At 59.6% G+C, this 56,800-nt stretch carries 53 protein-coding genes (2 of these 53 cut by a window edge); 22 read left to right on the forward strand and 31 right to left on the reverse strand.

From position 1 onward, the window contains the following. A protein-coding gene (locus QLG10_RS00530) for an aminoacyl-tRNA deacylase and HDOD domain-containing protein (protein ID WP_110748217.1) crosses the window boundary here: on the forward strand, positions 1-707 show its 3' portion. The gene continues 694 nt to the left of window position 1, outside the view; only the last 707 of its 1,401 coding nucleotides appear in the window; its start codon lies off the left edge, out of view; it ends in the stop codon at positions 705-707. A gap of 99 nt (positions 708-806) precedes the next feature. Here the strand turns inward: QLG10_RS00530 and QLG10_RS00535 are convergent, their stop codons facing one another. From QLG10_RS00535 to QLG10_RS00560, 6 genes are all read right to left on the reverse strand, one after another. Continuing rightward, positions 807-1,190: a helicase gene (locus tag QLG10_RS00535; protein WP_110748220.1), complete on the reverse strand. Its 384-nt coding sequence runs from the start codon at positions 1,188-1,190 to the stop codon at positions 807-809. 148 nt (positions 1,191-1,338) lie between these two features. Then, positions 1,339-1,713: a DUF6124 family protein gene (locus QLG10_RS00540; RefSeq protein WP_110748223.1), complete on the reverse strand. Its 375-nt coding sequence runs from the start codon at positions 1,711-1,713 to the stop codon at positions 1,339-1,341. Between the two features lie 85 nt (positions 1,714-1,798). After that, on the reverse strand, positions 1,799-2,044 hold the full coding sequence (locus QLG10_RS00545; RefSeq protein WP_146235721.1) for a hypothetical protein: 246 nt from the start codon (positions 2,042-2,044) through the stop codon (positions 1,799-1,801). Positions 2,045-2,160: 116 nt separating this feature from the next. Further along, on the reverse strand, positions 2,161-2,436 hold the full coding sequence (locus QLG10_RS00550; RefSeq protein WP_003213368.1) for an HU family DNA-binding protein: 276 nt from the start codon (positions 2,434-2,436) through the stop codon (positions 2,161-2,163). 194 nt (positions 2,437-2,630) lie between these two features. After that, the gene (locus tag QLG10_RS00555; RefSeq protein ID WP_110748226.1) at positions 2,631-3,779 is read right to left on the reverse strand and encodes an FAD-dependent oxidoreductase; all 1,149 of its coding nucleotides are present in this window, start codon (positions 3,777-3,779) and stop codon (positions 2,631-2,633) included. Between the two features lie 18 nt (positions 3,780-3,797). Beyond that, complete coding sequence (locus QLG10_RS00560) at positions 3,798-3,968, reverse strand: rubredoxin (RefSeq protein WP_007995385.1); 171 nt, start codon at positions 3,966-3,968, stop codon at positions 3,798-3,800. A gap of 200 nt (positions 3,969-4,168) precedes the next feature. On the opposite strand from QLG10_RS00560, the gene QLG10_RS00565 reads away from it, so the two are divergent. Both QLG10_RS00565 and ubiA read left to right on the forward strand, forming a co-directional pair. Beyond that, a complete protein-coding gene (locus QLG10_RS00565; protein ID WP_110748228.1) occupies positions 4,169-4,732 on the forward strand; it encodes a chorismate lyase in 564 nt (187 codons plus the stop codon). Beyond that, positions 4,732-5,622 (forward strand): 4-hydroxybenzoate octaprenyltransferase, encoded by an 891-nt coding sequence (gene ubiA, locus QLG10_RS00570; protein WP_110748230.1) that lies wholly within the window; start codon positions 4,732-4,734, stop codon positions 5,620-5,622. The genes QLG10_RS00565 and ubiA overlap by 1 nt, the downstream gene beginning before the upstream one ends. 129 nt (positions 5,623-5,751) lie before the next feature. Here ubiA and QLG10_RS00575 read toward each other — a convergent pair whose 3' ends face one another. Further along, positions 5,752-6,138 carry a hypothetical protein gene (locus tag QLG10_RS00575; protein ID WP_110748233.1) on the reverse strand — a complete coding sequence of 129 codons (387 nt, stop codon included), beginning with the start codon at positions 6,136-6,138 and terminating at the stop codon, positions 5,752-5,754. Between the two features lie 152 nt (positions 6,139-6,290). Between QLG10_RS00575 and phoB the strand changes: the two genes are divergently transcribed. The 3 genes from phoB to QLG10_RS00590 all read left to right on the forward strand — a co-directional run bounded on the left by phoB (position 6,291) and on the right by QLG10_RS00590 (position 9,811). Further along, the gene (gene phoB, locus QLG10_RS00580) at positions 6,291-6,980 is read left to right on the forward strand and encodes a phosphate regulon transcriptional regulator PhoB (protein WP_020797927.1); all 690 of its coding nucleotides are present in this window, start codon (positions 6,291-6,293) and stop codon (positions 6,978-6,980) included. Positions 6,981-7,060: 80 nt separating this feature from the next. After that, entirely contained in the window at positions 7,061-8,347 is a 1,287-nt protein-coding gene (gene phoR, locus QLG10_RS00585; protein WP_218646489.1) for a phosphate regulon sensor histidine kinase PhoR, read from the forward strand. Positions 8,348-8,470: 123 nt separating this feature from the next. Next, positions 8,471-9,811, forward strand: coding sequence for a hemolysin family protein (locus QLG10_RS00590; RefSeq protein ID WP_110748236.1), 1,341 nt, complete (start codon positions 8,471-8,473; stop codon positions 9,809-9,811). Positions 9,812-9,925: 114 nt separating this feature from the next. Here QLG10_RS00590 and QLG10_RS00595 read toward each other — a convergent pair whose 3' ends face one another. The 8 genes from QLG10_RS00595 to QLG10_RS00630 all read right to left on the reverse strand — a co-directional run bounded on the left by QLG10_RS00595 (position 9,926) and on the right by QLG10_RS00630 (position 20,537). After that, positions 9,926-10,822 carry a peptidoglycan DD-metalloendopeptidase family protein gene (locus QLG10_RS00595; RefSeq protein ID WP_282485248.1) on the reverse strand — a complete coding sequence of 299 codons (897 nt, stop codon included), beginning with the start codon at positions 10,820-10,822 and terminating at the stop codon, positions 9,926-9,928. Between the two features lie 175 nt (positions 10,823-10,997). After that, positions 10,998-11,894 carry a response regulator gene (locus tag QLG10_RS00600; protein WP_110748239.1) on the reverse strand — a complete coding sequence of 299 codons (897 nt, stop codon included), beginning with the start codon at positions 11,892-11,894 and terminating at the stop codon, positions 10,998-11,000. Between the two features lie 80 nt (positions 11,895-11,974). Then, on the reverse strand, positions 11,975-12,736 hold the full coding sequence (gene phoU / locus QLG10_RS00605; protein ID WP_008064514.1) for a phosphate signaling complex protein PhoU: 762 nt from the start codon (positions 12,734-12,736) through the stop codon (positions 11,975-11,977). A gap of 71 nt (positions 12,737-12,807) precedes the next feature. Continuing rightward, positions 12,808-13,641, reverse strand: coding sequence for a phosphate ABC transporter ATP-binding protein PstB (gene pstB / locus QLG10_RS00610; RefSeq protein WP_095943421.1), 834 nt, complete (start codon positions 13,639-13,641; stop codon positions 12,808-12,810). Between the two features lie 163 nt (positions 13,642-13,804). Next, positions 13,805-15,475, reverse strand: a complete 1,671-nt coding sequence (gene pstA, locus QLG10_RS00615; RefSeq protein ID WP_110748243.1) for a phosphate ABC transporter permease PstA — start codon at positions 15,473-15,475, stop codon at positions 13,805-13,807. A gap of 15 nt (positions 15,476-15,490) precedes the next feature. Then, on the reverse strand, positions 15,491-17,773 hold the full coding sequence (locus tag QLG10_RS00620) for an ABC transporter permease subunit (protein ID WP_282485249.1): 2,283 nt from the start codon (positions 17,771-17,773) through the stop codon (positions 15,491-15,493). Positions 17,774-17,988: 215 nt separating this feature from the next. Continuing rightward, positions 17,989-18,990 (reverse strand): phosphate ABC transporter substrate-binding protein PstS, encoded by a 1,002-nt coding sequence (locus QLG10_RS00625; RefSeq protein ID WP_110748249.1) that lies wholly within the window; start codon positions 18,988-18,990, stop codon positions 17,989-17,991. Between the two features lie 248 nt (positions 18,991-19,238). Next, entirely contained in the window at positions 19,239-20,537 is a 1,299-nt protein-coding gene (locus QLG10_RS00630) for an MFS transporter (protein ID WP_020797935.1), read from the reverse strand. A 362-nt stretch (positions 20,538-20,899) separates the two neighbouring features. On the opposite strand from QLG10_RS00630, the gene QLG10_RS00635 reads away from it, so the two are divergent. Together QLG10_RS00635 and QLG10_RS00640 are read left to right on the forward strand one after the other, a co-directional pair. Then, the gene (locus QLG10_RS00635) at positions 20,900-21,304 is read left to right on the forward strand and encodes an acyl-CoA thioesterase (RefSeq protein WP_007896491.1); all 405 of its coding nucleotides are present in this window, start codon (positions 20,900-20,902) and stop codon (positions 21,302-21,304) included. Between the two features lie 73 nt (positions 21,305-21,377). Next, positions 21,378-22,277: a D-hexose-6-phosphate mutarotase gene (locus QLG10_RS00640; RefSeq protein WP_188263366.1), complete on the forward strand. Its 900-nt coding sequence runs from the start codon at positions 21,378-21,380 to the stop codon at positions 22,275-22,277. 133 nt (positions 22,278-22,410) lie between these two features. Here the strand turns inward: QLG10_RS00640 and QLG10_RS00645 are convergent, their stop codons facing one another. The 4 genes from QLG10_RS00645 to purE form a co-directional block, all read right to left on the reverse strand. Beyond that, positions 22,411-22,947 (reverse strand): DUF3299 domain-containing protein, encoded by a 537-nt coding sequence (locus QLG10_RS00645; RefSeq protein ID WP_282485250.1) that lies wholly within the window; start codon positions 22,945-22,947, stop codon positions 22,411-22,413. Between the two features lie 83 nt (positions 22,948-23,030). Beyond that, positions 23,031-23,276: a GlsB/YeaQ/YmgE family stress response membrane protein gene (locus QLG10_RS00650; protein WP_020797938.1), complete on the reverse strand. Its 246-nt coding sequence runs from the start codon at positions 23,274-23,276 to the stop codon at positions 23,031-23,033. Positions 23,277-23,388: 112 nt separating this feature from the next. Beyond that, the gene (locus QLG10_RS00655) at positions 23,389-24,471 is read right to left on the reverse strand and encodes a 5-(carboxyamino)imidazole ribonucleotide synthase (RefSeq protein ID WP_188263364.1); all 1,083 of its coding nucleotides are present in this window, start codon (positions 24,469-24,471) and stop codon (positions 23,389-23,391) included. An 11-nt stretch (positions 24,472-24,482) separates the two neighbouring features. Beyond that, positions 24,483-24,974 carry a 5-(carboxyamino)imidazole ribonucleotide mutase gene (gene purE, locus QLG10_RS00660; protein ID WP_007971731.1) on the reverse strand — a complete coding sequence of 164 codons (492 nt, stop codon included), beginning with the start codon at positions 24,972-24,974 and terminating at the stop codon, positions 24,483-24,485. Positions 24,975-25,307: 333 nt separating this feature from the next. Here purE and QLG10_RS00665 point away from each other — a divergent pair, with 333 nt between their 5' ends. Next, positions 25,308-25,904: a reprolysin-like metallopeptidase gene (locus QLG10_RS00665; protein ID WP_110748261.1), complete on the forward strand. Its 597-nt coding sequence runs from the start codon at positions 25,308-25,310 to the stop codon at positions 25,902-25,904. A 42-nt stretch (positions 25,905-25,946) separates the two neighbouring features. Here the strand turns inward: QLG10_RS00665 and QLG10_RS00670 are convergent, their stop codons facing one another. Further along, a complete protein-coding gene (locus QLG10_RS00670; protein ID WP_110748264.1) occupies positions 25,947-26,858 on the reverse strand; it encodes a LysR substrate-binding domain-containing protein in 912 nt (303 codons plus the stop codon). Positions 26,859-27,038: 180 nt separating this feature from the next. Here QLG10_RS00670 and aspA point away from each other — a divergent pair, with 180 nt between their 5' ends. The 3 genes from aspA (at position 27,039) to QLG10_RS00685 (ending at position 31,454) form a co-directional block, all read left to right on the forward strand. After that, positions 27,039-28,463, forward strand: a complete 1,425-nt coding sequence (aspA, locus tag QLG10_RS00675; RefSeq protein ID WP_020797941.1) for an aspartate ammonia-lyase — start codon at positions 27,039-27,041, stop codon at positions 28,461-28,463. Between the two features lie 398 nt (positions 28,464-28,861). Next, complete coding sequence (locus QLG10_RS00680) at positions 28,862-30,310, forward strand: alanine/glycine:cation symporter family protein (protein WP_110748271.1); 1,449 nt, start codon at positions 28,862-28,864, stop codon at positions 30,308-30,310. Positions 30,311-30,449: 139 nt separating this feature from the next. Continuing rightward, positions 30,450-31,454 carry an asparaginase gene (locus tag QLG10_RS00685; protein ID WP_188263363.1) on the forward strand — a complete coding sequence of 335 codons (1,005 nt, stop codon included), beginning with the start codon at positions 30,450-30,452 and terminating at the stop codon, positions 31,452-31,454. Between the two features lie 87 nt (positions 31,455-31,541). On the opposite strand, the gene QLG10_RS00690 is transcribed toward QLG10_RS00685, so the two are convergent. After that, positions 31,542-34,406, reverse strand: coding sequence for an EAL domain-containing protein (locus tag QLG10_RS00690; RefSeq protein ID WP_110748277.1), 2,865 nt, complete (start codon positions 34,404-34,406; stop codon positions 31,542-31,544). A gap of 257 nt (positions 34,407-34,663) precedes the next feature. Between QLG10_RS00690 and uvrD the strand changes: the two genes are divergently transcribed. From uvrD to QLG10_RS00710, 4 genes are all read left to right on the forward strand, one after another. Further along, positions 34,664-36,847 carry a DNA helicase II gene (gene uvrD / locus QLG10_RS00695; protein ID WP_188263362.1) on the forward strand — a complete coding sequence of 728 codons (2,184 nt, stop codon included), beginning with the start codon at positions 34,664-34,666 and terminating at the stop codon, positions 36,845-36,847. A gap of 159 nt (positions 36,848-37,006) precedes the next feature. Beyond that, complete coding sequence (locus tag QLG10_RS00700; protein WP_110748283.1) at positions 37,007-37,447, forward strand: EamA family transporter; 441 nt, start codon at positions 37,007-37,009, stop codon at positions 37,445-37,447. A gap of 179 nt (positions 37,448-37,626) precedes the next feature. Next, the gene (locus QLG10_RS00705) at positions 37,627-38,505 is read left to right on the forward strand and encodes a Tim44 domain-containing protein (protein WP_110748286.1); all 879 of its coding nucleotides are present in this window, start codon (positions 37,627-37,629) and stop codon (positions 38,503-38,505) included. A gap of 138 nt (positions 38,506-38,643) precedes the next feature. Next, positions 38,644-39,051, forward strand: coding sequence for an SMI1/KNR4 family protein (locus QLG10_RS00710; RefSeq protein ID WP_003187120.1), 408 nt, complete (start codon positions 38,644-38,646; stop codon positions 39,049-39,051). A 23-nt stretch (positions 39,052-39,074) separates the two neighbouring features. On the opposite strand, the gene QLG10_RS00715 is transcribed toward QLG10_RS00710, so the two are convergent. Then, the gene (locus QLG10_RS00715; protein ID WP_179054955.1) at positions 39,075-40,838 is read right to left on the reverse strand and encodes a cation:proton antiporter; all 1,764 of its coding nucleotides are present in this window, start codon (positions 40,836-40,838) and stop codon (positions 39,075-39,077) included. A 286-nt stretch (positions 40,839-41,124) separates the two neighbouring features. On the opposite strand from QLG10_RS00715, the gene QLG10_RS00720 reads away from it, so the two are divergent. Continuing rightward, a complete protein-coding gene (locus QLG10_RS00720; protein ID WP_083349923.1) occupies positions 41,125-41,607 on the forward strand; it encodes an acyl-CoA thioesterase in 483 nt (160 codons plus the stop codon). A 63-nt stretch (positions 41,608-41,670) separates the two neighbouring features. On the opposite strand, the gene pdxY is transcribed toward QLG10_RS00720, so the two are convergent. After that, complete coding sequence (gene pdxY, locus QLG10_RS00725) at positions 41,671-42,543, reverse strand: pyridoxal kinase PdxY (RefSeq protein ID WP_282485251.1); 873 nt, start codon at positions 42,541-42,543, stop codon at positions 41,671-41,673. 120 nt (positions 42,544-42,663) lie between these two features. Between pdxY and QLG10_RS00730 the strand changes: the two genes are divergently transcribed. After that, entirely contained in the window at positions 42,664-43,077 is a 414-nt protein-coding gene (locus QLG10_RS00730) for a DUF3301 domain-containing protein (protein WP_020797952.1), read from the forward strand. Positions 43,078-43,147: 70 nt separating this feature from the next. Here the strand turns inward: QLG10_RS00730 and QLG10_RS00735 are convergent, their stop codons facing one another. After that, positions 43,148-44,113, reverse strand: coding sequence for a CobW-like GTP-binding protein (locus QLG10_RS00735; protein WP_110748296.1), 966 nt, complete (start codon positions 44,111-44,113; stop codon positions 43,148-43,150). 26 nt (positions 44,114-44,139) lie between these two features. On the opposite strand from QLG10_RS00735, the gene QLG10_RS00740 reads away from it, so the two are divergent. After that, positions 44,140-44,496, forward strand: coding sequence for an NADH:ubiquinone oxidoreductase (locus QLG10_RS00740; RefSeq protein WP_110748299.1), 357 nt, complete (start codon positions 44,140-44,142; stop codon positions 44,494-44,496). Positions 44,497-44,499: 3 nt separating this feature from the next. Here QLG10_RS00740 and zigA read toward each other — a convergent pair whose 3' ends face one another. Further along, entirely contained in the window at positions 44,500-45,705 is a 1,206-nt protein-coding gene (gene zigA / locus QLG10_RS00745; protein ID WP_110748302.1) for a zinc metallochaperone GTPase ZigA, read from the reverse strand. A 94-nt stretch (positions 45,706-45,799) separates the two neighbouring features. Between zigA and folE2 the strand changes: the two genes are divergently transcribed. Both folE2 and QLG10_RS00755 read left to right on the forward strand, forming a co-directional pair. Next, on the forward strand, positions 45,800-46,696 hold the full coding sequence (folE2, locus tag QLG10_RS00750) for a GTP cyclohydrolase FolE2 (protein ID WP_110748305.1): 897 nt from the start codon (positions 45,800-45,802) through the stop codon (positions 46,694-46,696). A gap of 195 nt (positions 46,697-46,891) precedes the next feature. After that, entirely contained in the window at positions 46,892-47,791 is a 900-nt protein-coding gene (locus QLG10_RS00755; protein WP_110748308.1) for a His/Gly/Thr/Pro-type tRNA ligase C-terminal domain-containing protein, read from the forward strand. A 60-nt stretch (positions 47,792-47,851) separates the two neighbouring features. On the opposite strand, the gene QLG10_RS00760 is transcribed toward QLG10_RS00755, so the two are convergent. Continuing rightward, a complete protein-coding gene (locus QLG10_RS00760; RefSeq protein WP_020797958.1) occupies positions 47,852-48,373 on the reverse strand; it encodes a DUF3617 domain-containing protein in 522 nt (173 codons plus the stop codon). A gap of 133 nt (positions 48,374-48,506) precedes the next feature. Between QLG10_RS00760 and cls the strand changes: the two genes are divergently transcribed. Next, positions 48,507-49,946 carry a cardiolipin synthase gene (cls, locus tag QLG10_RS00765; RefSeq protein WP_282485252.1) on the forward strand — a complete coding sequence of 480 codons (1,440 nt, stop codon included), beginning with the start codon at positions 48,507-48,509 and terminating at the stop codon, positions 49,944-49,946. A gap of 3 nt (positions 49,947-49,949) precedes the next feature. On the opposite strand, the gene cfaB is transcribed toward cls, so the two are convergent. The 5 genes from cfaB to QLG10_RS00790 all read right to left on the reverse strand — a co-directional run. Beyond that, positions 49,950-51,137: a C17 cyclopropane fatty acid synthase CfaB gene (gene cfaB, locus QLG10_RS00770; protein WP_110748314.1), complete on the reverse strand. Its 1,188-nt coding sequence runs from the start codon at positions 51,135-51,137 to the stop codon at positions 49,950-49,952. 168 nt (positions 51,138-51,305) lie between these two features. Beyond that, the gene (locus tag QLG10_RS00775) at positions 51,306-53,219 is read right to left on the reverse strand and encodes a heavy metal translocating P-type ATPase (protein WP_110748316.1); all 1,914 of its coding nucleotides are present in this window, start codon (positions 53,217-53,219) and stop codon (positions 51,306-51,308) included. Then, entirely contained in the window at positions 53,216-54,274 is a 1,059-nt protein-coding gene (locus QLG10_RS00780; RefSeq protein ID WP_282485253.1) for a protease modulator HflK, read from the reverse strand. The genes QLG10_RS00775 and QLG10_RS00780 overlap by 4 nt, the downstream gene beginning before the upstream one ends. Next, positions 54,271-55,305, reverse strand: coding sequence for a protease modulator HflC (locus tag QLG10_RS00785; protein ID WP_282485254.1), 1,035 nt, complete (start codon positions 55,303-55,305; stop codon positions 54,271-54,273). Before QLG10_RS00785 ends, QLG10_RS00780 begins: the two co-directional genes overlap by 4 nt. Beyond that, on the reverse strand, positions 55,302-56,800 hold the 3' portion of the coding sequence (locus QLG10_RS00790; protein ID WP_110748325.1) for a protease modulator HflK. The gene runs 463 nt beyond the window's last position; the window shows 1,499 of its 1,962 coding nt (coding positions 464-1,962); its start codon lies off the right edge, out of view; its stop codon occupies positions 55,302-55,304. Before QLG10_RS00790 ends, QLG10_RS00785 begins: the two co-directional genes overlap by 4 nt.

Here is a 56,800-nt window from a genome sequence, read left to right on the forward strand (position 1 = left end):
TGGTCAGCTGGGCCGCATCGCCGTACTACGCCTCACCGGGCAAGATTCGTTCGGTAGAAGACGCGATCGTCCGGGTACTGGGTTTCGACCTGGTGATCAACCTGGCGCTGGGCCTGGCCCTGGGCAAAACCTTGAGCCTGCCCAAGGACCGCCCGCAACACAGCACTCCGTACTGGCAGCAATCGATCTACACGGCCGCGGTTATCGAAGGCCTGACCCGGGCCATGCCCCGCACCCAGCGCCCGGAAGCGGGCTTGACCTACCTGGCGGGCCTGCTGCACAACTTCGGCTACCTGCTGCTGGCCCACGTGTTCCCGCCGCACTTCTCGCTGATCTGCCGTCACATGGAGGTCAACCCACACCTGTGCCACAGCTACATCGAGCAACACCTGCTCGGCATCAGCCGCGAACAGATCGGCTCATGGCTAATGCGCTACTGGGACATGCCGGAAGAACTCACCACCGCGCTACGCTTCCAGCACGACCCAGGCTACGACGGCACCTACGCCGAATACCCGAACCTGGTTTGCCTGGCCGTACGCCTGCTGCGCAGCCGGGGCATTGGTTCGGGACCGGACGAAGATATCCCGGACGCCCTGCTCGATCGCCTCGGTCTGAGCCGTGCCAAAGCAGAAGACGTCGTCAGCAAAGTGCTTGAGGCTGAAGTGTTACTGCGCGAACTGGCTTCGCAGTTCAGCCAAGCTTAAAAGCTTCGCGAGCAGGCTCGCTCCCTCAGGGATTTAGGTGATCCCCTTGTGGGAGCGAGCCTGCTCGCGAAGAACCCAACTCGGTCCAACTGAAAAATCTCAAGCCTTAGGCTTAGCCTTCTTCGGCTTCAAATACTTGGTCAGCCCCTGGAACCAGATCACCAGCGCCGGGTTGCCCTTGATCTGAATCGACTTGTCCTGAATACCCGTCATGAACGCCAACTGCTTGTTCTTGGCCTGCATCGTGGCAAAGCCGTAAGCGGCGTCCTTGAAGGCGATTGCAAATGCCGGCTCGGCATACACACCCGCCTTGCTGGTAATGCGCTGGCCCTTCACCCGAAAGTGTCGCGCTACTTTCCCGTCCAGGGTCTGCAGTTGAAACACCAGTTCTTTATCACCCAGCTGCTGCTGAAACGCTGGATTGGTCCGACTGGCCTTACCCATCAACAATCCCAGCATCCACAGCAGAAAACGAAATTTCATGCGCAAGCCTCAGAAGAAAAATGAACGGCCGACGCAGTGTAGCGATTAAATTCCAGAACGCCACCTTCCAGTTACGTTTGGAGGAGATGCCAGGTTTTTTGACGGTGATGACTACCAAGTCACTGACAAAAGCCTGCCTTTTCTGGACTCAGACAGGGTGTGGCGGGGCGACGTTATCCAGCACTCGATTTACCGCCAGCTCACCGAGCATGATCACCTGCTGAAGCGCCAGCATCGTACTGCGGTGCGCCCCCTCGAGCATTGTGGCGATTTCACTCGCCATCACGTTGGCTGACGCCAACGACTCACAGGCGTGGGCTAATAGCGTCTCGTTGTCGATGTCAGGCGCCACGACAAAGATCGTGCCGGGTGGATGAGCCCCGGCCATGGCCAAGGCATTGGGTTTCAGGTAGTGGTCCAGGGCGCGGGTGGCGGCATGGTGCAACTTTCTTGAAGTCGCGGACATGTACGGGGTAGTGCTGACGCTTTCTAATCCGGCGGGTAATTCTTTGACCTTGGGCATGGTGCAACTCCGAGGAATATTGGGAGGGACCAAACTAACCGCCGCGCTTCCGACGGCCAACCTTAAAAAAGCGTCGGATGCTTCCTCAATTTTGCAAGGGAATTAACCATTTTCCAGCTGCGTTTAACAATTTAAAACCCGCTGTTTGGTGATATGGCGCCTTGGCCATCAACACAACGGTAACCGATGAAATCCCCCCCTGCGCCGATCCTGCACCTGAGGAAACACACTCCTGTAGGAATTGCTGAAGGCTGCGATCTTTTGATAGTTCCCCTGCAAACCCGTCGGAAATTTCCTTCAAAACACTGGGACGCACCGCTATCGCCAGCAAGCGGGCTCCTACAACGCAATGCGCGACCCTCGCGCTCCATAAAAAAAGGGCACCCAATCTCGTTGGCGTGCCCATTCTTCAGTCCGCTCCCCCGCACTGCAGGTTCGCGAAACAGATTACGGATTAACACTGTCCTTCAACGATTTACCCGGCTTGAATGCAACAGTGTTGCTGGCCTTGATCTTGACCGGCTCACCGGTTTGCGGGTTTTTACCGGTGCGGGCACCGCGGTGGCGTTGCAGGAAGGTGCCGAAACCTACCAGCGTCACGCTGTCTTTGCGGTGCAAGGCGCCGGTGATTTCTTCGAGAACGGCGTTGAGGACGCGGTTGGCCTGCTCTTTGGTGAGATCTGCTTTTTCAGCGATGGCTGCGGCGAGTTCTGGTTTACGCATATTAGTGAAGCCCCTTTGACGGTTTTTTGTTGTTATGTCCGTGCCGCCCTCTGTGGAGCAGCGCCCAAAGCGCCGCAGGTGCTCTACTCTGCGGCAGACGGGAGTGAGGATGGCACGCAGTGAGGAGCCGCGCCAGTGTCGGCGCGGCCAATGTACGGGCAAAATGGGGGTGATTCCGACAGAACGACCGGTATTTACGCCAGCAGCGCCGGAAGCTCTTTGTTGAGGGCCAGCTTTTCCATCACGGCTGCGCCTGTGAGGGCATAACCGAGCAGTTTGCCGTGGGTATCGCGGCATAAAACCTTGATGTCGGCGCCCTGCCCTTCGACGGTCCAGACGCCCTCCGTACCCCGTGGCGGCGGGGATACCACCAATGGGCACACCGGGGTTTTGACAGTGATCGGCATCGGGCCGTAGTTAACCACCGTCGGGTTGCCGGCAAGGGTCTGTGCCAGCGCTCTCGCACAACTCATCAGGGGCATCACGTACAACAGATTCAGCCCATCGACCTCGGCACAGTCACCCAGGGCGTAGATGTTGGCATGGGACGTTTGCAGGTGTCGGTCGACCACTACGCCGCGATTGACCTGCAGGCCTGCAGCGGCGGCCAGGTCGATGCGCGGACGCAGGCCAATGGCTGACACCACCACGTCGCACGGTATGACCTGACCATCGGAAAGATGGGCTTCCAGGCCGTCAGCAACCCGCTGCAGGCGATTGAGCACCGGCCCGAGATGAAAGCGTGCACCCAGGCTTTCCAGCCCGGCCTGAACCGCTGCGGCCGCTGCCGGGTGCAACAGGGTCGGCATGACCTGCTCGCACGGTGCAACCAGCTGCACCTCGTAGCCGCCCAGGGTCAGGTCGTTGGCGAACTCGCAACCGATCAGGCCGGCGCCCAGCAACAACACCCGCCGCTTGCCGGCCGCAGCCGCACGAAAGCGCGCGTAGTCTTCCAGGTCGTTGATCGGGAACACGCAATCACCTGCATCACCTTCGATGGGTACGCGCACGGTTTCGGCCCCCCACGCCAACACCAGGTCACGGTAGATCACCGCTTCCTCGCCGATCCACAGGCGCTTGTGGCCCGGGTCGATGCCACTGATGCGGGTATGGGTGCGCACTTCGGCTTTCAACTGCTCGGCCATCGCGCCCGGTTCGGCCATGCTCAGGCCGTCGGCATCCTTGTTTTTGCCAAAACCGGTGGAGAGCATCGGTTTGGAGTAGGAGCGCCCATCGTCGGCGGTAATCAGCAGGAGCGGGGTGTCGCTGTCGAGCTTGCGAAACTCGCGAGCGACGTTGTAGCCAGCCAGCCCGGTACCAACGATTACGACAGGTGCGTTCATTCCTTACTCCTCAGTTATTCAGGCGGCGATTTCGATCATTTCGAAATCCATTTTGCCCACACCGCAGTCCGGGCACAGCCAATCTGCCGGCACGTCTTCCCAACGGGTGCCCGGCGCGATGCCGTCATCGGGCCAACCGTCGGCTTCGTTATAAATCAGGCCGCAGACGATACATTGCCACTTTTTCATTCAGGTATTTCCTCGGGATTCAGGCTATTGCCGGCGTGGACGGTCGATGGTTACTGCGTTGCCATCCAGCTCAAAGGGTTTTTTACTGATCGGGCCCGACAGATGCAAGCCTGTTCGGCGCAATGGGTGGCCGGATCAATCAACATTCGTGGCTGGCATGGTAAGCTCGCAGCCTCCTTTGCTGCCAATAATGACTCATTGTGCAACACACAGAATCCCCCTGCCCTCCCCCAACCTGGCTCTTTCAAAGCCAACTGACGCCTCTCCCCGACACGTCTATCCTCGATTGGTTGTTCGATAATGGCTCGCTGACCAGGCGTCTCATTCATCTGACGAATGATGCGTTTAGCGTCACGCCATTGTTCGAAGGCTGGCAGCCCCTGCGCACGGATGAATGCGCCGCGCTCGGCCTGGCCGAGGGCAGTGAAGGCTGGGTGCGCGAGGTGTACTTGCGTGGTCACGGGCAAGCCCTGGTGTTTGCCCGCAGCGTCGCGGCGCGCAGCGCGTTGCAGGGCGACGGCTTGCACATGGACGAATTGGGCAGCCGCTCCCTGGGCGAGCTGCTGTTTTGCGATCATGCCTTCCAGCGCCGTGCCATCGAGGTTTGCCACTACCCGCAAGCGTGGTTGCCAAGCGAAGTGCGGGCGCCCGGGCTGTGGGCTCGCCGCTCGCGTTTCGACCGTGGCGCCTTGAGTGTGCTGGTGGCCGAGATCTTCCTGCCGACCCTGTGGAGCGCCGCCCGCGTCCATCCGGAGAATTGCTGATGTACCAGAGCCTGCTCAAGTCCTTGAACCGCTTGAATCCCCGGGCCTGGGATTTCATTCAGCTGACGCGCATGGACAAGCCGATCGGCATCTACCTGCTGTTGTGGCCGACGCTATGGGCGCTGTGGATTGCCGGCAAGGGCTCGCCGTCGCTGGCCAATATCGTGATTTTCGTCCTTGGCGTGGTGCTGACCCGCGCGGGGGGCTGTGTGATCAATGATTGGGCGGACCGCAAGGTTGATGGCCATGTGAAGCGCACTGAACAGCGCCCGCTGCCGAGCGGCAAGATCAGCTCCAAAGAAGCGTTGGTGTTCTTTGCATTATTGATGGGCCTGAGCTTCCTGCTGGTGCTATGCACCAACGCGGCAACGGTCTGGCTGTCGTTCGGTGGCTTGGCGCTGGCCTTCACCTATCCGTTCATGAAGCGCTACACCTATTACCCGCAAGTGGTGCTGGGCGCGGCGTTTTCCTGGGGGATGCCGATGGCGTTCACTGCCGAGACCGGAGAACTGCCGGCGGCGGCGTGGCTGCTGTGGATCGCCAACCTGTTGTGGACGGTGGGTTACGACACTTACTACGCGATGACCGACCGCGACGATGACTTGAAGATCGGCGTGAAGTCCACGGCGATCCTCTTTGGCGAGGCAGATCGGGTGATCATCCTGACCCTGCAGGGGCTGGCGTTGGGATGCCTGCTGCTGGCCGGGTCTAAATTCGAGCTCGGCGGCTGGTTCCATCTGGGGCTGGCGGTGGCGGCGGGCTGTTTTGCCTGGGAGTTCTGGTACACCCGTGACAAGGACCGTATGCGCTGTTTCAAGGCGTTCTTGCACAACCATTGGGCCGGGTTGGCGATTTTTGTCGGGATCGTGCTGGATTACGGGTTGCGTTGACCCGTTTTCCTGTAGAAGCGAGCATGCTCGCGAAGATCTCACAGACGCCGCGGGGTGTCAGGCTTGCCGCGTTATCGTTGACGACCATCGCGAGCATGCTCGCTCCTGCAGGGAAAACCTGGGCGTCGTTTACTTCTGCGACTCGTGCATGACGTGCCAGACGTCCTTCATTTTGTCGCCTTTCATGTCTCCAGGTTTTTCGTCCTTCACAAAGGTATAAAGTGGTTTGCCGTCATAAGCCCACTGCATCGTGCCGTCATCGCGCTTGATTGGCGTAAATTTGCCCTCGGCCTTGGCGCCCGCCGGTGCCATCATCGGCGGCCAATTCTTCGCACAATCACCATTACACATCGACTTGCCACCCGAGTCCTTGTCGAATGTGTACACCGTCATACCTTTATGGTCGACCATCATGCCGTCTTTCATCATCGCCGGGTCGGCGGCGAAGGCCATGGTCGGCAGCGTTAACGCAGCAGTCACCAGCAAAGCCTTCCAGGATTGAGCAATGTGTTTCATGGAAACCTTCCGTTTGTGGTTGTCAGGATTCGGACTTAGAGCTTAGCCCAGGTTCATGACAATCGCCGGGTGACTAAAATACTGTCACACGACTGCAATAATTCCGTTATCTAATGCGGCGCAAGACAGTTAAATGACAAGAGGATTAAGGCATGGTTGGCAGGAGCATTCTGATCGTCGACGACGAAGCGCCCATTCGCGAAATGATCGCCGTTGCGTTGGAAATGGCCGGCTACGACTGCATGGAGGCGGAGAACTCCCAGCAGGCCCACGCCATTATCGTCGACCGCAAACCAGACCTGATCCTGCTTGACTGGATGCTGCCCGGCACGTCCGGCATCGAGCTCGCCCGCCGCCTCAAGCGCGACGAGCTGACCGGGGATATCCCGATCATCATGCTCACCGCCAAGGGCGAAGAGGACAACAAGATCCAGGGCCTGGAAGTCGGCGCCGATGACTACATCACCAAGCCCTTTTCCCCACGTGAGCTGGTCGCACGCCTCAAGGCCGTGCTACGCCGTGCCGGCCCCTCCGACGGCGAAGCACCGATCGAAGTCGGCGGCCTGCTGCTGGACCCGATAGGCCACCGCGTGACCATCGACGGCAAACCGGCGGAAATGGGACCGACTGAGTACCGTCTGCTGCAGTTCTTCATGACCCACCAGGAACGCGCCTACACCCGTGGCCAGTTGCTGGATCAGGTCTGGGGCGGCAATGTGTATGTCGAGGAGCGCACCGTGGATGTGCACATCCGGCGCCTGCGCAAAGCCCTCGGCGATGCCTACGAAAACCTGGTACAAACCGTGCGCGGCACCGGTTACCGCTTTTCCACGAAAGCGTGACCCGGATTTCCCCGTTTTAGAAGTAGACAAGGACGCGCTTTCAAGTGAACCAAAACTGGCATGGCACCCTGATTCGCCACATGCTGCTGCTGGTCACCGCCTGCCTGGTGATCGGCCTGATCACCGGCTACTACGGCTGGAGCCTCGCCGCGGGACTTGGCGTTTACCTGGCCTGGACCCTCAAGCAACTGCTACGCCTGCACGAATGGCTACGCCTGCACAAACCCGATGAAGCACCTCCCGATGGCTATGGCCTGTGGGGCGAGGTGTTCGACAGCATCTACCATCTGCAACGTCGCGACCAACGCGTTCGCGGGCGCCTGCAAGCGGTCATCGACCGGGTCCAGGAATCCACCGCAGCCTTGAAAGACGCGGTGGTCATGCTCGACAGCGACGGCAACCTGGAATGGTGGAACCGTGCCGCTGAAACCCTGCTGGGCCTCAAGACCCCGCAGGACAGCGGCCAGCCGGTGACCAACCTGGTACGCCATCCGCGCTTCAAGGAATACTTCGAGCAGGACAGCTACGCCGAACCGCTGGAAATCCCTTCGCCGACCAACGACCGGATGCGCATTCAGTTGTATATCACCCGTTACGGCAACAATGAGCACCTGATGCTGGTGCGCGACGTGACCCGTATCCATCAGCTGGAACAGATGCGCAAAGACTTCATCGCCAACGTTTCCCACGAGCTGCGCACGCCGCTGACGGTGATCTGTGGCTACCTGGAAACCCTGCTCGATAACGTCGAGGAAGTGAACCCGCGCTGGACCCGTGCCCTGCAACAGATGCAGCAGCAAGGCGGGCGCATGCAAACCTTGCTCAATGACCTGCTGTTGCTGGCCAAGCTGGAAGCCACCGATTACCCGTCGGACAACCAGCCAGTGGCCATTGATGGCTTGCTGCAGTCGATCAAGGGCGATGCTCAACAGTTGTCAGGCCAGAAGAATCAACAGATCACCCTGGAAGCCGACCCGACGATTCTGCTCAAGGGCAGTGAAGCGGAACTGCGCAGCGCGTTTTCCAACCTGGTGTTCAACGCGGTGAAATACACCCCTGCCGAAGGCAGCATCCGCATCCGCTGGTGGGGCGATGAGCAAGGCGCGCACCTGAGCGTGCAGGACTCCGGGATCGGCATCGACAGCAAGCACCTGCCGCGCCTGACCGAACGCTTCTACCGCGTCGACTCCAGCCGCAATTCCAACACTGGCGGTACCGGGCTGGGCCTGGCGATCGTCAAGCATGTCCTGCTGCGTCATCGCGCGCGCATGGAAATCAGCAGCGTGCCGGGCCACGGGAGTACATTTACCTGCCACTTTGCACCCGCTCAGGTCAGCAAATCCCGGGTGATCAGCACCGCCGACTGATACCGGCCAGCACACGCCACTAGGCAATTGCCCGGTCAGCCGCTACATTGGCTGACTTGTGCCTGCCTTTCAGGTGCACTTTTTTCTTTCCATTCGAATACACGGAACCCGCAAAACTCCATCATGGACCCTTCCCCTGGCTTGACCCTCGCAACAATATTCGCCGACTTCGGCATGATTCTTTTTGCTCTGATCCTGGTTTTGCTCAACGGCTTTTTCGTTGCGGCGGAATTCGCCATGGTCAAATTGCGCTCGACCCGGGTCGAAGCCATCGCTGAGCAGCACGGCTGGCGTGGACACATCCTGCGCACCGTGCACAGTCAGCTCGATGCTTACCTGTCGGCGTGCCAATTGGGTATCACCCTCGCCTCGCTGGGCCTGGGCTGGGTCGGTGAGCCGGCGTTCGCGCATATCCTCGAGCCGGTGCTCGAAACGGTCGGCGTACAGTCAGCGGAAGTGGTCAAGGCCGTGTCGTTCTTCACCGCGTTCTTCATCATTTCGTACCTGCACATTGTGGTCGGCGAGCTTGCCCCGAAATCCTGGGCCATCCGCAAACCCGAATTGCTGTCGCTGTGGACCGCCGTGCCGCTGTACCTGTTCTACTGGGCCATGTACCCGGCCATCTACCTGCTCAACGCCAGCGCCAACCAGATCCTGCGCATCGCCGGGCAAGGCGAACCCGGCCCGCACCACGAGCACCATTACAGCCGTGAGGAACTGAAACTGATCCTGCACTCCAGCCGTGGCCAGGACCCGAGCGACCAGGGCATGCGCGTACTGGCCTCGGCTGTGGAAATGGGCGAACTGGAAGTGGTCGACTGGGCCAACTCCCGCGAAGACCTGGTGACCCTGGAATTCAACGCGCCACTCAAGGAAATCCTGGCGATGTTCCGTCGCCACAAGTTCAGCCGTTACCCGGTGTACGACAGCGAGCGCCAGGAGTTCGTCGGCCTGCTGCACATCAAGGACCTGCTGCTGGAGCTGGCGGCCCTGGACCACATTCCCGAGTCGTTCAACCTGGCCGAACTCACCCGCCCGCTGGAACGCGTGTCGCGGCACATGCCGTTGTCGCAGTTGCTGGAGCAGTTCCGCAAGGGCGGCTCGCACTTCGCCCTGGTCGAAGAGGCCGACGGCAACATCATCGGCTACCTGACCATGGAAGACGTGCTGGAAGTGCTGGTGGGCGATATCCAGGATGAACACCGCAAGGCCGAACGCGGCATCCTCGCCTATCAGCCAGGCAAGCTGCTGGTAAGGGGCGATACGCCATTGTTCAAGGTCGAGCGCCTGCTGGGTATCGACCTGGACCACGTTGAAGCCGAAACCCTCGCAGGTTTGGTCTATGAAAGCCTCAAGCGCGTCCCTGAAGAGGAAGAAGTGCTGGAAGTCGAAGGCCTGCGCATCATCATCAAGAAGATGAAGGGACCGAAGATTGTGCTGGCCAAGGTGTTGATGCTCGATTGATGGGCTGATCCAAAGCCGAGTCGCCCCCTTCGCGAGCAGGCTCGCTCCCACATTGGAATGCATTTCAATTGTGGGAGCGAGCCTGCTCGCGAAGGCATCAGATCAGTCAACGCATTATTGTTTGCCCAGCGCGAAGTTGGGTAACGCCCCCATCGGTTGCTTGAACTGGTACGGGATCGACACCAGCCCCATCCCGGTATTGCGCTGCACCACGAAGTGCAGATGCGGCCCGCTGCTGTTGCCGGTATTGCCCGACAGCGCCAGCGGGCTGCCCACGACGACCCGCTGCCCTTCGCGAACGCTGACCGAACCTTTTTGCAGGTGCAGGTACACGCCCATCGTCCCGTCATCATGCAGCACCCGCACGAAGTTACCCGACGGATCGGTACCGCGCCCGGTCTGCCCGTTTTCGGTCTTCACCACGATCCCGCCCCGCGCGGCAATGATCGGCGTGCCTTCCGGCATGGCGATGTCGATGGCGTAGCGATTCCTCGGGCCGAAGTGGCTGTATTGGCCTTCCGCGCCCTGGCTTACGCGAAACGGTCCGCCACGCCAGGGGTACGGGTATCGGTAGGCTACGGCAGCGCCTGCGGGGTCGCCCAGGGAATATTCGAACTTGGGAAGGTAGGCGAGCGGCTGCCCGGCCCTGGTCGGCGTGAGCTGCGCCAGGCGAATGCTGCTGCGCAATGGCATTACCCGACGAATGGGACGACTCGGTGCACCGCTGACGTTGTTCAACCCGGTAAAACTCAATTCGATTTCGACCGGCGCATACAGGTCATTGCGCACGTAGACGCTGTCCACGCCGTCCTTTTTCATGATCACGAGGTACACCTGACGCTCGAAGTTCTCGACCATGCGATCGCGGAACGTGAACACGCTGGAGCCTTTCGTGGGGCGGTCGCTGTAGGAGACCACGCCACTGGCGTCGGTGGACTTGTAGATGGTCACTGCCATGGCCGAAGTCGAGGCGATGAAAAGACCACAGAAAAACAGCAGGCGCGTGAACATGGGCGGGATTCTGTCGATTCAGGTTTGGGATTGAGCCTAGCAGGCGCAATGGACCTGTGAAGTCGGCAGATGTTCAGATGGATGTACGGTGATGTCGAGGGCCTCTTCGCGAGCAAGCTCGCGCCTACAGGTCGGCGCAATCCCTGTAGGAGCGGGCTTGCTCACGAAGGCGCTCTTAAGCGCCAGGAATGAAATGCTTCTGCGCCGTACCCCGAGCGATCAATCGCGAAATGTAGTCGAGTTTCTGCGCATCCTGATCGACAAAGCGGAAGGTCAGCTGCAACCAGTCGCTGTCGGGCTTGGGCTCGTGGGCCACCACAGCGTGCAGGTAGCCATTGAGGCGGGCCACTTCGGCACTCTCGCCCTGCTCCAGGTCCAGTACGGCGCTGTCGAGGACCTGCGGCAGGCTGTCGGTGCGCTTGACCACCAGCAGCGCTTCCTTGAGGCTCAGCGCCTTGATCACGCACGGCTGGATGCCGTTGGGCAGCCGCAGCTGACCCTGGCCGCGTCCACCGCCGCCAGTAGCAGCCACTGGAGCCTTGACCGGTGGGCTGTTGAGCACTCCTGGGGATGCTGCCGCGGGCGCCGGAGCAATCACGGCAGGCTTGCCGCTGGTCAATGCATTGAGGGTGTCGTTACCGAACGCCGAGATCGTTTTGGTCGCCGCCACGCTGATCAAGCTGTCGAGTTTGCCAACCTTGTGCAGCGCCTGCTTGACCTTGGTGATCAGTTGCTCGTTGGTGAAGGGTTTGCTGACGTAGCCGGAAACGCCGGCCTGGATCGCCTGGACAACGTTCTCCTTGTCGCCGCGACTGGTCACCATCACGAATGGCATGCCTTTGAGGCTGTCTTGTTCGCGGCACCAGGTCAGCAGCTCCAGGCCGGACATCTCTGGCATTTCCCAGTCGCACAGCACCAGGTCGAATGCCTCCCTGGCCAGCAGCGACTGCGCCTTGCGGCCGTTGACCGCGTCTTCGATGCGCATGCCCGGGAAATAGTTGCGCAGGCATTTCTTCACCAGGTCACGAATGAACGCAGCATCGTCCACGACCAACACACTGACCTTACTCATCCACAACCCCTTTAAAAAATCCCGGCGACCCCCAAACGAAAACGCCCGGCCAATAGGCCGGGCGCTTTAATTGGGCAATCTTACTTATCGTCAGATTTGCCCGGAACATTAGCGGTTTCGCCGCTGGTTCCTTCAACTTCTTCCTTCATGCGCTTGAGACCCAGATGACGTACGTCTGTGCCGCGCACCAGGTAAATCACCAGCTCCGAGATATTGCGCGCGTGGTCGCCGATGCGCTCCAGCGAACGCAGTACCCAGATGATGCTCAAGACCCGCGAAATAGAGCGTGGGTCTTCCATCATGTAGGTCGCCAGCTCACGCAGGGCCGTCTTGTACTCGCGGTCGATGATCTTGTCGTACTGCGCCACCGACAACGCCAGGTCGGCGTCAAAACGGGCAAAGGCATCCAGCGCATCACGGACCATGTTGCGCACCTGGTCGCCAATGTGGCGAACCTCGACGTAACCGCGCGGCGCTTCGCCTTCTTCGCACAGCTGGATGGCGCGACGGGCGATCTTGGTCGCTTCGTCACCGATGCGCTCCAGGTCGATCACCGATTTGGAAATGCTGATGATCAAACGCAAGTCCGACGCCGCCGGCTGACGACGGGCCAGGATGCGCAGGCACTCTTCGTCGATATTGCGTTCCATCTGGTTGATCTGGTCGTCGATCTCACGTACCTGCTGGGCGAGGCCGGAATCGGCCTCGATCAACGCGGTGACCGCGTCGTTGACCTGCTTCTCGACCAGCCCGCCCATGGCCAGGAGGTGGCTGCGCACTTCCTCGAGCTCGGCGTTGAACTGCGCGGAAATATGGTGGGTAAGGCCTTCTTTACTAATCATGTTGGCGTCCTTGGAGCGTCCGGTAAGGTGCGGTGGACCGCAGCGTCAGTTTAGTGAGCAACAACCGCTTACTAGCCATAACGACCGGTGATGTAGTCTTCGGTCTGCTTCTTCGCCGGATTGGTGAACAGGGTATCGGTATCGCCGAATTCCACCAGTTTGCCCATGTACATGAACGCCGTGTAGTCGGAAACCCGCGCGGCCTGTTGCATGTTGTGGGTCACGATGACGATGGTGAACTTGGATTTCAGCTCGTAGATCAGCTCTTCGACTTTCAGCGTCGAGATCGGGTCGAGTGCCGAGCACGGTTCGTCGAGCAGCAGCACTTCCGGCTCCACGGCAATGGTACGGGCAATCACCAGGCGTTGTTGCTGACCACCGGACAAGCCCAGCGCCGATTCATGCAGACGGTCTTTGACTTCGTCCCACAGGGCCGCGCCTTTCAACGCCCACTCAACCGCTTCGTCGAGCACGCGTTTCTTGTTGATGCCCTGGATACGCAGGCCGTAGACCACGTTCTCGTAGATGGTTTTCGGGAACGGGTTGGGCTTCTGGAACACCATGCCGACGCGACGACGCAGCTCGGCCACATCTTCGCCCTTGCGGTAGATGTTGTTGCCGTACAGGTTGATCTCGCCTTCCACGCGGCAACCGTCCACCAGGTCGTTCATGCGGTTGAAGGTACGCAGCAGCGTGGACTTGCCGCAGCCGGACGGGCCGATGAAGGCGGTCACGCGCTGTTTCGGGATGTTCATGCTGACGTCGAACAGTGCTTGTTTGTCGCCGTAGAACAGGCTCAGGCCCGGCACTTCAATGGCCACGGTTTCCTGCTCGAGGTTCAGGCTCTGTTTGTCGCGACCCAGGGCCGACATGTTGATGCCGTGGGTATGTGCTTCGTGCTGCATGGGAGGCTCCCTGTGCTAACAAATTCGGTTCGGGGCCGCAGGCCAGGCCTGCGGTTACGCAATTCTTTCTTTGTAGGAGCCGGCTTGCTGGCGATGACATCACCGCGGTGAACCAGGCGGACCGAGTCGCCAGCATCGCCAGCAAGCCGGCTCCTACAGTTGATCAGCTATCCAGCGCCTTGTACTTCTCGCGCAGGTGGTTACGGATATAAACGGCCGACAGGTTCAACGTCGCGATCACCAGCACCAGCAGCAGCGCCGTGGCATACACCAGCGGCCGCGCGGCTTCGACGTTCGGGCTCTGGAAGCCGACGTCATAGATGTGGAAGCCCAGGTGCATGATCTTCTGATCCAGGTGCAGGTAAGGGTAATTACCGTCCACCGGCAACGACGGCGCCAGCTTCACCACACCTACCAGCATCAGCGGCGCCACTTCACCCGCGGCGCGTGCCACGGCGAGGATCATGCCGGTCATCATGGCCGGGCTGGCCATTGGCAGTACGATCTTCCACAAGGTTTCCGCCTTGGTCGCGCCCAGGGCCAACGAACCTTCACGCACGGTACGAGGAATCCGAGCCAGGCCTTCTTCGGTGGCCACGATCACCACCGGCACCGCCAGCAGCGCCAGGGTCAACGATGCCCAGAGCAGGCCCGGCGTGCCGAAGGTCGGCGCTGGCAAGGCTTCAGGGAAGAACAGGCGGTCGAGCGAGCCGCCCAGCACATAGACAAAGAAGCCCAGGCCGAACACGCCGTAGACGATGGCCGGAACACCCGCCAGGTTGTTCACCGCGATGCGGATCACCCGGGTCAGGGTGTTCTGCTTGGCGTATTCACGCAGGTACACCGCGGCCAGTACGCCGAACGGGGTCACGATCATCGCCATGATCAAGGTCATCATCACGGTGCCGAAGATCGCCGGGAAAATCCCGCCTTCGGTGTTCGCTTCACGCGGGTCGTCGCTCAGGAACTCCCAGACCTTGCTGAAGTAGAAACCGATCTTGGTAAAGGTGCCCATGGCGTTCGGCTGGTAGGCGTGAACCACTTTACCGAGGCTGATTTCGATTTCCTTGCCGTTGGCATCGCGGGCAGTAAGGCTGTCGCGGTTGAACTGCGCGTGCAGATCGCCCAGACGGGCCTCGATGTCCTGATAACGGGCATTGAGCTCGGCGCGCTCGGATTCCATGTCCGCTTGCGCAGCGGCGTCGAGCTTGCCGTCCAGCTCCAGTTTGCGGCCGTGCAGGCGGATGCGTTCCAGCCCGGCGTTGATCGCGCCGATGTCGGACTTTTCCAGGGTCTTGAGCTGGGTAGCCAGCTGATTCACGCGGTTGATCCGCGCCTGCAGCTCGGGCCATGCAGCCTCGCCTTCGGCAATCACCTTGCCGTCCTGTTTGACGTTGACCAGGTAACCGTAGAAATTGCCCCACTCGCGGCGCTCAAGCGCCATCAATTCGACCGGCGTTTTCTGGTTGGTCAACCACTCGCCGACAATCCAGGTGAAATCGGTGCCGTTCAGGTCTCGGTTGCCGACCTTGATCAGCTCGCGGGTCATGAACTCCGGGCCTTCGTCAGGCACCGGCAGGCCGGCACTCTTCAAACGCGCACGCGGCACTTCTTCCTTTTGAACCACTTCGCCGATGACCAGGTGATTGGCCTGGCCCGGCACGTCGTAGCTGGCGTGGATAAGATCCGCCGGCCAGAAGTGACCCAGGCCGCGCACGGCAATCACTGCCAGCAGGCCAATGGTCATGATGACCGCGATGGACACCGCGCCACCGCTGATCCAGACGCCCGGGGCGCCGCTCTTGAACCATCCTTTCAGGGAGTTCTGTTTCACAGACTTCTACCTTTCTTAAAGCGACGAGTATTTCTTGCGCAGACGCTGACGAATCAGTTCCGCGAGGGTGTTCATGATGAAGGTGAACAGCAGCAGCACCAGTGCCGAGAGGAACAGCACGCGGTAGTGGCTGCCGCCGACTTCCGACTCCGGCATTTCCACCGCGACGTTGGCGGCCAGGGTGCGCAGGCCTTCGAACAGGTTCATTTCCATGACCGGGGTGTTACCGGTGGCCATCAACACGATCATGGTTTCGCCGACCGCACGGCCCATGCCGATCATCAATGCCGAGAAGATGCCCGGGCTGGCGGTGAGGATCACCACGCGAGTCATGGTCTGCCACGGCGTGGCACCGAGGGCCAGTGAACCCAGGGTCAGGCCGCGCGGCACGCTGAACACGGCGTCTTCGGCGATGGAGTAAATGTTCGGGATGACTGCGAAGCCCATGGCCAGGCCGACCACCAGTGCGTTGCGCTGGTCGTAGGTGATGCCCAGATCGTGGGAGATCCACATGCGCATGTCGCCGCCGAAGAACCAGTTCTCCATGAACGGGCTCATGTACAGCGACAGCCAGCCGACGAACAGGATCACTGGAATCAGCAGGGCACTTTCCCAGCCATCAGGGACTTTCAGGCGAATCGATTCCGGCAGGCGGCTGAAGGTGAAACCGGCGACCAGGATGCCGATCGGCAGCAGCATCAGCAGGCTGAAAATACCCGGCAAATGCCCTTCGACATAGGGTGCGAGGAACAGGCCGGCGAAGAAGCCGAGGATCACCGTCGGCATCGCTTCCATCAGCTCGATCACCGGCTTGACCTTGCGGCGCATGCCCGGGGCCATGAAGTACGCGGTGTAGATCGCGGCGGCGACGGCCAGTGGAGCAGCCAGCAGCATGGCGTAGAACGCGGCTTTCAGAGTACCGAAGGTCAGCGGCGACAGGCTCAGCTTGGGTTCGAAGTCGGTGTTGGCGGCGGTCGATTGCCAGACGTATTTAGGCTCGTCGTAGTTCTCGTACCAGACCTTGCTCCACAACGCGCTCCACGACACTTCCGGGTGCGGGTTGTCCAGCAGCAACGGTTGCAGCTTGCCGCCGGCCTCCACGATCACGCGGTTGGCCCGTGGCGACAGACCGAACAAGCCCTGGCCTTCGACCACCTGGTCGACCAGCAGGGTACGGTGTGCGGTGCTGTGGAACACCCCGAGCTTGCCCGAGGCGTCGAGGGCAACGAAGCCCTTACGGCGCTCTTCGGCGGTGATTTCAACGATGGGCGTGGTGCCCATCTGGAAGGTACGGATCTGCTTCAGACGCTGCTCGCCATCCGGGTCGCGGGCCATGAACCACTGGGCCAGGCCGCCTTTGGAGTCGCCGAGAATCAGGGAGATGCCACCCACCAGCTGCGTACTGGCGGTGATTTGCGCTTCGCCATCTTCCAGCAGTTTGTAGCGACCGTTGAGGCTGTTGTCGCGCAGGCTGAAGACGTCGGCCTGGGCACGACCGTTAATCACGTACAGCCACTGTTGGCGCGGGTCGACGAAGATGTTCTTCACCGATTCGGTCATCTGCGGCAGATCGATGCGCTTTTGCTCGTTGGTGATTTCGCCGGTCATCATGTTTTCTTCGCTGGTCAGCGACAGAACATTGAGTTGCGAACCGGTTGAACCCACCAGCATCAGGGTTGAATCGTTGGCATTGAGGCTGACGTGTTCCAGCGCACCACCCGCCTCGTTCAGCGTGATCGGCGCTTCGCCATACGGATACTCAATGGCCGGCGAGATGCTCTTCTTGCCGTCCGGATAGCTGACTTTATAAGTGTGACGGAACACCAGTGCCTGGCCGTTGGACAAGCCCACCGCCACCAGCGGGTGACCCGGTTGGTCTTCAGCGATGGAAGCCACGGTGGCACCCGCCGGAAGCGGCAGATCGACGCGCTTGAGTTCAGCGCCACTGTCGATATCGAAGAACAGCGCCTGGCCCTTGTCGGAAACCCGCATCGCGACCTGGTTCTGCTCTTCCAGGGAGATCATCAACGGCTTGCCGGCGTCTTGCATCCAGGCCGGCGTGATGGCGTCCCTGGATGTCAGGCTGGCACCCTGAAACAGGGGCGCAACGACGTAGGCGAGGAAGAAAAAGATCAGGGTGATCGCGCCGAGAACGGCGAGGCCGCCCACCAGGACGTACCAACGGGTCAGGCGATCCTTGAGCGCGCGGATGCGGCGCTTGCGTTGTAGCTCAGGCGTATTGAAATCAATTCGCTTGGGGGGATTTGTAGTCATTGTGGAATTGGCCAGATCATTCATTCGCACACCCTAGCGATCCTGTATGACAGAAAGATGACAGTGCAGTGACGCAACAAATCCGCCGCCCGGTGAAACCGGCAGCGGAGTGAGAATTGGGGGTTGTAGGAGCCGGCTTGCTGGCGATCCTGTCGACTCGGCTCGACGGGCTCACCGCGGTGATGCCATCACCAGCAAGGCGGCTCCTACAGATCCGGGGTTAGCCCCGGATCAGGGTTTTACTTTTTTGCGACTTCGGTACCGCCTTCCTGCAGACCCAGGTCAGCCAGTGCTTTTGCAGCGACCTTGGCTGGCAACGGGATGTAGCCGTCTTTCACCACGACTTCCTGGCCCTGCTTGGACAGAACCAGCTTCACGAACTCGGCTTCCAACGGGGCCAGAGGCTTGTTCGGGGCTTTGTTGACGTAGACGTACAGGAAGCGCGACAGCGGATATTTGCCGTTCAGGGCGTTTTCTTCGGTGTCTTCGATGAACTCGGTGCCGCCTTTCTTGGCCAAGGCCACGGTCTTGACGCTAGCGGTTTTGTAGCCGATGCCCGAGTAACCAATGCCGTTCAGCGACGAGCTGATCGACTGCACGACCGAAGCCGAGCCTGGTTGTTCGTTCACGTTTGGCTTGTAGTCGCCTTTGCACAGGGCTTCTTCCTTGAAGTAGCCATAGGTGCCCGATACCGAGTTACGACCGAACAGTTGCACCGGCTTGTTGGCCAAGTCGCCGGTCACACCCAGGTCACCCCAGGTTTTCACGTCGGTTTTAGCGCCGCACAGACGAGTGGACGAGAAGATCGCGTCGACTTGTTCCATGGTCAGGTGCTGGATCGGGTTGTCCTTGTGTACGAAGACGGCCAGGGCGTCCACGGCAACCGGGATAGCAGTTGGCTTGTAGCCGTACTTCTGCTCGAAGGCAGCCAGTTCGGTGTCCTTCATCTTGCGGCTCATGGGACCCAGGTTGGAGGTGCCTTCAGTCAACGCAGGTGGCGCAGTGGCGGAACCAGCGGCCTGAATCTGGATGTTTACGTTCGGGTATTCTTTCTTGTAGTTCTCAGCCCAGAGGGTCATGAGGTTGGCCAGGGTATCGGAACCGACGCTGGACAGGTTGCCCGACACACCAGTGGTCTTGGTGTAGCTCGGGATAGCAGGGTCAACAGCGGCAACCGCGTTGGCAGTCGCAACGCCAGCAGCGACAAAAGTCATTGCCGCCATCAAACGCTTCAGTTTCATGCCTTACTCCTAGCAGATAGGGTGTGTTATTCGGGGCCAAGTATCAGCAGGCCGTGTGAACACTCTATGGCTGAAATATGACAATTGGATGAAAGGCCAGTATTCGTTGTTCCAAGGCAATACCGCGTCATCGTTCTTCGCGAGCAAGCCCGCTCCCACTTTCGACCGCATCCCTCTATCGGTACTCGGTCAAATGTGGGAGCGGGCTTGCTCGCGAAGGCGTCATTGCAGTCGACACAAAGGGTCGGTCAGCGCCCTTTCTTCCAGAGATACGCCCCCACCAAAATCCCGACCCCGCACAGCACCGCCACGTAATACGCCGGTCCCATCGGGCTTTCCTTGAGCAGCAGGCTGACGACCATCGGCGTCAAACCACCGAAAATCGCGTAGGCCACGTTGTACGAGAACGACAGGCCGCTGAAACGCACCACTGGCGGGAACGCCTTGACCATCACGTACGGTACCGCGCCGATGGTGCCCACCAGCAGACCGGTCAGGGCATACAGCGGGAACAACCAGTCGGGGTGGTCGGCCAGGCTGTGATAGAACGTCCAGGAACTGGCCAGCAACGCCGTGCATCCGACAACGAACACGCGCCCCGCACCAAAGCGATCCGCTAACGCACCGGCAATGATGCAGCCAATGCTCAGGAACACGATTGCCACACTGTTGGACTGCAACGCGGTGGTTGGCGCGAAGTGGTAGACCGTCTGCAACACGGTCGGGGTCATCAGGATCAACACCACGATCGCGGCGGACAACAGCCAGGTCAGCAGCATCGAAATGGCAATTGCACCGCGATGGTCACGTAGCACCGCGCGCAACGGCACCTCCTCGGCCAGAGCCTTGCGCTGCTGCAGCTCGGCGAACACCGGAGTTTCGTGCAGCCAACGGCGCAGGTACACCGAGAACAGACCGAACACGCCACCGAGCAGGAACGGGATCCGCCAGGCGTAATCCGCCACTTCAACTGGCGTGTAAATGCTGTTGATCGCCGTGGCGACCAGGGAACCCAGCAGGATACCCGCCGTCAGGCCGCTGGTCAGGGTGCCGCAGGCATAGCCGACATGCCGCTGCGGTACGTGTTCAGAAACGAAGACCCAGGCACCCGGTACTTCGCCGCCAATCGCCGCGCCCTGGATCACCCGCATCAGCAACAACAGGATCGGCGCCCACATGCCGATCTGCGCATAGGTCGGCAACAGGCCCATGATCAGGGTAGGCACCGCCATCATGAAAATGCTCAGGGTGAACATCTTCTTGCGCCCCAACAGGTCGCCAAAGTGCGCCATCACGATGCCGCCCAGTGGCCGCGCCAGGTAGCCCGCGGCGAAGATGCCAAAAGTCTGCATCAAGCGCAGCCACTCGGGCATGTCCGCCGGGAAGAACAGCTTGCCCACCACCGTGGCGAAGAACACGAAGATGATGAAATCGTAGAACTCCAGCGCGCCGCCCAGGGCCGACAACGATAGCGTCTTGTAATCGTTGCGGGTCAGCGGTCGTGCGGATGGGGAAGGCTGCGCGATACTCGAGGGCGCTGTGGTCATGGCAAGGGCTTCTCTTATAGTCAGGTCTGCCGCCCCAACAACGCTGGCAAGGGCTCGGGCAGGACCGGCACGATAACAAATTGTTCGAAAAAGCACATAGAGGCGCGTATTTGATGGGCAAAATGAGAACCGGACGGTCGTATCGGAGTCTATCGACCGATATACTCGCAATTGTGTAATAGCTTGTAAGGGGTTGCTGTGCGAAAACGCCTGTCAGGTTCATAGGCGATTTCGCAGAGTTTCCCTTTAGGCGCCTTACGAAAAACGTGACGAACGCAGTGTGTTCGGGGATGAATCGTTTTTCCAGGACGGCTATTTATCCGCTACACAACGAAGAGTCACGGGTCAGAGGCACCCCCCGAATGATAGAGCTCGAACAAGAAGATCCGATCCCGCAAGGCGACCTGGCCCTGCAAATTACCGCGCTTCCTCGCGAAACCAACGGCTTTGGCGATATTTTCGGCGGCTGGCTGGTGGCGCAGATGGACTTGGCCGGTACTGCGATGGCCAGCAAGGTGGCTGGCGGTCGCGTGGCCACTGTCGCGATCGACCGCATGGCATTCCTGGTTCCGGTCGCAGTGGGCGCCCAGCTCTCCTTCTATACCCAGGCACTGGAAATCGGCCGCAGCTCGATCCAGATGATGGTCGAGGTCTGGAGCGACGATCCACTGTCCAGCGAATGGCGCAAAGTTACCGAAGCGGTGTTTGTGTTCGTCGCCATCGATGGCAGCGGCCGTACTCGTTCGGTTCCGCCCCGGGCCCGTTAAAAACGGGCTGCGTTAAACCCGATAAGCGTTTTGCGGTCCATTGCAGTCATTGTTACTGATCGAGAGCTGTCCCATGAGCACGCCCAACGTTGAAGCCGTCAAACTGGATGAACTGAACTGCTGGCGCATCCGCCACGGCCAGGCCGAATTGCTGGTGGCCCAGCAAGGCGCACACATCCTCAGCTATCAAGTGGCTGGCCAGCCACCGCTGATCTGGCTCAACGACGAGGCCGTGTTCAAGGCGGGCAAAAGCATCCGCGCCGGTGTGCCCGTGTGCTGGCCGTGGTTCGGCAACCTGGCGCGCAACCCGCAGAGTGTCCAGGCAATGCGCGTCAGCAGCGAACCCGCCGCCGCTCACGGCCTGGTACGGGCAATCGACTGGGAATTGGGCGGCATCGAGGCCGAGGGCGCAAGCCTGAAGATCGAGTTCCTCTTGCCTTGCCCCGAAGGCGGATTGCCTGGCTGGCCGCACAAGGTCGACCTGAAGTTGAGCATTCGTCTGGACGAGCAGCTGCATATCAGCCTGACCAGTCACAACCAAGGCACCGACACCGTCACGATCAGCCAGGCGCTGCACAGCTATTTCGCGGTCAGCGATGTGCGTAATGTGCATGTCGAAGGGCTGGACGGGCTGAGCTATATCGAGACGCTGGACGACTGGAAAACCGTGACCCAGTCCGGTGACTTGCACTTTACCGGCGAAACCGATCGCATTTACCTCGATACGCCGCCCCAGCTCAGCATTGTCGACCCGTCCTGGGAACGGCGTATCGAGCTCACCAGTACCGGTTCACGTTCGGCTGTAATCTGGAACCCATGGACCGAACGCGCCGCGGCTTTCAGCGACATGGCCGACGATGGCTGGCAACGCATGCTGTGCATTGAAACGGCGAATGTGATGGGTGATGTGGTGACGTTGGCGTCGGGTGCAAGCCATACGCTGGGTGTTAGCATCAGCAGCAAACCCATATAACACCACAAAACCAATGTGGGAGCGGGCTTGCTCGCGAAGAGGTCATAACGTTCAACATCATCGTTGACTGTTACATCGCCTTCGCGAGCAAGCCCGCTCCCACATTTGGTTTGTGCCAGGCCTGAAGCACTCGTTACAAATCCGATTCCTGCACCACCCTCACCTTCGCCGCGTCCAGCGCATACGCCGCATCCGCCAGGTCATTGCTGACCTTCTCGATCTTCAGCGTGCCGGTCACCCACAGCGGCGTGTAGATATCCTCCAGCTTCAAGCCCTTGGGATAGCGCACCAGCACCAGTTGATTGGGGGGAGGTGGCGGTACGTGAATGCACGCGCCCGGGTATGGCACCAGGAAAAACAAGGTGCTGCGACCCTTGGCGTCGGACTCCAGCGGTACCGGATAGCCACCGATACGGATGTCCTTGTCGTTCATGGACGCTACGGTCTTGGTCGAATACATCACCGCGGGCAAGCCCTTGCTCTGCTTCATGCCACCTTTTTCAGTGAAGGTGCCATCGGCCTCCGCAGAGTCGTGGTCGATTTCAGGCATGGCCTCGAGGGCTTTCTGGTCCGACTTGGGCATCAGTTCGAGCCAGTCGGTTTCCGGCAGCTCGCCGGCATGGGCAAGGCCCGCACTCAGTAAAACAAGAGTCAGCAGAAGACGTCGCATGAAAATGCTCGGTAGGGTTAAGGAGATCGCCGGGCATTCTAGTCCTCCCGGGCTGCGCAGCCGAGAGGACTTTGTCGCTTGAATCAGTTCTTTTTGATCAAGCCGTAGATCACCAGCAAGATGACGGCGCCCACCAGTGCGCCGATGAAGCCTGCGCCTTCACCCGCTTGATAGAGGCCCAGGGCCTGACCGCCGTAGGTGGCTGCCAGCGAACCGCCAATACCGAGCAGGATGGTCATGATCCAACCCATGCTGTCATCGCCCGGTTTGAGGAAGCGTGCCAGCAGGCCGACGATCAAGCCGATAAAGATGGTTCCGATGATTCCCATGGCATTTCCCTCTGATTAAATGGCAGTGTCCAAAGCCTAGTCAGACTTTGGCATCCTGCCATGAGAGAACGGCGGTCCCTTAATGGTTCCGCCGCTGCCACATGAACTGTTTTTACTCGGCGATGAGCGCTTCGACCTTGAGGATCTGTGCGGCCAGCGTTTCGCGATCTGCACAGCGCAAGTTGGCGTGACCGACCTTGCGGCCTACCTTGAATGCCTTGCCGTAGTGATGCAGGTGGCAATCGGCGATGGCCAGGACTTTGTCGGTCTCCGGCACTTTACCGATGAAGTTCAGCATTGCGCTTTCGCCGACCTTGGCGGTCGAACCCAGCGGCAGGCCGGCGACCGCCCGCAGGTGGTTTTCGAACTGGCTGCACTCGGCACCTTCGGTGGTCCAGTGCCCGGAATTGTGTACGCGTGGGGCAATTTCGTTGGCTTTAAGGCCCCCGTCGACTTCAAAGAATTCGAACGCCATCACGCCAACATAATTCAGCTGCTTGAGCACACGGCTGGAGTAATCTTCGGCCAAGGCTTGCAACGGGTGATCGGTGCTGGCCACTGACAGCTTGAGGATGCCACTGTCGTGGGTGTTATGTACCAGCGGATAGAACCTGGTTTCGCCATCGCGGGCGCGCACGGCGATCAACGAGACTTCGCCGGTGAAGGGTACGAAACCTTCCAGCAGGCAAGCCACGCTGCCCAACTCGGCGAAAGTGCCAACCACATCTTCAGGTGTGCGCAGGACTTTCTGGCCCTTGCCGTCGTAACCCAGGGTGCGGGTTTTCAACACGGCTGGCAGCCCGATGGAAGCCACGGCGGCGTCCAGATCGGCTTGCGACTGAATATCGGCGAACGCCGGGGTTGGGATGCCCAGGTCCTTGAACATGCTCTTTTCGAACCAGCGATCACGAGCGATGCGCAGGGCTTCGGCACTCGGGTAAACCGGCACGAACTGCGACAGGAACGCCACGGTTTCCGCCGGGACGCTCTCGAACTCAAAGGTCACCAGATCGACTTCATCGGCCAGCTGACGCAGGTGATCCTGATCGCCGTAATCGGCGCGCAGGTGCTCGCCCAAAGCGGCGGAACACGCGTCCGGCGCCGGGTCGAGGAAAGCGAAGTTCATACCCAGCGGAGTTCCCGCCAGCGCCAACATGCGACCCAATTGGCCGCCACCGATTACACCGATCTTCATCGTCAACAACCTCAGGCGATGCGTGGGTCTGGATTTTCCAGGACGCTGTCTGTCTGTTCAGCACGGAAGGTTTTCAGCACCGCGTGGAACTGCGGGTGCTTGGCGCCCAGGATACTCGCCGAAAGCAGGGCGGCGTTGATCGCACCGGCCTTGCCGATGGCCAGGGTGGCGACCGGAATGCCTGCTGGCATCTGCACGATGGAGAGCAGCGAATCGACGCCCGAGAGCATCGCCGATTGCACCGGCACGCCCAGTACCGGCAGGTGGGTCTTGGCCGCACACATGCCAGGCAAATGGGCCGCGCCACCGGCACCGGCGATGATCACCTCGATGCCACGCGCCTCGGCTTCTTCAGCGTACTGGAACAGCAGGTCCGGGGTGCGGTGGGCAGAGACCACTTTCACCTCGTAAGGGATGCCGAGCTTTTCCAGCATATCGGCGGTGTGGCTAAGGGTGGACCAATCGGACTTGGAGCCCATGATCACGCCAACCAATGCACTCATCGTCGTGCCTCTTCTCTCTGGGCGCCCGCAGGCGCATCAAAAAACAACAAGCCACGCAGAATGCGTGGCTTGATTGTACGAATTATGGCCAGGCGAACCGGCCGAAGGCCGCGCAGTATACCTCAATGAAGCCAATATACAGCCCCTGGTTCGACCATCTGTCATTGCTTTTGTCGGCTGACTTATTTGACCTTCAGGTCAGACCTTGAGACCGATGCCAGCAGCAGTTTTGAAAATGAAAGAAATATAAGGCAACTCGCAAACAGGTCTCCCTGAAGTTAGTCTGAATCTTCAAGTTGAGAATGACCAAATGTCTTCTAAAAGGATTTAGAAATGAACAATGTTTCCGAGCAAAAAAAACAGAAAAAAATCACTATCTATGCAGCCATCCACGAAGACGTGCCGAAAGATGTAAAGGACTCAATATATGCTGATCACTTTCTTCCGTTAGTAAAAGAGCTCGAAAGCTTTACTGACCACAAGGTGAGTGTGGTTTTTGGTGCTGGCGCTCCTTACAGCAACTTTGACTATAAGGGAGAGGACACTATGGCAACCCTGCGCAAGTGGGAACTCCTTGGTTCAAAGTACCTTGACGCCTACCGCGCCGAGGGTTTCGACACGAACGATATAAGACTCGTTGTATTGGTAACCCGTGATCGGCTCACTCGCAATATAGAAGGCGCAGCACTTGTATGGCCACCGTACAGCGCCGGAAGATTCGCTATTGCATCAGTAAATGGCTACCAGGTAATCGGCCATGAAATAGGTCACCTGCTCGGTGCCAGGCATGAAGACTCCGAAATCAACTACAACGGCTGGTGGAGTGAAAGCTACATGACCCCACAGCGCCTGGAGCTGCGCAGCAACAGTTATACCTTTAGCGAAGCCAATCGAAAAAACATCAACAATTACCTGGCCACCAAGAGCTGATATTCAATTTGGTCTACGCGCTACTTGATCGCTACCTTGGCGTTACTGATTGCCACTTGCCGCCCCGCCTTCAAGTTTGCGCCACAACAATCGCACATTAGCCTTACGCACCAGCGCACAGCGATACAGACGAATCTCCAACGGCACATGCCATTGCGGGCCGCCGCACACCACCAATTCTCCGCGCGCCAGCTCGGCGCGCACACTCAGCTGTGGCACCCAGGCAATCCCCAGCCCTTCCAGGGCCATGCTCTTGAGGCTATCGGCCATGGCGGTCTCATACACGGTGGTAAATCGCAGCGCGCGCTGGCGCAGCAAACCATTGACCGAGCGCCCGAGAAACGCACCCGCGCTGTACGCCAGCAACGGCACGCTGGCCTCGCCCTCAAGATCGAAAAGCGGCTTGCCCTGCTCATCCGCCGCACACACCGGGAGCATTTCGGTGTGCCCAAGGTGCAAGGAAGGAAAAATCTCAGGGTCCATCTGCATGGCCGCGTCCGGGTCATAGAACGCCAGCATCAAGTCACAACCGCCCTCGCGCAAGGCATGCACGGCGTCGCCAACGTTGGTGGCGACCAACCGCGTGGCGATGTTCAAGCCTTCATTGCGCAGTTGCGCGATCCAGCGCGGGAAAAACCCAAGAGCCAGTGAGTGTGCCGCCGCGACTTGCATCACTTCGCCCTGCCCGCCTTCCAGATGATGCAGATGTCGCAGCACCTCACCGAGCTGCTCGACCACGGTGCGCGCGGTCACCAGGAACAACTGGCCTGCCGCCGTCAGCTCGACCGGCGTGCGAGAGCGGTTGACCAGGGTCAATCCCAGCGCGGCTTCGAGGCTGCGGATTCGGCGGCTGAAAGCCGGTTGAGTCACAAAGCGGCGTTCCGCTGCCTGGGAGAAGCTGCGGGTGGCGGCCAGGGCACTGAAGTCCTCCAGCCATTTACTTTCCAGATTCATCACATCCTCCCGGACACGCACCAAATTAGGTCACACGCTCGCCGTCAACATGGCGTCACATGGGCATTATGCCGAATGTGCATAGGCCAGTGTTTAACAGCATTGGCCCAAAATTCTCCACAAGCCTAGCATTTGCAGTGTTCCGGCACAGCCCGGGTCCATATTGAGATGATTTCTATCATGTCCTCCGCTGCATCATTCCGCACAGAAAAAGACCTGCTTGGCGTACTCGAAGTACCGGCTCAAGCGTATTACGGCATCCAGACCCTGCGAGCGGTGAACAACTTCCGTCTCTCCGGCGTTCCGATCTCGCATTACCCGAAGCTGGTAGTCGGCCTGGCCATGGTCAAGCAAGCCGCCGCTGACGCCAACCGCGAGCTGGGTCACTTGAGTGAAGCCAAGCACGCGGCCATCAGCGAAGCCTGTGCACGACTGATCCGCGGCGATTTCCACGAAGAATTCGTGGTGGACATGATTCAAGGCGGCGCTGGCACTTCGACCAACATGAATGCCAACGAAGTCATCGCCAACATCGCGCTGGAGGCCATGGGCCACCAGAAGGGCGAATACCAGTACCTGCACCCGAACAACGACGTGAACATGGCACAGTCGACCAACGACGCCTACCCGACCGCGATCCGCCTGGGTCTGCTGCTGGGTCATGACGCGCTGCTGGCCAGCCTCGACAGCCTGATCCAGTCGTTCGCCGCCAAAGGTGAAGAATTCAGCCACGTCCTGAAGATGGGCCGTACCCAGCTGCAAGACGCTGTGCCGATGACCCTCGGTCAGGAATTCCGTGCGTTCGCCACTACCTTGGGCGAAGACCTGGCACGCCTGAAGACCTTGGCACCCGAGCTGCTGACCGAAGTGAACCTGGGCGGTACCGCAATCGGCACCGGCATCAACGCCGACCCGCGCTACCAGCACCTGGCCGTTCAGCGCCTGGCCACCATCAGCGGTCACCCGCTGGTACCGGCAGCCGACCTGATCGAAGCCACCTCCGACATGGGCGCCTTCGTGCTGTTCTCCGGCATGCTCAAGCGCACCGCGGTCAAGCTGTCGAAGATCTGCAACGACCTGCGCCTGCTGTCCAGCGGCCCACGCACCGGCATCAACGAAATCAACCTGCCGGCACGTCAGCCAGGCAGCTCGATCATGCCAGGCAAGGTCAACCCGGTAATCCCGGAAGCCGTGAATCAGGTAGCGTTCCAGATCATCGGCAACGACTTGGCCCTGACCATCGCAGCCGAAGGCGGCCAGCTGCAACTGAACGTGATGGAGCCGCTGATCGCCTTCAAGATCTTCGACTCGATCCGCCTGTTGCAACGCGCCATGGACATGCTGCGCGAGCACTGCATCACCGGCATCACCGCCAACGAAGAACGTTGCCGTGAGCTGGTCGAGCACTCGATCGGCCTGGTGACCGCGCTGAACCCGTACATCGGCTATGAAAACGCCACCCGTATCGCCCGTATCGCCCTCGAAAGCGGCCGCGGCGTGCTGGAACTGGTGCGCGAAGAAGGTCTGCTCGACGACGCCATGCTCGCCGACATCCTGCGCCCGGAAAACATGATTGCCCCGCGTCTGGTGCCTCTGAAGGCTTAACCAACGCTGTAGCACCGCTCACCAGGTCGAGGGACTAGACACCTCTCACCTTTTGAGGGCTTGGAGATTTCTCTCCAAGCCCTTTTTTTTAACTTTTTGCAGTACTGCGTCATCTGTGGGGCAAGCCTTGCTCCTACAAAAGCAACACCCTCGTTTCGCTACATGCACCACAACCGTGCAGACGGACGGCACTGTCATCGGTATAGTGCCGCCCCTCTTCGCGTGAGCGGTCGTCGGTAGCGAGGCCACAACCCATGCGAAACCCGAACTAACAACAAACCCGCGATATGAATCCGGGACGAACTTCGCCTGATCCGTTATGCCGTGCGCGAACGGATGTAACACGATGTTTCTTCCTGGCCAGCATCTGCCTACACAAAAAACAGCGAGGAATAACCATGCTCGAAGTCATTAACGACTTCCTCTCAGGGAAAGTACTGATCGTGCTCATTGTCGGGCTCGGTAGCTACTTCACGATCCGCTCGCGTTTCGTTCAATTGCGTCACTTCTTCCACATGTTCGCGGTGTTCCGGGACAGCCTCAAAAGCAGCGCTGGGCAACTCAGCTCGTTCCAGGCCCTGATGCTCAGCCTTGCCGGCCGTGTCGGCGCAGGCAACATCGCCGGTGTCGGTATTGCCGTGACACTGGGCGGCCCCGGTGCCGTGTTCTGGATGTGGGTGACCGCACTGGTCGGCATGTCAAGCAGCTTCTTTGAATGCTCCCTCGGCCAACTCTACAAACGCACTGATTCCGACGGCACCTTCCGTGGCGGTCCGTCCTATTACATCCAGCACGGCCTGCAGAAGCGCTGGTTGGGAATGATCATGGCGTTCCTGCTGCTGATCACCTTCGGCTTCGCCTTCAACGGCCTGCAATCCCATGCCGTGACCCATTCGCTGAACAACGCTTTCGGCCTCGACACCACCTGGACCGGTCTTGGCCTTGCCGTTCTGCTGGGCCTGGTGTTCATCGGCGGGATCAAGCGCATCGCCAAGGTTGCCGACCTGCTGGTGCCAGTGAAAACCCTGGTGTACATCGGCGTGACCATCTACGTGATCGTGCTGCAGTTCGATCAGGTACCGGGCATGCTGATGACCATCGTGAAAAGCGCCTTCGGCCTCGACCAGGCATTTGGCGGACTGATCGGCAGCGCGATCATCATGGGCGTTAAACGTGGCGTATTCGCCAACGAAGCGGGCTTGGGCAGCGCGCCGAACGTGGCCGCGGTGGCCTCGGTCGAGCACCCCGTCGCCCAAGGCGTGGTTCAAGCGTTCAGTGTGTTCCTCGACACCTTCGTGATCTGCACCTGCACGGCCCTGCTGATCCTGCTCTCGGGTTTCTACACCCCGGGCTTCGAAGGCGATGGTATCGCCCTGACCCAGAACTCCCTGGCTGCCGTGGTCGGTGACTGGGGCCGGATGTTCATTTCCGTGGCGCTGGCGTTGTTCGTGTTCACCTCGATCCTCTACAACTACTATCTGGGCGAGAGCAACCTGCGCTTTTTGATCGGTGAAAACCGCAAGGCACTGATGGGCTACCGTGCGCTGGTTCTGGTGCTGATCTTCTGGGGCGCCATCGAAAACCTCGGGACCGTATTCGCCTTTGCCGACATCACCATGACGATGCTGGCGTTCGTCAACCTGATCGCGCTGTTCCTGCTGTTCAAGGTCGGCATGCGCATCCTGCGTGACTACGATGACCAGCGTGCCGCCGGCATCAAGACCCCGGTGTTCGATTCGAGCAAGTTCCCCGACCTGGATCTGGATCGCCAGGCCTGGCCAGCCAATCCGCCAGTCCCTGCCCAGGCTCTGAGCGAGCCGCAAGGCGTGACCGCAGCACAACGCTGATCGGTTAAAGTGCGAAACCCCATGTGGGAGCGGGCTTGCTCGCGAAAGCGGTGTATCAGACAGCACTAATGGCGCCTGACACTCCCTCTTCGCGAACAAGCCCGCTCCCACAGGAAATCCATCGTTCTCGGAGCCCCCCATGAATTCCTCGACCTACCCTGCCGCCCAGCACGTCATGGTGCTCTACACGGGCGGCACCATCGGCATGCAAGCCAGTGCCCACGGCCTGGCGCCGGCGTCCGGTTTCGAAGCGCGGATGCGTGAGTACCTGCACAGCCAGCCTGATCTCGTGGTACCGCAATGGCGCTTTCGCGAAATGTCGCCGCTGATCGACAGCGCCAACATGACCCCGGCGTATTGGCAGCAATTGCGTGAAGCAGTGGTCGATGCCGTGGACGTGCAAGGTTGCGACAGCGTGTTGATCCTGCACGGCACCGACACCCTCGCCTACAGCGCCGCCGCCATGAGCTTTCAATTGCTCGGCCTGCACGCGCGCGTTTGCTTTACCGGCTCGATGTTGCCGGCCGGCGTGACCGACAGCGATGCCTGGGAAAACCTCGGCGGCGCGCTGGTTGCTTTGGGCCAGGGCCTGGCTCCGGGTGTGCACTTGTACTTCCACGGTGAATTGCTGGACCCAACCCATTGCGCGAAAGTGCGCAGTTTCGGGCGTCATCCGTTCAAGCGACTGGAACGTCAGGGTGGTGGTGCGAAAGCGTCTTCGATTCCGGCGCAACTGCATTACAACCAGGCCCGGCAACAGGTGAACGTTGCAGTGTTACCGCTGTTTCCCGGCATCGGCGCCGAAATACTCGATGGCCTGATCGCCAGCGGTATTCAGGGCCTGGTGCTGGAATGCTACGGCAGCGGTACCGGGCCGAGCGACAATCCGGGGTTCCTCGCCAGCCTGGAACGGGCGCGGGACGTGGGCGTCGTGGTGGTGGCAGTCACGCAGTGCCACGAAGGTGGCGTAGAGCTGGACGTGTATGAGGCGGGCAGTCGTTTGCGGGTGGCCGGTGTGCTTTCAGGTGGCGGCATGACCCGTGAAGCGGCGTTCGGCAAGCTGCATGGTTTGCTGGGGGCAGGACTTGAACCCGCTGAGGTCCGGCGGCTAGTTGAACTGGACTTGTGTGGGGAGCTGGCCTGATACATCAAAGCTTACCCATCAGCCGGTTTCACACGCTTTAAAACTTTCCGCCAGATACATCAGGTGTCTGGCGGAAAACCTCGTCGATCAACTTACACCTTGTACTTGCAGCAACCCCGCCAGGGCCTCGGCCTCAACCGGCCGGCTGATCAGATAGCCCTGCACTTCATCGCAGCGCTCAGCTTTCAAAAATTCAAGCTGCTCCACCCGTTCCACGCCTTCTGCCACCACTTTCAATTTCAAGCCGTGCGCCATCGCAATGATTGCCCGGGTGATCGCCGCGTCTGCCGTACCCTCTCCCAGGCCCCGGATAAACGCCTGATCGATCTTCACGTAATCCACCGGGATACGCTTGAGGTAGCTCAGCGACGAATACCCGGTGCCGAAATCGTCGATCGCCAGCGTCACGCCCAAATCACGCAGTTGCTGGAACGTCGCGATAATGTGCTCGACGCTGTCGAGTAACTGGCTCTCGGTCAGTTCCAGCTCCAGGTAATGCGGCGCCAGTCCGGTTTCTTCCAGGACCTGACGCACCAGGCTAACCAGTTTGCCCTGACGCAATTGGTGCACCGACAGATTGACCGACACCCGAATTCCTTCAAGCCCCAGGCGCTGCCACTCGCAGGCTTGCCAGCAGGCCTGGCGCAAGACGAACTCGCCGATTGGGCCGATCAAACCGGTCTCCTCTGCCAAGCCAATGAAATCCCCCGGCGGCACACGTCCCATGGTCGGGTGGTCCCAACGCACCAAGGCCTCGGCAGCATTGAGCTTGCCCGTGGCGAGGCACAGCTTCGGTTGGTAAAACACCTTCAGTTGCTTCTCTTCGACCGCTTTGCGCAAATGATTTTCCAACTGCAGGCGCTCAAGGGTGCTGGCTTGCAAGCTATCGGTGTAGAACTGGAAATTGTTGCCCCCCAAATGCTTGGCGTGCTGCATAGCCATGTTCGACTGACTGACCAATGCGGATATTTCCCGGGCGTTGTCCGGCAACAGGCTGATACCCATGGATGCGCTGACCACCAGCTCATGACCGTCGACGGTCACCGGCACGCGCAATTTGGCCGACAAGCGAGTCGCCACTCGCGCCAGACTGGAGAGGTTGCCGTAGGCATTGAACAGGACAGCGAATTCATCGCCGGACAAGCGTGCGATGGTGTCTGCCTCGGGCAATGCGTTGACCAGGCGCCGGGCCATTTTCTGCAATAGCTGATCGGCCACCTCATGACCCAGGCTGTCGTTGAGCTGCTTGAAGCGATCCAGATTGATGTGCAACAAAGCCAGGCTGCGATAACCGCCCTGGCGCACCCGCTGATGCGCCTCGCTTAGTCGTTCGCGGAACATCGAGCGATTGGCCAACCCCGTGAGTTCGTCGTAATGGGTCAGGTAGCGCATGCGTTCTTCGGACTCTCGCCGTGCCGAGAGATCCGCGAAGAAGCCCACGATATGACTGACATTTCCCCGAGTATCGCGTACGGCGGTCAATTGCAGCCATTGCGGATACATCTCGCCATTCTTGCGGGTTTCCACCAGCTCACCCTGCCAATTGCCGTGCTGCTCCAGGGTTAAATGGATCGCACCGTAATGCCGGCGCGCATCGCGACTGCAGGGCAACTCGACCACGTTACGTCCGAGAATCTCCTCGATTTCATAGCCGGTGACCCGGCTGAAGGCCTGGTTGACCGCGATCACGGCATAATTCGGATCGAAAATCACAATGCCTTCGCTGGCGGCCTCGAACACGGTCGCCGCCAGTTGCAGTTGCTCTTCCTGGACCTTGCTGACACTGATATCGCGCCGCGTGCCCACCATGCGAATCACCCGACCGTTGTCGGCGCGTTCCACCGCCCGTCCGCGGTCCTCGATCCACACCCAATGGCCATCGCCATGCCGCACCCGGTATTCGATCTGGTAATCCTCGGTGCGCCCCTTCAAATGCTCGACCAACGCCCTCTTCAGTGCAGGAAGGTCATCGGGATGCAGGCGCGGTTTGAGGTGGCGCAATAATGCCGTCACCTGGTCCGGCTCCAGGCCGAACAATTCCTGGATCTGCGTGTGATGAACTTCGTCGGTTTGCAGGTTCCAGTCCCACAACCCCAGTGCGCTAGCCTTCAGTGCCAGTGCCAGGCGCGCCTCACTCTTGCTCAGCGCCTGGTTGGCCGCGTCCAGCTCCAGACTGCGCTGGGCGACACGGTTTTCCAGGTCAACCTGGATTTCGCGTAATTCGTCTTCGGCACGCCGACGCTGATCGATTTCCCTGGCCAGCTTCTGATTGAGCTGGTCGCTGCAGTTCTGCGCCTGCTGCAGATTCTCGATCAGCGCCTGATTCTGGAAGCGTCGCAACAGGCCGCGATCAATCAGCCGGTTCACTTGCCAGGCGACCACACTCAGCGCACCCAGCAAAATCAAGCCGAACCAGCCCCAACCGTGTTCGTCCCCACCCCAGAACATATAGGCAATGGCCGGCAACAGGCAGGGTAAGGTGAAGGACAGGAACGCCGGCAAACTCACCGCATAGGCCACACTGGCAGACAGCGCCGCAGCGCCGATCAGGCCAAAGACCCAGGCTTGTTGAATGAAGTTATCGGCGGGCACCAGAGCAATACCGGCGCCAGCCAGGGTCAGGCCCGTGAGGCCCGAGCCCAGTAAAAACATGCGCCGCCAGATCGGATGAGCCTGGCGGTTGGGAATCGCCGAATCGAAGGCCGCCACCTGGATCACCCGCAATGCCACCAGCGACAGTAACCACACCAGCCAGACACTGACCAGGAAGTAGCGCTGCGGACTCCAGAGCAATCCGGCGCAGACCAGGCCATTGATCAACATGAACAGCGTGGGCAGCAAGGAACCCTGATACAACAGACGCGTGCGTTCGACCGCCATTTCCATGGCGTATTGTTTACGAATAACCCGGGGCTCCACAGTAGGGCCCGACAGGTCGAAGCTGAGGTTCATAGGCAGTGTTCTTGTTCTTATAATGATGAGCATGTGCCCGAAACGTCGACGGAGCATACACAAGCCAATGCCCGGACCAAACTGCTCCCTGTCAAAAAACAGACCAAAGTATCAGCCGCCAGGAGTGGCAAAATGCCGTCAAACAGGCACGGCAAACGATTGCAGCCGATGACTGACCGGTCGTCCCTTGCGTAACTTTCATCGGCTAAAACGAAGCGGGGTTTGCCCGGGGTGACGCGGCCCCCTAGAATGGCCCGATGCGCGATGATCTCTCCCTTCTGCTGAATTCTCTCAACGATGCCCAACGCCAGGCCGTAGCTGCCCCCGTGGGTCGTCAGTTGGTCCTGGCCGGTGCTGGTTCCGGTAAAACCCGAGTGCTGGTGCACCGTATCGCCTGGTTGATCCAGGTCGAAAACGCCTCGCCCCACTCCATCCTGTCGGTGACCTTCACCAACAAGGCTGCTGCCGAGATGCGCCATCGCATCGAGCAACTGATGGGTATCAACCCGGCCGGCATGTGGGTCGGCACCTTCCACGGCCTGGCGCACCGCTTGCTGCGGGCGCACTGGCAGGAAGCCGGCCTGAGCCAGACCTTCCAGATTCTCGACAGCGACGACCAGCAACGCCTGGTCAAGCGGGTGATCCGCGAGCTCGGCCTGGACGAACAGCGCTGGCCAGCCCGTCAGGCCCAGTGGTTCATCAACGGGCAGAAAGACGAAGGCCTGCGCCCGCAACACATTCAAGCCAGCGGCGACCTGTTCCTGGCGACCATGCGCAGCATTTATGAGGCTTACGAGGCCGCGTGCCTGCGCGCCGGTGTCATCGACTTCTCCGAATTGCTGCTGCGCGCCCTCGACCTGTGGCGCGATCACCCTGGCTTGCTGGCGCACTATCAGAAGCGCTTCCGGCACATTCTGGTGGACGAGTTCCAGGACACCAACGCGGTGCAGTACGCCTGGTTGCGCCTGCTGGCCAAAGGTGGCGACAGCCTGATGGTGGTCGGCGACGACGACCAGTCGATCTATGGCTGGCGTGGCGCGAAAATCGAGAACATCTACCAGTACTCCGAAGACTTCCCGGACGCCGAAACCATTCGCCTGGAGCAGAATTACCGCTCCACCGCCGGTATCCTCAAGGCCGCCAACGCCTTGATCGCCAACAATACCGGGCGTTTGGGCAAAGAGTTGTGGACCGACGGCGGCGACGGCGAAGCGATCAACCTGTACGCCGCGTTCAACGAACACGACGAAGCTCGCTACGTTGTCGAAACCATCGAAAGTGCGCTGAAAACCGGCTTGGCTCGCAGCGATATCGCGATTCTGTACCGTTCCAACGCCCAATCGCGCGTGTTGGAAGAAGCCTTGCTGCGCGAGCGCATTCCCTACCGCATCTACGGCGGCCAGCGCTTCTTCGAACGTGCTGAAATCAAGAACGCCATGGCTTACCTGCGCTTGCTCGAAGGCCGTGGCAACGACGCCGCACTGGAACGGGTGATCAACGTGCCAGCCCGGGGCATTGGCGAGAAAACCGTCGAAGCGATCCGCGATCACGCCCGCCACAGCGATGTGTCGATGTGGGAAGCGATGCGTCAACTGGTGGCCAATAAAGGCGTTACCGGTCGCGCAGCCGGCGCGCTGGGCGCGTTTGTCGAGTTGATCGAGAACCTCGCCGCCAAGTGCATGGAAATGCCGTTGCACCTGATGACCCAGACCGTTATCGAACAGTCGGGGCTGATCGCCTATCACGAAGCGGAAAAAGGCGAGAAGGGCCAGGCCAGGGTAGAAAACCTTGAGGAACTGGTCAGCGCGGCGCGCAACTTCGAAAACAGCGAAGAGGACGAGGACCTGACGCCACTGGCGGCCTTCCTCGGTCACGCCTCGCTGGAAGCCGGCGATACCCAGGCCGACGAACACGAAGACAGCATTCAATTGATGACCCTGCACAGCGCCAAGGGCCTGGAATTTCCCTATGTGTTCCTGGTGGGCATGGAAGAAGGCCTGTTCCCGCACAAGATGAGCCTGGAAGAGCCCGGCCGTCTCGAGGAAGAACGTCGCCTGGCCTATGTCGGCATCACTCGGGCCATGCAGAACCTGGTGATGACCTATGCCGAAACCCGACGCCTCTACGGCAGCGAAACCTACAACAAGGTTTCGCGGTTCGTACGCGAAGTGCCCAAGGGCCTGATTCAGGAAGTACGGCTTTCCAACAGCGTCAGCCGGCCGTACGGCGGCAATCAGTCGATGAGCGGCAGCAACCTGTTCAGCGGCAGCGAGATTCCGCAGACCGGCTTCAGCCTGGGCCAGACTGTACGCCACTCAATCTTCGGTGATGGCGTGATTCTCAACTTCGAAGGCGCCGGAGCGGCGGCTCGGGTGCAGGTTAACTTCAGCGAAGGCAGCAAGTGGCTGATGCTGGGGTATGCCAAGCTGGAAGCGATCTAAAGACCGCCAGCGGACCAATGTGGGAGCGGCGGTGCGACGATTCGACTTGCTCGCGAAAGCGTCAGGTCAGTCGACATTGATAGTGACTGATCCACCGCATTCGCGAGCAAGCCCGCTCCCACAGGGTTATGCATCGACTGAACTGAAAGGAAACGACTCATGGGCTCAGGTTTCTTTTCTTCCTGGACATTCTGGGCTCTTTTATCCGCTGTATTCGCGGCAATGACCGCCATTTTTGCGAAGATCGGCGTCGAAAACGTCAATTCAGACTTCGCTACCCTTTTGCGCACGGTCGTGGTGCTGATCAGCCTGGCCTTGATTTTGTACGCCACGGGCCAATATCAGTCTTTAGGATCGATCTCTGCCAGGAGCTACGTGTTCCTGTTGTTGTCGGGCCTTGCCACCGGTGCGTCGTGGATTTGCTATTTCCGTGCACTCAAGGTCGGCCCGGCCTCACTGGTCGCCCCCGTGGACAAACTCAGCGTGGTGTTGGTGGCCGTGCTCGGCGTGGTCCTGCTGGGCGAGAAGCTTGATCTGCGCCAGTGGAGTGGGGTCGGCCTGATCACGGCGGGCGTCATCATGCTCGCGCTGCGACGATAGACATCCTTCTTACAGAACTTATCCACTTTTCCTACAGACCAAAGTTAACAAGCCCTATTGCACTGACTGAAGCTGAATGCAACCTGTCAGGCAAAAGCTCGAAACACTCTGCCGCTAGCCAGTAACACTTCAGCTGTGCAACATGGCGCGCGTGCCTTCCACAAATGGGAATTCCCTTTATGAAACGTTTTCTTAGCATCGCCATGGCGTTGTGCATCGGCTTGACGATGAGCCTCGACGCCAATGCCGCCAAGCGCTTTGGTGGTGGCAAAAGCGCAGGCGCTGCGCCGACGCACCAGACCAGCCAGATGGCTCCTTCTTCTCCAGGCATGGGCGGCGCTGCAGCGACCGCTGGTGCAGCCGGTGCCGCTGGCGCTGCAGCCAAGGCCGGTGGCGCTTCGCGCTGGCTCGGCCCTCTGGCCGGCATCGCCGCTGGCGGCCTGCTGGCATCCATGTTCATGGGCGACGGTTTCCAGGGCATGCAGATCTTCGACATCCTGATCATGGCGGTCATCGCGTTCCTGGTCTTCCGCTTCATCGCCGCTCGTCGTCGCAAGCAGCAGCCGCAAATGGCTCCTGCAGGCTACGCGCCGATGCAGCGTGAAGCGTTCGAACAGAAGCCTGCTGGCGGTTCGATCTTCGGTGGCGCGGCAGCACCGGTTGCCGCTCGTCCGGTAATCAACGCTCCGGCCTGGTTCAACGAACACAACTTCATCGAAGCTGCGCGCAATCACTTCCAGTCCCTGCAGCAACACTGGGACGCGAACGAAATGGACAAGATCGCCGAGTTCGTAACCCCGCAAATGCTGGAGTTCCTCAAGCGCGAACGTGCTGACCTGGGTGACGGCTTCCAGTCCACCTACATTGATAACCTCAATGTGCAACTGGACGGCGTAGAAGACCGTGCCGACAAGACCATCGCCACCCTGACCTTCAGCGGCGTGTCGAAGACCTCGCGTTTCGACCAGGGCGAAGTGTTCAGCGAAAGCTGGAACATGGAACGTGCACAGGGCGAAAACCAGCCTTGGCTGGTGGCTGGTATCCGCCAGAACGGCTGATTCCCCTCCGCGCTTCACTTGCTGTAATAAAAACCCCAGCCTCGGCTGGGGTTTTCTATTTCGCGGTTGCATCTATAGCGAGCTACTGTATAAACCGCCCCATATAAACCGCGCCATACAAGCAAGAGGATCCCGGACGTGGAAGAAATCATCGAACAACTGCGTGAAGCCAACGAACCGGTACCGGTCCCCTTGGAGTTGCCCGACGAAGATCTGCTGGTGGAAATCGAAGAACAACTGTTCATCGACATTCCGTTCGTCTTCAGGGAGTTCCTGCTGACTGTCAGCGACGTGGTCTATGGCAGCCTGGAGCCCGTCACCGTCACGGACCCGCAATCCCACACTTACCTGCCCGACGTTGCCGCCAACGCCTGGGATGCAGGCGTCGATCGCAGCCTGATCCCGATCTGCCAGGACGGCGACGACTACTACTGCGTCGAAGAAGACGGCACCGTAGTGCTTTGGCAGGCCGAAGAAGAGCTGATCGCCGAAGAAACCTGGGAATCGGTATGGCACTGGGCGCGGGACGTCTGGCTGGAAAGCTGAGCCGTTCGACGTCCCCCACATGATCAATGCCCCGGCGAATCCTTGTGGTTTTCCAGGGTATCGAGCAAGGCCACCTGCATCCGTGTGTGCACTCGGATGAACCAGCGCCAGAGCAACGCCGCTACGGCGGCCGCGACCACGGCGATCAGGACCAGCAACTTGTTGGTCGGCAGAATACTGGCCGACAAGGCTGCCAGCAGCAGGAAAATCACCAGCAGCGAGAGGATCGGGATCACTTCGGAGATCACCCGGCGCACTCGCTGCGTGTGACGACCCGCCATCTCCGGTTTGACGCCCATTTCCGCCAGCAACATCGACAACGCCTTGAGCTTGCGATACGCGGCAATCAGGAAAGGCAGCGACAGCAGCAGCGCGCCACCCCAGATCAGCGCTTTCTGCCAGCTCGAATCACTGATCCAGTCTTGCAGATAGGTAGACATGCCTTCGGCAAAGTAAGCGCCGGCGAAGAAGATCGCAATCACCAACGCCAGATTGACCCCCACCTGCAGCAAAATCCGCCGAATCATCGAAGCCAGCAACGCACCCTCGCCCTGCGGCGAAATACTGCGCAGCCATTCGCCATACATCCCCAACACACGAGCCAGCCGTTGCGGCATCACCGCGGCCAGTTTTATCGACAGCGGGTCGGCCGCGCGGATCAGATAGGGCGTCATTAGCGTCGTGAGCACCGAAACTGCCACGGCCACCGGATAAAGGAAGTTGCTGGTGACCTGCAGGGTCATGCCCAGCGATGCAATGATGAAAGAGAATTCGCCAATCTGTGACAGCCCCATCCCGACGCGAAGCGAAGTTCGTCCGTCATTGCCGGCGATGAAGGCGCCAAGGCCGCAGGACAGCATCTTGCCGAGCACCACCGCCACGGTGATCACCGCAATTGGCCAGGCGTATTGCAGTAAAATCATCGGGTCGAGCATCAACCCGATCGCCACGAAGAAGATCGCGCTGAACAAATCGCGAACCGGTTCGATCAAGCGCTCAATTTTCAGCAACTGACGCGACTCAGCCATGATCGCGCCAATCAGGAACGCACCGAGCACCATGCTGTACTCAAGCTTGACCACCAGCAGGCAGAATCCAAAACACAAGCCCAGCACGGTGATCAACAGCATTTCGTTGCTTTCGAATTTGGCCACGTAGGCCAGCAACCGCGGTACCAGCAAGATGCCAATGACCAGCGCGACGATCATGAACAGCGAAAGCTTGCCGACAGTGGAGAACACTTCGCCCGAACTGACCGTGCCGCTGACCGCGATACTGGACAGCAAGGCGATGATGCCGATACCGAGGATGTCTTCGACGATCAGTACGCCGAATATCAGCTGCGCAAAGCGCTGGTTTTTCATCTTCAGGTCATTGAGTGCCTTGACGATGATGGTGGTCGAGGAAATGGCCAGGATCGCCCCGAGAAATAGCGAGTCCATCGTGTTCCAATCGAACCAGCGGCCGATTTCGTAGCCGATCCAGATCATCAGAACGATTTCCAGGAACGCCGCGATAAACGCTGTGGCACCGACCTTGAACAGCTTGCGCAGGCTGAACTCCAGGCCCAGGCAGAACATCAGGAAAATCACCCCCAGCTCCGCCAGGGTCTTGATGGTTTCTTCGTCGTGGATCAGGCCGAATGGCGGAGTGTGCGGGCCAATAATGAAGCCGGCCACAATGTAGCCCAGCACCACCGGTTGCTTGAACCGATGGAAAAGTACGGTCACCACGCCCGCAACCAACATGATCACTGCCAGATCCTGAATAAAACTGATGGCATGCATGGCGTGGGCTCCTTGGGTGCATTGGCTTAATCATCGGACGCGGCGAAGCGTCCGATTCGAGCAGCGTAAAAGTCTGCTTTGCGTGTAGGACTTTTCCCTGGGTCCGGGCTTTTGCAGGGTAACACCGCGACTTCCGGCGAAAAGGCGGTGCAATATATGGAAACAGATCGATCAGGCGTGACGGCGGCCGCCCGCGCGGCGTCCCGATATCTGTTGGTTTGAAAAAACCGCTGAAGCGCCCGCAGAGGTGCGTCCCTCAAACCTTGCCTTGACCCGTGAGAACGCTATGGAACCCGGAAACGCCCAGCTGTCGATGACAGTATTGATGACCCCCGACATGGCCAATTTCTCTGGCAATGTTCATGGTGGCACCCTGCTCAAATACCTCGACGAAGTGGCCTACGCCTGCGCCAGCCGCTATGCCGGCCGCTATGTGGTGACCTTGTCGGTAGACCAGGTGATTTTCCGCGAGCCGATCCATGTCGGTGAACTGGTGACCTTCCTGGCGTCGGTCAATTACACCGGCAACACCTCCATGGAGGTGGGCATCAAGGTGGTGACCGAGAATATCCGTGAGCGCTCGGTACGCCATACCAACAGCTGCTTCTTCACCATGGTCGCCGTGGATGACCAGCGCAAGCCCGCCCCGGTGCCGCCACTGCAACCTCAAAACAGTGAAGACAAGCGCCGTTATATCCAGGCCCAGCAACGTCGTCAGATTCGTCAGGAGCTGGAAAAGCGTTATCAGGAAATCAAGGGCGACGCTTGAAGCAAAAGATCGCAGCCTCTGTAGAAGCTGCCGCAGGCTGCGATCTTTTCGCCGTAACTGGAACTACAAACTGATCGGCGTGGCCTCGAACCGCACGCGCGGATGGGTGATCCGGTCCTGAGCCCGAACCAATTCCATTTCGTAACTGGCGCAGGCCTGGGTCTCCAGCAACACTTCATGCACCGCCGACGCGGCGAATTCGAAAGCTGCCACCAAGCTATCGCCCAGCAGGACGCGGGCCAGGAACAACCCGGACGTCAGGTCGCCAACACCCACCGGCTGACGCGGAAACGCCAGCAGCGGCCGCTGCAGGTGCCAACTGCCTTCGGCCGTCACCAGCAACATCTCAAAGACATCGGTTTTTTTGCCGGGATAATCCAGGTGCTTGACCAACACCGCCGTCGGCCCGCGTGCCAGCAGTGCCCGCGCCATCGCCAGGCAATCGAACAGCGACTGCGGCTTGCGCCCCGAGAAGCTGTCGAGCTCCAGTTGATTGGGGCACATGAAATCGGCCACGCTGGTGGCCTCCTCCAGCAGGAAATCGCTGACTTCCGCCGGTACGCTGCAACCCTTCTCCGGATGGCCCATCACCGGGTCACACAGGTACAACGCCTTGGGATTGATCGATTTGATCTTCGCCACACCCGTCAGGATCGCCCTGCCCTGGGCTGCACTGCCGAGGTAACCGGACAGCACCGCATCGCAATTGCCCAGCTCGCCAATGGCCGCGATACCGTCTACCAGATCGGGAATCTGGTGCGGCGCCAATACGTCTCCCGCCCACTGGCCGTATTGGGTGTGATTGGAAAACTGCACGGTGTTAAGCGGCCAGACATTCACCCCGACCCGCTGCATCGGGAAAACCGCGGCACTGTTGCCTGCGTGACCGAACACCACGTGGGACTGGATAGCAAGCAGATGGGGTGTACGTTTCATGCGGTAAGTTATCCGTAAAACGATTGAAATTCGTGCCGCGCAGTATGCGACTAAACGCAGCCTGTACGACAGACCAACGACACAGTTAAGCTGACACTATCTTGTTGGAGCGCCCTGTAGATGCTGACCCTTGGAAATATTCTAGTGCTGATGCTTTTCGCTACCGCGGCTGCCTGGCTATGGCACAACCACGGCTTGCGCGAACACGCACTCGAGCGGGTCAAGCAGCATTGCGCCAAGCTTGGGATCGAGTTGCTGGATGGCAACGTAGCATTGAAAAAAATAGCGTTCATCAAGGATGCCAATGGTCGACGACGATTGGCCCGTGTGTATAACTTCGAATTCACCGTAACCGGCGAAACCCGCCACAACGGTACCATCACCCAATTCGGCCCACACAGCGCACAGATCGAACTGGCGCCTTATCCTGTGCCATTCGACGACACCGCCACGGTGGTCGATGTGGTCAAGCCGCGTGCCGAGGTGATCGAGTTGAGCCAGTGGCGGCAGGAACATACCAAGTGGCGGCCTTGAACTAACGCAACTGGCGATCCCTGTAGAAGCTGCCGCAGGTTCGGGCCGCGTTCGGACAATCTCTTGATCCTCACCCCAACCGACAGCCGTCAAGTCCTCGTTGCAGCACCTCAACATCCTGCATCTGACTGAAAATAAGCTCAATCCGCGAGTCCTGGCGCCATTCGCTGGACCGCCATTCCAGCGCCGCATTATCCAGCGCATTCGCCGACACCCACCCCTCGACGCTGTGGATAACCAACTTGGCCCGCCGCCAATCAAGGCCCGCGAGCCACCGAGCGATCCTGTCAGTGTCAAAGGTCTGGCTCGGATGCCAGCGCCAACCAATGCTCCAGCTGTCCTCCTGCGCCTGGCTCAAGCAAATCGGTAGCGCCGGATCGGTCCAGATCGCCGGCAACTGCGCCAACCCCTTGGGCGCCACGAAGTTATCCACACCCGCCACAGCCTGCGCGGCCAGGCCAGGCAATTGGCTCAATGGCAAGGCTGCATGGTGCGCCCAATACAATGGGCGTTCCGGCAACTGCGCGACAAGGCGTTGCCGAGCGATTTCATCAAGGTGTTCCGCCTTGTTCAACAGCAACAGGCCGGCACTCTTCAACGCCTCCTGTTGCGCCGGCGGGAGCGGCTTGCCAGCAGCCAGCGCCTGGGCGTCCAGTACCAGAATGCAGGGCTGGACACTCAGGACACCTTGCCACGGCGCTTCACGCAACTGCCGGAGCAACTGCGCCGGATGCCCCAACCCGGACGGCTCGATGAACAGTCGATCCGGTCGCGCCTTGCGTAACAAACGGCCGAGACCGACCTGAAACGGTGCACCGTTGACGCAACACAAACAGCCCCCGGCCACTTCACCCAGTGCGATACCATCGGCATCACGGGTCAGCAATGCGGCATCGATACCGATCTGTCCGAATTCGTTGATCAGCACCGCCCAGCGCTCGCCAGCGGGACGTTGCGCCAGCAGGTGGCTGATCAGGCTGGTCTTGCCGGCCCCCAGTGGCCCGGCGATGACATGGGTGGGTATGTTCTGCAACATGATCGAAGGTGTCTTGGGAGGTAAGAATGCGGTGGATAGGCGTGTCGTTGCTGCTGGCGCTCAATAGTGGCGAGGCGCTGGCCCAGGCTTGCGTGGTCCACAGTCAGGCGGAACGGCTTGACGTGAAAGTCTGCCAGCAAAACCGCAACATTCCGCAAAAACTCTTTGCCGATGGATTCTGCAAGCCAAGCCTTGCAGGGCAGAAAGTCGAAGTGCAGTACGTCGACCAATGCCCTGGTGGGTCGTTCGGCGTGTGCAGCAACGCCCAAGTCGCCAATATGCCTTACCGGCAGGATATTCACTATTACGGCGTTGCCACGGATGCGGCGTATTTGAAGCCGTTTTGCGAAGCCCAGAGCCAGGGAACCTGGCTCGAGCCTTGAGGATCAAGCGGCCTCTTCATACCAAGGGCCAAACGGATCAGGCAACGAGCACCAGCTCTCTGCGCCTGGCGCCATCTCTTCATCGCTCAACAGGCAATCGTCCAGTTCGGCGGCAAGTTGCGCGAAATCGACGTTCTGGCCGATGAACACCAGTTCCTGCCGGCAATCCCCACTATCAGCGTCCCAGTTCTGCAGGATGGCGGCGGTGCTTTCCTGATCCTGCGGCCACTGATCCTTCGGCACGAAACGCCACCAGCGCCCGGCAAAACCATAACGCATCATTCCGCCGGCCTGGGACCAACTGCCAGCATCCGTGTGTTTGCTCGCCAACCAGAAGAAGCCCTTGGAGCGCAACAGCTTGCCATTGAGCCACGGACCCTCGATGAAATTGAAGAAGCGTTGCGGATGAAAGGGGCGACGCGCGCGATAGACGTAGGACGCGATGCCATATTCATCGGTTTCCGGCACGTGTTCACCGCGTATTTCCTGCAACCAGCCCGGTGCCTGCGCCGCTTTCTCGAAGTTGAAACGACCGGTATCGAGGATCTTCTCCAGCGGCACTTCGCCCATGACCATCGGGATGATTAGCGCCTGCGCATTGAGGCGTTCAAGAATCGCCGTCAGCTCCTCGCGTTCTCGGCTACTGATCAAGTCGATCTTGCTGATCAGGATGACGTCGGCGAATTCGATCTGCTCGATCAACAGATCGGTGATCGCGCGCTCATCCCCCTCGCCCAGCGTTTCGCCACGGGACGCCAGGCTTTCGGCAGCCTGGAAGTCGAGCAGGAAATTCATGCCATCGACCACGGTAACCATCGTGTCGAGCCGGGCAATGTCGGTGAGGCTCTGGCCGTTTTCATCGCGGAAGGTAAAGGTCTCCGCCACTGGCAGCGGTTCTGAAATGCCCGTTGATTCGATTAACAAGTAATCAAAACGACCCTCCCGAGCGAGCGAGCCAACCTCCTTCAGCAAGTCTTCCCGCAACGTGCAGCAGATGCAGCCGTTGCTCATCTCCACGAGTTTCTCTTGCGCACGATTGAGACTGACATCGCGCTGGACTTCACTGCCGTCGATATTGATTTCACTCATGTCATTGACGATGACAGCAACGCGCAGACCATTTCTATTACGTAATATGTAATTTAGAAGTGTACTTTTTCCGGCTCCAAGAAAGCCCGAGAGGACTGTCACGGGAAGGCGATTTGGCATCAGAAGCTCCTCACAGGGTACCCGGTGAAATAGTCGGGCTTGTTTTAATGTTATCATATAACATTACACAACAAACTCCACGATGGACCTGCTCATGAATGCGCTGACTCTGCCGGATATCGCCGCGCAGGCATTACGCCAAGCCCTCCCATTGGAATGGGTGGGCATGTGTGGCATTGCTCTTCCTGTTTTACTCGACGGCAAAAAATTGCCCGCGACGGCCGACGCGGGCGTAAGCCTCGATAACGGCGAGGCGCGTGGGATTCATATGTCGCGGCTGTATCTGGGTTTGGAAACGCTTGAGCAAGAAACGCTCTCGCCCGGTCTGCTACGACGGGTTTTGCATAGTTTCCTGATCAGTCACGAAGGGCTAGCAAACAACGCCTACCTGAATATTCACACCGATTTGCTGCTGAAAAGACCGGCATTGCTCAGTCCTCTGTCTGGCTGGAAAAGCTATCCCGTCAGCATCGAAGCACGTTTGAAAAACCAGATGTTCCACGTGGAACTAAAAATGGCACTGCCTTATTCCTCGACCTGTCCTTGTTCCGCCGCGCTTTCCCGACAACTGATCCAACAGCAATTCGTCGATGATTTTGCGAACCGAACATTGCATCACGACGACGTACTTGCTTGGCTCGGCTCCCCTGAAGGCATTGTTGCGACGCCCCATAGTCAACGCAGTACGGCGCAATTGAGTCTGCGACTACACGAGAGCCTGGATGAATTGCCGCTGGTCGCAATCATCAACGACGCCGAGGCTGCCCTCGGCACCGCCGTACAAACCGCTGTCAAACGGGCTGACGAACAGGCGTTCGCCTTGGCTAATGGTCAGAACCTGATGTTTTGCGAAGACGCTGCTCGGCGCTTGAACCTGGCCCTGAAACGCTCAGCCGGCATCAGTGGGTTCCAGATACGCGTGATCCATGCTGAAAGCCTGCATGCCCACGATGCCGTCGCAGAGAGTCGGTGGAACTGGGAGGCCGCATAATCCATTTACAGACCTTGTGCGAGGATCTGCACCGAAGTTATAGCGCACATCAACAATCAATCTGCTGCGCGTCTACAGGGCTTTGTAGAACGAGTTTTGAGTGGGCACGACAAACGTCTACATGACAGCGGCCGGGGTTTGGATCTAAGGTTAAGCCGCTGACGCATGTGATCGAAGCATTCGAGAACAACAATCATGATCCAGATCACTCTGCCCGATGGTTCATTGCGTGAATATGATCAACCGCTGTCCATACATGAGGTTGCCGCGAGTATTGGCCCCGGGCTGGCCAGCGCTGCGGTAGCAGGTCGGGTGGACGGCCTGTTGGTGGACTGTGAGTTCGTGATCCGGGCCAATGCCAGGGTCAACATCGTTACGCCCCAGGAACCCGACGGCCTGGAGATTTTGCGGCGCTCCTGTTCGCTGATATTGGCGATGGCGGTCAAGCAATTGCATTCCCATGCTCAATTGCGAACTGGCTCGGCGTTGGGTGACGGGTTCTATTGTGAGTTCGCTGTCGAACGCCCAATGAGAACCGCTGACCTGCCGCTGATCGAAGCGCGTATGCATTCATTGGCGGCGGCCAACCACTCTATCCGCCGCAATCGCAACCACTCGCCCTCTTGCGCCGATCTGTCGCTGTATCGCCTGGGGAATACCGACTATGTGACGAGCGGCCCTCATGTGCCCACCACCAGGGTCTTACAAGCTTTCGCCCTCGATCACATCAACGGCACCTTGCAGCAACGCATCTATGGTACCTGCTGGTCCAGCCACCAGGAGCTGCAGCATTGGCGCCTGCCAGCCCATGTGGTGGTGGTCAGCATGGATGACCGGCAGGCAAGCTACGCACACGCGGTTACCGAACACTTGCGCCGCAGTGGCGTGCGAGCCTTGGCGGACCTGCGTAACGAAAAAGTTCGCCACAAGATTCGACATCACAGTCAGACGGTGCCGTACCTGGTGGTGGTTGGTGAACAGGAAAGAGCTGGCGGGTATGTCAGCGTGCGCAATCGCCATGGAGAGGATTTTGGCAGGATGAAGGTTGAGGCGGTGGGCGAGTGGTTGAGTCAGCCGGGGATTGGAGGTGGCTGAACGGACGTCTTCGCGGGCAAGCCTTGCTCCTACAAAAAAGCAAGGCTCGCCCGTTGATGTTTAGGCTCTTGGTTTTACGGTGCCACAGTCCTGTCCCAACCAGACCGCGCGGGTATCGAGGCTACCCTTCTGCTGGATGCCGGTGGCGTTGAACGTACCGTTGACCTTGGTGGTGAACTCACGATCGCTGAGGAAGGTGGCTACACCCGCGCCCTGTGCTTTCGGGCAGCTGAAACGGAACTTCCACTGGTTACCGGTGCGCTCGGTGATTTCCTGTTTGCACCCCGATTGTGGGTCGGTCAGCGGAATGTTGTCGCTCTTGACCTGCTCTGGCGTCAAGCACGCCCGAATCCCTTTGCCACCCATGGTGATGCCCTGTTTTTCCAGCTGCGCGCGCTGTTCAGGAGTCATCTGGCTTTGTATTTGACCCAGGATCAGTTGCAGATCCGGCAGGTTCTGGTCATCGACTTTCATGTTGCTCGAAGTCAATTCCCATAAACCTGGCTGAAGCATCTGCGCCTGAGCAGCTACAGGAAGTGCCAAACCAAATGCCATGGCCAAACCCAGCAGACGAACGTTCATCGAGTAACTCCTGATCAGTAGTGGCCGTTAGACGTCGCCGGCGGGCTTCGGTTCATGGGCCAATTAAATAGCGACATTCTGCACGGAACATGGTCTGTTAAGCATTGAATCTTCAGGAGCAAGGCTGCCCCCCATGGATTATTTTGGACCCCATGTCTTTGGTTATTTCATCGCACTGCTGCACTCATTGGGCCTGATTGCGGCAATCCATGCCGTGTTGACCGTCCGCACTGCGCAAGGCTCGATTGCCTGGGCCTTGTCATTGTTGTTCATGCCTTACCTGACACTCATCCCCTACCTGGTATTCGGCCGCAGCTCCTTCGACGGCTACATCAAGGCTCGGCGCCAAGCCAACGAGGAGATGCGCAAGGCGGTCTCCGAGCTGAACTGGCGGCCATGGGTGGAGGAAGCCCTCACCGCTCGCGCATCCAGCGCCTACGCGTCGCTGAGGGCCATGCCGAAACTGGGGCGCATGCCGTGCCTGGCAAACAACGAAGTGCGCTTGCTGGTGAATGGACAGGCGACCTTCGAAGCGATTTTCCACGCCATCGACCAGGCCACGGAAGCCGTACTGGTCCAGTTCTTCATCATCCACGATGACCGGCTGGGCCGTCGCCTTCATGACTTGCTCCTGCACAAAGCCAGCGAAGGCGTGGCGATTTACCTGCTCTACGACCGAATTGGCAGCCACTCCCTGCCCCACGGTTACGTCCAGTCACTGCGCGATGGCGGCGTCAAGGTCAAAGCCTTCGCCACCCGCAGCGGCTGGCTCAATCGTTTCCAGGTCAACTTTCGCAACCACCGCAAGATCGTGGTCGTCGACGGCATGCTCGGCTTCGTCGGTGGCCACAACGTTGGCGATGAATACATGGGCGAGAAACCACCGCTGGCACCGTGGCGCGATACCCATGTGCAAGTACGGGGACCGGTGGTGGCCTGCATGCAAGAATCCTTCGCCGAAGACTGGTTCTGGGCGGCTCGAGAATTACCGCCGCTGATCCTGCCGCAGGTTTACCCGGACGACGGAGTGCTGTGCCAGGTACTCGCCAGTGGCCCGGCGGACGCCTACGAAACCTGTTCACTGTTCTTCGTCGAAGCGATTCACGCATCGACCGAACGGGTATGGATCACCAGCCCTTATTTTATCCCCGATGAAGCGGTACTCGCAGCGTTGCGCCTGGCGGTCTTGCGCGGGGTGGATGTGCGAATCCTGCTGCCGTCGCGGCCCGACCACCGAATCGTCTACGCCGCTTCCAGCCTCTATGCCTTTGAAGCCGTGCGCGCCGGTGTGCGGGTGTTCCGCTACAAACCCGGGTTCCTGCATCAGAAAGTGGTGTTGATCGACAGTGAAATCAGCGCCATTGGCAGTGCCAACATGGACAACCGATCGTTTCGATTGAATTTCGAAGTGATGCTACTGACGGTCGACAAAGCGTTTGCTGCCCAAGTGGAGCAAATGCTAAACGACGACTTCGACCAGGCTCACGAAATCGCCAAGGAAGAAGGCCGGGAGACCCGTCGCTTGCAGCAAGTCGGCATGCGGGTCGCCCGGCTTATTTCGCCCATTCTCTAGGGATCAGGGATTGTAGATATCGTCTCGCGTCCAGGGCAGCTCATGGCTGCCATCGGCGTGGGCCTTCACCGCGAGAATCTGGTGCAGGTTGATCCAGCCGCGGGCGAACGCGTAGGCACATCCGGCCAGGTACAGGCGCCAGATGCGCAGGGCTTGATCCGGCACCAGTTTCGAGGCCGCCTCCAGATTGTCTTCCAGACGCTCGCTCCAGTGGTCCAGGGTTCGCGCGTAATGCAGGCGCAGGCTCTCGACATCGACGATCTCCAGGCCTGCCTCACTGATCTCGGCAGAGATCATCGACAGGTGCGGCAGTTCTCCATTGGGGAACACGTATTTCTCAATGAACTCACCCGCACCGCGGCCCACAGGACGCCCATCGGTGTGCTTGGCGGTGATCCCGTGGTTCATCACCAACCCGCCCTCTTTCACTGCGCCGAACAAGGTTTTGCAATACTCGGCCAGGTTCGCGTGTCCGACATGTTCGAACATACCGACACTGACCACCTTGTCGAAGCGTCCGTCTTGAGGCAGGTCACGGTAGTCGAGTAACTGCAACTCGATCAGGTCCTCCAACCCTTCCTCTTTTACCCGCTCCCGGGCCAGGGCCAGTTGTTCCTTGCTGAGGGTAATACCGAACACCTTCGCACCAAACTCACGGGCAGCGTACCGCGCCAGCCCACCCCAGCCGCAGCCGACATCCAGCAGATACTCGCCAGGTTGCAGGCGCAACTTGCGGCACAGATGACGGAATTTTGCCTGTTGAGCCTGTTCAAGGGATTCACTGCCTGTCTCGAAGTAAGCGCAGGAATACGCCATGTCGCTGTCGAGCCACAGTTGGTAAAAGGCGTTCGAGAGGTCGTAATGGTAGGAGATTGCCTTGGCGTCAGTCTCCTTGTCATGCACGGTGCGGACCGGCTGATTGCTGTCGTCCTCATTCAGCAACGCCTGACTCCATTCATCGCACACGCGGATCACATCGCTGATGGAACCTTCGAGTTCCAGTTTGCCCTCGACAAACGCAGCCCCGAGCGCGTCCAGGCTAGGGTGGGTGAACTGGGTGACCATTTGTGGGTCCTTGACCACAATTGTGACACTGGGCGTCGGCCCCAGATTGAATTCATGACCGTCCCAGAGTCGCAGGCGTAGCGGTAACTGCAGATTCTGTAAGGCCGGTGGAAGTTGCGCGAGCATGGAAAATCCCCCTTGTTTCAGACGTCTGCTGAGAGGTTAGACCATCCTGGAAAACTAGCTGGCTATCGATTTGATAGCGGCATTCCATGAATATACAACGGTTGCGAATTCGCAGAAATGACCGCTCTCACCTAGATGACTGCAAATCCGGCCCACAGTTCTGTCTTTTTAAAACTGCTCTTCCTTGAGCTTGAACAGCGGTTCCTGAAAGCGCAGCAAACGCCCGGCATTGCCCAGCACCAACAATGTACTGAGGTTATGCAGCAACGCCGCGATCATCGCCCCTGCTGCCCCGAGCCAGCCGAACGCCGCGAAAGCAACGATCGCCAAGGTCCAGCCCAAACCGATAATCACGTTGGCTTGCAACGTCTGACGGCATTGACGACTCAAGCGCACGCAAGTGCCAAGGCGCCGCAGGTCGCTACCGATCAACACGATATCCGCTGAAGCCAGCGCGATATCCGCACCGCCTGCACCCATTGCCACACCGACAACGCCTGCCTTGAGCGCCAGGGAATCGTTGATGCCATCGCCAACCACCATAGGACGAAAACCGTTACCGATTTCTTGCAACACGCGATTCAATTTGTCCTCGGGCAAGGCCTGCGCCTCAACGTCACTGATACCGACATCCCGAGCGAGTGTGTGAGCCACGCTGTACCGGTCGCCGGTGAGCAAAAGCTGTCGGCCCAACCCAAGGTTCTTCAGCTCACTCAAGGCAACCTTGGCTTCCGGTTTAACACTGTCGGCCAACAACAGCCATGCGAGAAACTCACCGTTGAGTGCCAGCCCGGCAATAGGGCCATCGTGGTCGGGAACATCTGAAGTCGCGATACCCAACTGGGCGAACAACTCCGGCCGCCCAAGAGCAGCCTCGCCCTGCTCCGTCATGGCTACCACGCCCAAACCCTGACGCTCGCGAATGTCCGACAGCAACTGAAGATGCTCTGGTGGGACCAGCCCGGCCAGCGCCCGGCTGACCGGGTGACTGCTGGCGGAACCGAGGCTGGCGGCGAGTTTCAAGACGGGGTTGCGATCCTCCAGCGAGCTCTCGATGGATTGCAGGCGCAAGGTGCCGAAGGTCAGGGTTCCAGTCTTGTCGACCACCAGCGATGTCAGGTCTGCTAGCTCCTCGAGAAACGCCGAGCTACGAATCAGAATGCCGTGCCGAGCGGCTACCGCTACCCCGGCAATCGCCGTAGCGGGTGCCGACAGTACAAGCGCGCAAGGGCAAGCAGCCACCAGCACCGCGAGCATGGCCTGGGCATCGTTGGTGATAAACCAGGTGACTGCAGCCAGCAACAACACCAGCACCAGGTAGCTCCCGGCGTAACGCTCCAGCAATCGGGTGATTGGTGGCTTGGAGCGCTCGGCGTTTTGCATCAGCGCAATCACTTTGCCGAGGGTCGATTCGTCCCCGGTCCTGGTCACTTCAATGCGCAACAGGCCGTCGAGATTGATCGCGCCACCGAACACCGCCATTCCGACACCCGCCTCCATCGGCACCGACTCGCCGGTAATGGATGCGGTGTCCAGACTCGCCTGGCCGGACAACACCTGGCCATCCGCCGGCACCCGATCACCTGCACGGACTTCCACCAGATCGCCGGCCCTGAGCGTGCCATTGTCGACTTCGACGATGGAGCCGTCGGCCTGAACCTTGCGCGCGTGGCTGCGGGTCAATTTGCCTAGGGCGCGGATCGCTTCCTGCGAACCGATCACGCTGCGCTCTTCCAGCACGTGTCCGAAGATCATGATGATCGGCAGCAACGCAGCCGTCAGCAGATCGCCTGTTGCCCACGCGCCAAGCATGGCCAAGGCGATCAGTTGATCGGTGATGCCGTGCAGACTCGGGTATCGCAGGCTGTACCAGGCCGAACGCATCACTGGTACGGCCACCAGCACTGAAGCAGAACCCAGCAGCAATTGGCTGACTCCACTTTGCTCCGGGGACAACCAGCGCCATACGAGGCCCAACGCGAGCAAGCCGAGTGCAAGCATGGCCAAAGTCAGTTGGCGAGCAGCGCTGCGTTGTTCGGCCGAGGACAACATGCTCGGTGCAGCGGCAGTTTGAGCGGTCATTGTGCAGCTCCCTGAATGATCAGGCGGGAATCGTCTTGCGGATCGACCGTAATGACTGAGCCGGCCTGGCCAAGAATTTTCGGCATCCGCTCGCGGTAGATTCGCAGCAACATTTGCGGATCGGGGGCTTGGTGCTGCGCGTTGGCCAGACTGATCACCGTGGCGGTATCAGCCGAGGCTTTCGCCAGCCGTTCACTCGCCTGAGCGTGGGCGACTTGCAGCGTGCGGTCGGCTTGTTCATTGGCTGCTTGGGTCAGCTTCTCGGCTTCAGTGCGCGCGTTGGCCACGGTCTTGTCGGCTTGCTGGCTGGCTGTCAGTACAGCGTTGAAGGCGTTGATCGCAGGCGCCGGCAGGCTCGACTGCACGTCAACCCGCGCCACTTCGATCCCCAGCCCCTGCCCTGTCGCGGCCAATCGCGCCAGGCGTTGATTGATGCCTTGCACCAGATCACCCCGCAGACGCTCGCGCCTTTCTGCCGCCTGATTATCAGCGCCGATCAACTCCGGCCGTGCGACCAGGATGGTGTCCAAGTCTCGTGCAGCCGTGAGCGCCAAGGCGCTACGGGTCACCAGGCGATCCAGGGCCGGCAGCACATGCTCGCCTTGAAGCACGAAGGCATACGGCTCCGTGACCTTGTAGAACACCCGCACATCCAGCTGCACCACACCGGCATCCCCCGTCAGCAAATAACCGGAACCTGCCAGCGCATCACTGATCGGCGACGCAAAACTGGCCGCGCGATCGGCTTGCAATGCGGCACCGGTTCGTAGCAGGTTCTCCACTCGACGCTCGATGACCCTATCCGCCGCTGGCAGCAAAATCACCTGTTCAAACGGTCGCGGCCAGGCCAATAGCAAACCGGCATTCTGGACGCGATCAAGAGCGCCGAAGTGCAAAACCACCGCACGATTTTGCGGGTCGATTTGTCGCACATTGGAGAACGCCCAAGCCAAAGCGGCCAACACCGTCACGGCATACAGAGCGAAAAACGCCACGCGTCCGGCCTGAATCCACGGGCTACTCAACTCATTTGTTCCACGTGGAACCAAATTCATGGCTGCGACCCAAGTTTATTTTCAAGCGTCGGCGGACCATCAACCAATGCCCGGAAAGGCGCGGCATCGGTACGCAGGATCAGTTTTGTGCCCGGGGTAATCACCGTGCCCAAGGTATCGAGTGAGCGCAGCAAATTGTAAAGCTGCGGTGAGCCAGCGTAGGCACGCGCATAAATCTGCGCGGCTTCGACCCTGGATTGCGCCTCAATGTCCGCCGCTTTCACCGTGGCATCGGCCTGGACGATTCGTGCATCACGTTCCGCTGCGGAGCGAATTTGCGCCGCTTCGCGCTTACCGATGGCGGTGCGTTCAGTCGCGATGGTTTCACGCTCGGCGCGCATGCGATCGACCGTCGCGGTAAGCGTGACCGACGGCAAGGTCAGGCGCTCGATGCCGACTTGTAACACTCGCACGCCATAAGTAGTCAGCAATTGCTGATCGATTTGCTTGCGAAGCTGTGTTTCGAAATCGTCGATGTGCACCTGATTGGCATCGGTGTTCACCAGGTTGGCCAGGTCGAAACTACTGGCCGTGGTTTCCAGGGCGGAGCCGACGAAAGTGCGAATCTGCCGTGCCGCTTCGTCCGGCTGATTTTGCACAGCGCGCATAAAGCGCTGCACGTTGTCCGGATCACCCTGCACCTGCCAGGCAACATAAGCCTGAGCGATAATGCGCAAGCCGTCCCGCGTGCCCACATCCTGCAGACCGCTGGACGTGGTGCGCAGTCGCAGATCCACCGGGATCGCCGCTTCGAAGGGTACCGGCCAGCGCCAGCCAAGCCCGGGTTCTACCAGCACCCGTGATGGATTGCCAAAACGTGTAATGACCGTGGCTTCGCCTGAACGCACTTGCACCAGGCTTGCTGCCGCCACGGCAAACGCCACCAACAACGCCGCCCAGCCCATGCGTCGCCAGGGGAACGGGCCGGCTTCTTGCGGATCACCATGATGGTGATGGCCGTGGTGATGGCCGCCATGGCCGTGATCGTGGCCACTGTGGTTGGCATGATCGTGGGTATGTAGCTGGCTCAATTGGCGACTCCTGGCTGAGCAGTTTTACGCGACGACGCAGGGTCAGCCGGCAACGTGAATGTACGCAGATCGATGGTTGGGGCATTGCTGCTGCCGCCCAGACGATGATCGAGTACCAGCAATCTGGCGCTGGCCAGGCCCTGGGAAAGTTGGCCGAGGTATTGCTCCAGCACAAAGGCCTGGCCGGCATTGGCGTAAGCTTTTTTCTCGGCGCTGAATTTCAGCTCGGCAGCCTTGGCCGTCGCGTTGATTTCGTGGGCGGTTGCCGTTGCCTGATCCCGGGCAATGCTCGCCTGCAACTGCGCCTGGTTGGTGGCTTCAGCGGCGGCTCCGCGTTCACGCGCAATCAACGCCTGCGCGCCGATCTGTGCGGCTTGCACCCCGTGATAAGCATTGGCAGCCCCTGCCGGGGGATGGATCGCTTCAACGACCGTAGCGAGAATTTCCACGCCGCTGTCGAGTTTCTGCAGGTCGGCCTGCACGGCCCGGCCGATTTCCCCGGCAAGCCCTACCCGGTCCTCACCGAGCAGACCGTCAAGGGTGCGTGACGCGAAATCGTGGACCAGAACTCGGCTCGCGGTGCTGCGGATCAACGTCGGCACATCCGCATTGTTATAGGTTGCAGCCAATGCCGCCTGATCGCTCAAACCAATGCGATAAACAAAACGCACGTCCATGTTGACGATCTGAAAGCTCTGCTTGTCTGCGCGGCTACTGGCAATCACCTGGGATTTGTCATTCACATGGCTGGCGTCCCACAACCGGTTGGCGGTTATCGGCGCCGGGCCTTCGGCGGGGTCTGCCTGTACGGGTGCCGATGTTTCGCCGACACTGGTGGCCAATTCGTGAACCACGCCATTTTCGACACTTAGCACCCTCCCCAATGGCCACGGTAAACCCGCATGCAGACCAGGCCCAAACACCGTCACCGGTTTACCGAATCGCTCGTAGATCCCCCGCCCTTGCAGCGGAATTTCGTGAACACCGGTCAGCACCCAACCGACGATGCCTACCACCCCCAGCACCGGCAACAATGCCCGGCGCATGTAAGTGAAGGCCCAAATTTGCCGCAGGTCGATGCCGAAGCGGTTGTGCAATTCTTGCTGTAACGCCTGCAATGGCTGCGGCGGCCAGCGCAACATGTCGGCGACAAAACTACGCGCCAGCAATGCAGGTTCAAGTTGTTCGCGACGCGGGCTGAACAATGACAGCACGGCACGCAGCAGTAATTCGAAGGCAACGAAGCCCGGCAGCAGGCCGATCAGTACCGCCAGACGCACCGGCCAAACCGAAGTCTCACTGCCGAACAGCAGGCAAAACGCACCAAGAATCAGGCTGATGATTGCCACGCGGGTCAGCTGCGCCAAGGCGCCTGCCTCGGGCCATTGGGCAGTATTTTCCTGAGCAAGCTGACGCTCGAGAACCAACAGACCAAAGGCCAACAACAACCCCATGACCGCGCCGACAGTGGCCGACATGCCCAGCGCTGCGGAAG

The organism is Pseudomonas sp. V98_8, assembly GCF_029967975.1.
GTDB lineage: Bacteria > Pseudomonadota > Gammaproteobacteria > Pseudomonadales > Pseudomonadaceae > Aquipseudomonas > Aquipseudomonas umsongensis.

Coding starts and splice junctions, on each gene's coding strand:
- QLG10_RS00575 (WP_110748233.1), bottom strand. CDS start 6,138: ATGAAACACATTGCTCAATCCTGGAAGGCTTTGCTGGTGACTGCTGCG.
- QLG10_RS00720 (WP_083349923.1), top strand. CDS start 41,125: ATGGAACCCGGAAACGCCCAGCTGTCGATGACAGTATTGATGACCCCC.
- QLG10_RS00755 (WP_110748308.1), top strand. CDS start 46,892: ATGATCCAGATCACTCTGCCCGATGGTTCATTGCGTGAATATGATCAA.
- QLG10_RS00590 (WP_110748236.1), top strand. CDS start 8,471: ATGGACCCTTCCCCTGGCTTGACCCTCGCAACAATATTCGCCGACTTC.
- QLG10_RS00655 (WP_188263364.1), bottom strand. CDS start 24,471: ATGAAGATCGGTGTAATCGGTGGCGGCCAATTGGGTCGCATGTTGGCG.
- pdxY (WP_282485251.1), bottom strand. CDS start 42,543: ATGAAACGTACACCCCATCTGCTTGCTATCCAGTCCCACGTGGTGTTC.
- cfaB (WP_110748314.1), bottom strand. CDS start 51,137: ATGCTCGCGCAACTTCCACCGGCCTTACAGAATCTGCAGTTACCGCTA.
- QLG10_RS00680 (WP_110748271.1), top strand. CDS start 28,862: ATGCTCGAAGTCATTAACGACTTCCTCTCAGGGAAAGTACTGATCGTG.
- QLG10_RS00705 (WP_110748286.1), top strand. CDS start 37,627: ATGAAACGTTTTCTTAGCATCGCCATGGCGTTGTGCATCGGCTTGACG.
- QLG10_RS00540 (WP_110748223.1), bottom strand. CDS start 1,713: ATGCCCAAGGTCAAAGAATTACCCGCCGGATTAGAAAGCGTCAGCACT.
- QLG10_RS00715 (WP_179054955.1), bottom strand. CDS start 40,838: ATGCATGCCATCAGTTTTATTCAGGATCTGGCAGTGATCATGTTGGTT.
- QLG10_RS00535 (WP_110748220.1), bottom strand. CDS start 1,190: ATGAAATTTCGTTTTCTGCTGTGGATGCTGGGATTGTTGATGGGTAAG.
- phoU (WP_008064514.1), bottom strand. CDS start 12,736: ATGATTAGTAAAGAAGGCCTTACCCACCATATTTCCGCGCAGTTCAAC.
- purE (WP_007971731.1), bottom strand. CDS start 24,974: ATGAGTGCATTGGTTGGCGTGATCATGGGCTCCAAGTCCGATTGGTCC.
- QLG10_RS00645 (WP_282485250.1), bottom strand. CDS start 22,947: ATGCGACGTCTTCTGCTGACTCTTGTTTTACTGAGTGCGGGCCTTGCC.
- QLG10_RS00735 (WP_110748296.1), bottom strand. CDS start 44,113: ATGTTGCAGAACATACCCACCCATGTCATCGCCGGGCCACTGGGGGCC.
- QLG10_RS00550 (WP_003213368.1), bottom strand. CDS start 2,436: ATGCGTAAACCAGAACTCGCCGCAGCCATCGCTGAAAAAGCAGATCTC.
- QLG10_RS00740 (WP_110748299.1), top strand. CDS start 44,140: ATGCGGTGGATAGGCGTGTCGTTGCTGCTGGCGCTCAATAGTGGCGAG.
- pstB (WP_095943421.1), bottom strand. CDS start 13,641: ATGCAGCACGAAGCACATACCCACGGCATCAACATGTCGGCCCTGGGT.
- QLG10_RS00560 (WP_007995385.1), bottom strand. CDS start 3,968: ATGAAAAAGTGGCAATGTATCGTCTGCGGCCTGATTTATAACGAAGCC.
- phoB (WP_020797927.1), top strand. CDS start 6,291: ATGGTTGGCAGGAGCATTCTGATCGTCGACGACGAAGCGCCCATTCGC.
- QLG10_RS00775 (WP_110748316.1), bottom strand. CDS start 53,219: ATGACCGCTCAAACTGCCGCTGCACCGAGCATGTTGTCCTCGGCCGAA.
- QLG10_RS00730 (WP_020797952.1), top strand. CDS start 42,664: ATGCTGACCCTTGGAAATATTCTAGTGCTGATGCTTTTCGCTACCGCG.
- QLG10_RS00780 (WP_282485253.1), bottom strand. CDS start 54,274: ATGAATTTGGTTCCACGTGGAACAAATGAGTTGAGTAGCCCGTGGATT.
- folE2 (WP_110748305.1), top strand. CDS start 45,800: ATGAATGCGCTGACTCTGCCGGATATCGCCGCGCAGGCATTACGCCAA.
- uvrD (WP_188263362.1), top strand. CDS start 34,664: ATGCGCGATGATCTCTCCCTTCTGCTGAATTCTCTCAACGATGCCCAA.
- QLG10_RS00640 (WP_188263366.1), top strand. CDS start 21,378: ATGAGCACGCCCAACGTTGAAGCCGTCAAACTGGATGAACTGAACTGC.
- aspA (WP_020797941.1), top strand. CDS start 27,039: ATGTCCTCCGCTGCATCATTCCGCACAGAAAAAGACCTGCTTGGCGTA.
- QLG10_RS00665 (WP_110748261.1), top strand. CDS start 25,308: ATGAACAATGTTTCCGAGCAAAAAAAACAGAAAAAAATCACTATCTAT.
- QLG10_RS00685 (WP_188263363.1), top strand. CDS start 30,450: ATGAATTCCTCGACCTACCCTGCCGCCCAGCACGTCATGGTGCTCTAC.
- zigA (WP_110748302.1), bottom strand. CDS start 45,705: ATGCCAAATCGCCTTCCCGTGACAGTCCTCTCGGGCTTTCTTGGAGCC.
- QLG10_RS00760 (WP_020797958.1), bottom strand. CDS start 48,373: ATGAACGTTCGTCTGCTGGGTTTGGCCATGGCATTTGGTTTGGCACTT.
- QLG10_RS00650 (WP_020797938.1), bottom strand. CDS start 23,276: ATGGGAATCATCGGAACCATCTTTATCGGCTTGATCGTCGGCCTGCTG.
- phoR (WP_218646489.1), top strand. CDS start 7,061: ATGCTGCTGCTGGTCACCGCCTGCCTGGTGATCGGCCTGATCACCGGC.
- QLG10_RS00690 (WP_110748277.1), bottom strand. CDS start 34,406: ATGAACCTCAGCTTCGACCTGTCGGGCCCTACTGTGGAGCCCCGGGTT.
- QLG10_RS00670 (WP_110748264.1), bottom strand. CDS start 26,858: ATGAATCTGGAAAGTAAATGGCTGGAGGACTTCAGTGCCCTGGCCGCC.
- QLG10_RS00700 (WP_110748283.1), top strand. CDS start 37,007: ATGGGCTCAGGTTTCTTTTCTTCCTGGACATTCTGGGCTCTTTTATCC.
- QLG10_RS00595 (WP_282485248.1), bottom strand. CDS start 10,822: ATGTTCACGCGCCTGCTGTTTTTCTGTGGTCTTTTCATCGCCTCGACT.
- cls (WP_282485252.1), top strand. CDS start 48,507: ATGGATTATTTTGGACCCCATGTCTTTGGTTATTTCATCGCACTGCTG.
- QLG10_RS00625 (WP_110748249.1), bottom strand. CDS start 18,990: ATGAAACTGAAGCGTTTGATGGCGGCAATGACTTTTGTCGCTGCTGGC.
- QLG10_RS00630 (WP_020797935.1), bottom strand. CDS start 20,537: ATGACCACAGCGCCCTCGAGTATCGCGCAGCCTTCCCCATCCGCACGA.
- QLG10_RS00635 (WP_007896491.1), top strand. CDS start 20,900: ATGATAGAGCTCGAACAAGAAGATCCGATCCCGCAAGGCGACCTGGCC.
- QLG10_RS00620 (WP_282485249.1), bottom strand. CDS start 17,773: ATGAATGATCTGGCCAATTCCACAATGACTACAAATCCCCCCAAGCGA.
- QLG10_RS00600 (WP_110748239.1), bottom strand. CDS start 11,894: ATGAGTAAGGTCAGTGTGTTGGTCGTGGACGATGCTGCGTTCATTCGT.
- QLG10_RS00555 (WP_110748226.1), bottom strand. CDS start 3,779: ATGAACGCACCTGTCGTAATCGTTGGTACCGGGCTGGCTGGCTACAAC.
- ubiA (WP_110748230.1), top strand. CDS start 4,732: ATGTACCAGAGCCTGCTCAAGTCCTTGAACCGCTTGAATCCCCGGGCC.